General features: G+C 50.8%; 50 protein-coding genes and 1 pseudogene (1 of these 51 running past the window's edge). 29 read left to right on the top strand and 22 right to left on the bottom strand.

Annotated elements, in window-relative coordinates:
• The 10 genes from IPI86_RS05005 to IPI86_RS04960 form a co-directional block, all read left to right on the top strand.
• On the top strand, positions 1-823 hold the 3' portion of the coding sequence (locus IPI86_RS05005; protein ID WP_345296892.1) for a heavy metal translocating P-type ATPase. The gene continues 1661 nt to the left of window position 1, outside the view; only the last 823 of its 2484 coding nucleotides appear in the window; the start codon falls outside the window, past its left edge; the stop codon is at positions 821-823.
• A gap of 82 nt (positions 824-905) precedes the next feature.
• Complete coding sequence (locus IPI86_RS05000; RefSeq protein WP_345296891.1) at positions 906-1412, top strand: hypothetical protein; 507 nt, start codon at positions 906-908, stop codon at positions 1410-1412.
• Between the two features lie 88 nt (positions 1413-1500).
• Entirely contained in the window at positions 1501-2694 is a 1194-nt protein-coding gene (locus IPI86_RS04995; RefSeq protein WP_345296890.1) for a sulfite exporter TauE/SafE family protein, read from the top strand.
• A 49-nt stretch (positions 2695-2743) separates the two neighbouring features.
• Positions 2744-2956 carry a cation transporter gene (locus IPI86_RS04990; protein ID WP_345296889.1) on the top strand — a complete coding sequence of 71 codons (213 nt, stop codon included), beginning with the start codon at positions 2744-2746 and terminating at the stop codon, positions 2954-2956.
• Between the two features lie 108 nt (positions 2957-3064).
• Positions 3065-3448, top strand: coding sequence for a DUF2203 domain-containing protein (locus IPI86_RS04985; RefSeq protein WP_345296888.1), 384 nt, complete (start codon positions 3065-3067; stop codon positions 3446-3448).
• A 68-nt stretch (positions 3449-3516) separates the two neighbouring features.
• Positions 3517-4350, top strand: a complete 834-nt coding sequence (locus IPI86_RS04980; protein WP_345296887.1) for a serine/threonine-protein kinase — start codon at positions 3517-3519, stop codon at positions 4348-4350.
• Positions 4351-4456: 106 nt separating this feature from the next.
• The gene (gene rarD, locus IPI86_RS04975) at positions 4457-5356 is read left to right on the top strand and encodes an EamA family transporter RarD (RefSeq protein ID WP_345296886.1); all 900 of its coding nucleotides are present in this window, start codon (positions 4457-4459) and stop codon (positions 5354-5356) included.
• A 157-nt stretch (positions 5357-5513) separates the two neighbouring features.
• Positions 5514-6707, top strand: a complete 1194-nt coding sequence (locus IPI86_RS04970) for a 6-phosphofructokinase (RefSeq protein WP_345296885.1) — start codon at positions 5514-5516, stop codon at positions 6705-6707.
• 237 nt (positions 6708-6944) lie between these two features.
• Positions 6945-7970, top strand: a complete 1026-nt coding sequence (locus IPI86_RS04965) for a prenyltransferase (protein ID WP_345296884.1) — start codon at positions 6945-6947, stop codon at positions 7968-7970.
• Positions 7971-8245: 275 nt separating this feature from the next.
• On the top strand, positions 8246-9280 hold the full coding sequence (locus IPI86_RS04960) for a prenyltransferase (RefSeq protein WP_345296883.1): 1035 nt from the start codon (positions 8246-8248) through the stop codon (positions 9278-9280).
• Between the two features lie 44 nt (positions 9281-9324).
• Here the strand turns inward: IPI86_RS04960 and IPI86_RS04955 are convergent, their stop codons facing one another.
• Both IPI86_RS04955 and IPI86_RS04950 read right to left on the bottom strand, forming a co-directional pair.
• A complete protein-coding gene (locus IPI86_RS04955) occupies positions 9325-10002 on the bottom strand; it encodes a hypothetical protein (protein ID WP_345296882.1) in 678 nt (225 codons plus the stop codon).
• Positions 10003-10068: 66 nt separating this feature from the next.
• Positions 10069-11010 carry a DMT family transporter gene (locus IPI86_RS04950; protein WP_345296881.1) on the bottom strand — a complete coding sequence of 314 codons (942 nt, stop codon included), beginning with the start codon at positions 11008-11010 and terminating at the stop codon, positions 10069-10071.
• Between the two features lie 65 nt (positions 11011-11075).
• On the opposite strand from IPI86_RS04950, the gene IPI86_RS04945 reads away from it, so the two are divergent.
• A complete protein-coding gene (locus tag IPI86_RS04945; protein ID WP_345296880.1) occupies positions 11076-12569 on the top strand; it encodes a radical SAM protein in 1494 nt (497 codons plus the stop codon).
• A 6-nt stretch (positions 12570-12575) separates the two neighbouring features.
• On the opposite strand, the gene IPI86_RS04940 is transcribed toward IPI86_RS04945, so the two are convergent.
• Entirely contained in the window at positions 12576-15797 is a 3222-nt protein-coding gene (locus IPI86_RS04940; protein WP_345296879.1) for a BTAD domain-containing putative transcriptional regulator, read from the bottom strand.
• A 93-nt stretch (positions 15798-15890) separates the two neighbouring features.
• On the opposite strand from IPI86_RS04940, the gene IPI86_RS04935 reads away from it, so the two are divergent.
• The 13 genes and pseudogenes from IPI86_RS04935 (at position 15891) to IPI86_RS04875 (ending at position 30468) form a co-directional block, all read left to right on the top strand.
• A complete protein-coding gene (locus tag IPI86_RS04935; protein WP_345296878.1) occupies positions 15891-17567 on the top strand; it encodes an ABC transporter substrate-binding protein in 1677 nt (558 codons plus the stop codon).
• A gap of 70 nt (positions 17568-17637) precedes the next feature.
• The gene (locus IPI86_RS04930) at positions 17638-18660 is read left to right on the top strand and encodes an ABC transporter permease (RefSeq protein ID WP_345296877.1); all 1023 of its coding nucleotides are present in this window, start codon (positions 17638-17640) and stop codon (positions 18658-18660) included.
• A gap of 2 nt (positions 18661-18662) precedes the next feature.
• The gene (locus IPI86_RS04925) at positions 18663-19550 is read left to right on the top strand and encodes an ABC transporter permease (protein ID WP_345296876.1); all 888 of its coding nucleotides are present in this window, start codon (positions 18663-18665) and stop codon (positions 19548-19550) included.
• Entirely contained in the window at positions 19547-20518 is a 972-nt protein-coding gene (locus tag IPI86_RS04920; RefSeq protein ID WP_345296875.1) for an ABC transporter ATP-binding protein, read from the top strand. Before IPI86_RS04925 ends, IPI86_RS04920 begins: the two co-directional genes overlap by 4 nt.
• A complete protein-coding gene (locus IPI86_RS04915; protein ID WP_345296979.1) occupies positions 20518-21510 on the top strand; it encodes an ABC transporter ATP-binding protein in 993 nt (330 codons plus the stop codon). The genes IPI86_RS04920 and IPI86_RS04915 overlap by 1 nt, the downstream gene beginning before the upstream one ends.
• A 14-nt stretch (positions 21511-21524) precedes the next feature.
• Positions 21525-22439, top strand: a complete 915-nt coding sequence (locus IPI86_RS04910; protein ID WP_345296874.1) for a carbon-nitrogen hydrolase family protein — start codon at positions 21525-21527, stop codon at positions 22437-22439.
• 109 nt (positions 22440-22548) lie between these two features.
• The gene (locus IPI86_RS04905; protein ID WP_345296873.1) at positions 22549-24834 is read left to right on the top strand and encodes a hypothetical protein; all 2286 of its coding nucleotides are present in this window, start codon (positions 22549-22551) and stop codon (positions 24832-24834) included.
• Positions 24835-24962: 128 nt separating this feature from the next.
• Positions 24963-25610, top strand: coding sequence for an MBL fold metallo-hydrolase (locus IPI86_RS04900; protein ID WP_345296872.1), 648 nt, complete (start codon positions 24963-24965; stop codon positions 25608-25610).
• Position 25611: 1 nt separating this feature from the next.
• Positions 25612-25914, top strand: coding sequence for a hypothetical protein (locus tag IPI86_RS04895; protein WP_345296871.1), 303 nt, complete (start codon positions 25612-25614; stop codon positions 25912-25914).
• A 39-nt stretch (positions 25915-25953) separates the two neighbouring features.
• On the top strand, positions 25954-28416 hold the full coding sequence (locus IPI86_RS04890) for a glycosyltransferase family 39 protein (RefSeq protein ID WP_345296870.1): 2463 nt from the start codon (positions 25954-25956) through the stop codon (positions 28414-28416).
• 27 nt (positions 28417-28443) lie between these two features.
• Positions 28444-29220: pseudogene (mutY, locus tag IPI86_RS04885) on the top strand (A/G-specific adenine glycosylase); the annotation flags it as partial.
• Positions 29123-29458, top strand: coding sequence for an NUDIX domain-containing protein (locus tag IPI86_RS04880; protein WP_345296869.1), 336 nt, complete (start codon positions 29123-29125; stop codon positions 29456-29458). The pseudogene mutY and the gene IPI86_RS04880, both read left to right, overlap by 98 nt.
• A gap of 101 nt (positions 29459-29559) precedes the next feature.
• Positions 29560-30468 carry a hypothetical protein gene (locus IPI86_RS04875; RefSeq protein WP_345296868.1) on the top strand — a complete coding sequence of 303 codons (909 nt, stop codon included), beginning with the start codon at positions 29560-29562 and terminating at the stop codon, positions 30466-30468.
• 48 nt (positions 30469-30516) lie between these two features.
• Here IPI86_RS04875 and IPI86_RS04870 read toward each other — a convergent pair whose 3' ends face one another.
• The 3 genes from IPI86_RS04870 to IPI86_RS04860 all read right to left on the bottom strand — a co-directional run bounded on the left by IPI86_RS04870 (position 30517) and on the right by IPI86_RS04860 (position 37073).
• On the bottom strand, positions 30517-32160 hold the full coding sequence (locus tag IPI86_RS04870; protein WP_345296867.1) for a ribonuclease J: 1644 nt from the start codon (positions 32158-32160) through the stop codon (positions 30517-30519).
• 318 nt (positions 32161-32478) lie between these two features.
• Positions 32479-32817: a DUF1992 domain-containing protein gene (locus IPI86_RS04865; RefSeq protein ID WP_345296866.1), complete on the bottom strand. Its 339-nt coding sequence runs from the start codon at positions 32815-32817 to the stop codon at positions 32479-32481.
• A 68-nt stretch (positions 32818-32885) separates the two neighbouring features.
• Entirely contained in the window at positions 32886-37073 is a 4188-nt protein-coding gene (locus IPI86_RS04860) for a PAS domain S-box protein (RefSeq protein WP_345296865.1), read from the bottom strand.
• A 137-nt stretch (positions 37074-37210) separates the two neighbouring features.
• Here IPI86_RS04860 and IPI86_RS04855 point away from each other — a divergent pair, with 137 nt between their 5' ends.
• Positions 37211-39682, top strand: coding sequence for an alpha/beta fold hydrolase (locus IPI86_RS04855; protein ID WP_345296864.1), 2472 nt, complete (start codon positions 37211-37213; stop codon positions 39680-39682).
• 77 nt (positions 39683-39759) lie between these two features.
• Positions 39760-40614, top strand: a complete 855-nt coding sequence (locus IPI86_RS04850) for an alpha/beta hydrolase (RefSeq protein WP_345296863.1) — start codon at positions 39760-39762, stop codon at positions 40612-40614.
• A gap of 47 nt (positions 40615-40661) precedes the next feature.
• Here the strand turns inward: IPI86_RS04850 and IPI86_RS04845 are convergent, their stop codons facing one another.
• The 8 genes from IPI86_RS04845 to IPI86_RS04810 all read right to left on the bottom strand — a co-directional run bounded on the left by IPI86_RS04845 (position 40662) and on the right by IPI86_RS04810 (position 48631).
• Positions 40662-41030 carry a hypothetical protein gene (locus IPI86_RS04845; protein WP_345296862.1) on the bottom strand — a complete coding sequence of 123 codons (369 nt, stop codon included), beginning with the start codon at positions 41028-41030 and terminating at the stop codon, positions 40662-40664.
• A gap of 110 nt (positions 41031-41140) precedes the next feature.
• Entirely contained in the window at positions 41141-41398 is a 258-nt protein-coding gene (locus IPI86_RS04840; RefSeq protein ID WP_345296861.1) for a DUF4404 family protein, read from the bottom strand.
• Between the two features lie 80 nt (positions 41399-41478).
• Positions 41479-41736 (bottom strand): hypothetical protein, encoded by a 258-nt coding sequence (locus IPI86_RS04835; RefSeq protein WP_345296860.1) that lies wholly within the window; start codon positions 41734-41736, stop codon positions 41479-41481.
• A 68-nt stretch (positions 41737-41804) separates the two neighbouring features.
• Positions 41805-42218 carry a hypothetical protein gene (locus IPI86_RS04830; protein WP_345296859.1) on the bottom strand — a complete coding sequence of 138 codons (414 nt, stop codon included), beginning with the start codon at positions 42216-42218 and terminating at the stop codon, positions 41805-41807.
• A gap of 95 nt (positions 42219-42313) precedes the next feature.
• Positions 42314-46357, bottom strand: a complete 4044-nt coding sequence (locus IPI86_RS04825; protein ID WP_345296858.1) for an NBR1-Ig-like domain-containing protein — start codon at positions 46355-46357, stop codon at positions 42314-42316.
• Between the two features lie 200 nt (positions 46358-46557).
• Positions 46558-47088 (bottom strand): hypothetical protein, encoded by a 531-nt coding sequence (locus IPI86_RS04820; protein WP_345296857.1) that lies wholly within the window; start codon positions 47086-47088, stop codon positions 46558-46560.
• A 26-nt stretch (positions 47089-47114) separates the two neighbouring features.
• The gene (locus IPI86_RS04815; RefSeq protein ID WP_345296856.1) at positions 47115-47918 is read right to left on the bottom strand and encodes a polyphosphate kinase 2 family protein; all 804 of its coding nucleotides are present in this window, start codon (positions 47916-47918) and stop codon (positions 47115-47117) included.
• Between the two features lie 47 nt (positions 47919-47965).
• Complete coding sequence (locus IPI86_RS04810; RefSeq protein ID WP_345296855.1) at positions 47966-48631, bottom strand: papain-like cysteine protease family protein; 666 nt, start codon at positions 48629-48631, stop codon at positions 47966-47968.
• Positions 48632-48688: 57 nt separating this feature from the next.
• On the opposite strand from IPI86_RS04810, the gene IPI86_RS04805 reads away from it, so the two are divergent.
• Together IPI86_RS04805 and IPI86_RS04800 are read left to right on the top strand one after the other, a co-directional pair.
• On the top strand, positions 48689-49051 hold the full coding sequence (locus IPI86_RS04805) for a VOC family protein (RefSeq protein ID WP_345296854.1): 363 nt from the start codon (positions 48689-48691) through the stop codon (positions 49049-49051).
• Between the two features lie 86 nt (positions 49052-49137).
• Positions 49138-50115: a hypothetical protein gene (locus tag IPI86_RS04800; RefSeq protein ID WP_345296853.1), complete on the top strand. Its 978-nt coding sequence runs from the start codon at positions 49138-49140 to the stop codon at positions 50113-50115.
• 118 nt (positions 50116-50233) lie between these two features.
• Here IPI86_RS04800 and IPI86_RS04795 read toward each other — a convergent pair whose 3' ends face one another.
• From IPI86_RS04795 to IPI86_RS04775, 5 genes are all read right to left on the bottom strand, one after another.
• Positions 50234-50653: a hypothetical protein gene (locus IPI86_RS04795; RefSeq protein WP_345296852.1), complete on the bottom strand. Its 420-nt coding sequence runs from the start codon at positions 50651-50653 to the stop codon at positions 50234-50236.
• 66 nt (positions 50654-50719) lie between these two features.
• Positions 50720-51190, bottom strand: coding sequence for a DUF3592 domain-containing protein (locus IPI86_RS04790; RefSeq protein WP_345296851.1), 471 nt, complete (start codon positions 51188-51190; stop codon positions 50720-50722).
• Positions 51191-51243: 53 nt separating this feature from the next.
• Complete coding sequence (locus tag IPI86_RS04785; RefSeq protein ID WP_345296850.1) at positions 51244-52380, bottom strand: winged helix DNA-binding domain-containing protein; 1137 nt, start codon at positions 52378-52380, stop codon at positions 51244-51246.
• Between the two features lie 22 nt (positions 52381-52402).
• Positions 52403-52684 (bottom strand): DUF1801 domain-containing protein, encoded by a 282-nt coding sequence (locus tag IPI86_RS04780; protein ID WP_345296849.1) that lies wholly within the window; start codon positions 52682-52684, stop codon positions 52403-52405.
• Positions 52685-52907: 223 nt separating this feature from the next.
• Positions 52908-53237, bottom strand: a complete 330-nt coding sequence (locus IPI86_RS04775) for a type II toxin-antitoxin system PemK/MazF family toxin (RefSeq protein WP_345296848.1) — start codon at positions 53235-53237, stop codon at positions 52908-52910.
• Positions 53238-53342: 105 nt separating this feature from the next.
• On the opposite strand from IPI86_RS04775, the gene IPI86_RS04770 reads away from it, so the two are divergent.
• The gene (locus IPI86_RS04770; RefSeq protein WP_345296847.1) at positions 53343-53567 is read left to right on the top strand and encodes a hypothetical protein; all 225 of its coding nucleotides are present in this window, start codon (positions 53343-53345) and stop codon (positions 53565-53567) included.
• A 160-nt stretch (positions 53568-53727) separates the two neighbouring features.
• On the opposite strand, the gene IPI86_RS04765 is transcribed toward IPI86_RS04770, so the two are convergent.
• The 3 genes from IPI86_RS04765 to IPI86_RS04755 all read right to left on the bottom strand — a co-directional run bounded on the left by IPI86_RS04765 (position 53728) and on the right by IPI86_RS04755 (position 57474).
• Complete coding sequence (locus tag IPI86_RS04765) at positions 53728-54999, bottom strand: Clp protease N-terminal domain-containing protein (protein ID WP_345296846.1); 1272 nt, start codon at positions 54997-54999, stop codon at positions 53728-53730.
• A gap of 203 nt (positions 55000-55202) precedes the next feature.
• Entirely contained in the window at positions 55203-56813 is a 1611-nt protein-coding gene (locus IPI86_RS04760) for an AAA family ATPase (protein ID WP_345296845.1), read from the bottom strand.
• Between the two features lie 79 nt (positions 56814-56892).
• Entirely contained in the window at positions 56893-57474 is a 582-nt protein-coding gene (locus IPI86_RS04755; RefSeq protein WP_345296844.1) for a hypothetical protein, read from the bottom strand.
• Positions 57475-57671 lie beyond the last annotated feature (197 nt).

Here is a 57671-nt window from a genome sequence, read left to right as displayed (position 1 = left end):
TCCACTGGGTGAATCGATTTGGGCGGAGGCAACAACTCGCGGGTTGAATTTGGTGGAACCCACTGGTTTTAAAGCAGAGGCTGGGCATGGCGTGCAGGCTGAAGTCGATGGAAGAAGCGTGATTGTCGGGAACATGAGAATGTTCGAGGCGCGTGGAATCCAGTTGGGCGGACTCGAATCCGAAGTGTCGCGTCTTCAATCTGAAGCGAAGACGGCCATGCTTGTTGCGGTTGATCATGTTGCCGCAGGAATTATTGCAGTGGCCGATACGATCAAGGATAGTTCAAAGGATGCAATCGCAGAACTGCACAAAATGGGGTTGAAGGTCGCAATGATCACAGGCGACAATCAGAAGACGGCGGATGCGATCGCGAAACAAGTTGGTATTGATATGGTCTTGGCTGAAGTATTGCCCGAAGGCAAATCGTTGGAAGTTAAAAAACTCCAGGGCCAGATCGAAAATGGTGAACCGCAGATCAAAAACATCGTTGCCATGGTGGGTGACGGTGTGAATGATGCCCCCGCACTTGCACAGGCGGATGTGGGCCTTGCGATCGGCACAGGCACGGATGTGGCAATGGCTGCCGCGCCTGTGACTTTGATGAGCGGCGACCTGCGTGGCGTTGCGCGTGCGATCAATCTATCGCGCAAGACACTTTCGACCATCAAGCAGAATCTATTCTGGGCGTTCATTTACAACGTGGTGCTCATCCCAGCCGCCGCGCTTGGATATTTGAACCCGATGCTTGCCGCAGGTGCGATGGCGTTCAGTAGTGTATTTGTGGTTTCAAATAGTTTGAGACTACGTGGACAGAAAATTTAGCGAACTCTGTAACGGTTGAGCAGGTCGGATTTTCATTTCGATTTGCTCAGCCACCAAAAAATGAACAAGGAAAAATATTAACATGAAGAAACTTTCTCTCTTTATCATCGTTGCAATGGTCCTCTTGACCGCTTGCGCCCCAAAGGCCGCCGAAATGCCCAAAGCCGAATTGCCTGCTGGAAAAGCATGGGCTGAAGGCAAGGAAATTTATTTCGTTCATACCGAAGCCTCCGACGCGGGCGTGGCCGAAAAACTCACCGGTATGATGAAATCTCCCGTCATCCTTGTGCCTTCGCTTGCGAATGTGCCTGATGAATCACTCGCAAATGTATACGTCTTTACCAATGGCATTGCAGGTTCCGGGCCTTTCGGTTTTCAGGCGGATGTTTTTGACAACCCGCCCGGCACCGATGGATATACCCCGCTCCGCCGCTTGAATGTGATCACATGGACGGATGAGACCAAGGCACGCGAACTCAAATCAGTCTCCGAGGTTTTGGATGCTGAAACGGCTGGCGAACTCACCATTGAACAACCCGGTGTTGTCATCAACATGCCGTTCGTCATTTGGGATGGCGGAAAACGCTAATTGATTTTTTATCACGGAGAAGATAAGGCATGGAGAAGTAACGCTCCCTATGCCTTATCTTCTTGACATTTCTTGTTTTAGAGGTCGAATGACTAAGAATCGAAAGCAATCCATTGACCCTGTTGTCATCGTAACGATAGGTGTTGTTTTTCTCGCGATCGCCATGGCTTTGATCGCATTTTCATCGGGCTCAAGCATTGCCGGTGACGCAAGCACGACGAGTCAACTCATGGTCGCATTCATTACAGGCCTCACCACCGGTGGGTTGAGCTGCCTGGCTGTGCAAGGCGGTCTGCTTGCCAGTTCACTTGCACACCAGATCGAGCAGGATTACGTTGGTCAGGTTGCAAGTGGCAAGAACATGAAGAAAACGACTGTCTCACATACAAGCAGCGCTTTCCCGATCCTGCTTTTCCTGATCTCCAAAATCGTCGCCTATACATTGCTTGGTGCACTTCTCGGATTGGTTGGTTCCTATCTTACCCTCAGCCCAATGACGCGTGCCATGTTGATGATCCTCATCGGCGTTTTCATGATCGGCAACGCGCTGCGCATGTTCAATGTGCATCCCATTTTTCGATTTTTCTCCATCGAGCCGCCGTCATTTATCAAACGCTACATTCGTAAAACCGCCAAAGGTACAGACACTGCCACCCCCGTTTTCCTCGGTGCGCTGACTGTGTTGATTCCCTGCGGCGTGACCCAGGCGATGATGGCCACTGCTCTTGGAACGGGAAGCGCAGGCATGGGCGCGGCTTTGATGTTTGCGTTTACGCTTGGCACAAGCCCCGTCTTTTTCGTCATCGCATATCTGACAACGGAACTTGGTTCAAAACTAGAAAAATTCTTTATGCGATTTGTGGCCGTGTTGGTTTTGATTTTGGGATTTGTGACTCTCGACGGCGGACTCAATTTGATCGGCTCCCCGCTCTCGTTTCAAAACCTGACCCGAAACTGGTTCCCATCTCAAAGTGAATCCAACTCTGTTGCAGTTTCTCCTCAACAACCCATCTCTGCCGATGGCCTGATTCTCAACGTCAACAACGACGGTTACTTCCCAACGACACTCAAGGCCCAGGCAGGCAAAGACTTCACCCTGAATCTCATTACCAACGAAACCTATTCTTGCGCGCGTGACTTCGTCATCCCTGCATTGGATTACTATGAACTTCTTCCAGATACAGGGACGGTTCAGGTGAATATCCCAGCCCAGGAAAAAGGAAGCACCTTGTTTTTCACCTGCTCGATGGGTATGTACACGGGGCAGATCGTTTTTGAGTAAATGCCATTCTCTCTTGGTGAAAAAAGAATAAAGAGGAAAGAAATTTCATATGATAAAGAAAACTTTCAAAGTCGAAGATATGACCTGTACCAACTGCGCCATGAAGCTTGAATCCCTCGAAGACACGCTCGAAGGCGTCAGGGAGATTAACGCCAGTTATCACAAGCTGGAGATGGTCATCGAATATGACGAGTCCAAACTAAGCGACGAACAGATCGTGGCGGCTGTAAAGAAAAAGGGATATACGGCGGTTGTAAAGTAAGGGGAAGAGCGGAAGTAAAAAGACAAGAAAGCAAGTACACACATAGGATTATGTGTGTACTTGCTTTCTGCATTTCCCTGTTTCCGCGTTTCCGTTATACTTCCGTTTATGCCAAAATATTACACACTTAATGAAGCAAATGAGACCCTGAATCTCATCCGCCCGCTGCTGGAGGAGATGATGGAGATCGCGGCAAAGATCCGCGAGAACCAGCCCGAGTTATGGGAATTGGTGAGGAAATCTGCAGGCAATGGTGGAAATCCCCGCTTGAGCAAACTGCTTGTGGAGTTTGACCACCTTGATGCGATGTATCATCAGGTTCAGGATATGGGTATCGAGATCAAGGATCTGACCATTGGGCTGATCGACTTCACCGCTTTGCGCGATGGCAGGGAAGTGTATCTGTGTTGGAAATACGGCGAGGGGGAGATTCAGTTCTGGCACGAGATCGAAGCGGGTTTTGCAGGTCGTCAAATAATTGATTGGGAATAGTAAGTTGCCAACTCGCACAAATTGACCTATACTAGCCCCTATCTATCTTAAAAGCAGCCCGAGGGAAGATGACCGTATCCACAATTGGCCGATACCAAGTTGAGAGTGAAATTGCACAGGGAGGAATGGGTGTCATATTTTTGGCGCGTGACCCGTATATCCAGCGTCAGGTCGTCGTAAAAGTGCTGATGTACAGCCGCACCCTGGAGGATGTGTACCGTGAATTCTTCCAGCAGGAGGCGGAGGTGATCGCCGCCCTTGAGCATCCCAGTATTGTCCCCATTTATGATTTTGGCTGGCATGGAGAGCAGCCGTACATTGTCATGCGGCACATGTCTGGCGGCAGCCTTGATGATCATCTCAAAAAGGGCGAGATCAAGCTGACCGACATGGCGCACATTCTCAAGCGTGTATCCGATGCGCTGGATGCGGCCCATGCAAGGAATATCATCCACCGCGATGTGAAGCCTTCGAACATCCTTTTTGATTCGACGGGCGAGGCTTTTCTTTCAGATTTTGGCATTGCCAAATCGCAGAAGGTTTCCGATGAAGACGGCGAGGAATATCTGGTTGGAACTCCCGCATTTATGAGCCCTGAACAGATCAAAGGTAGCCGCCTGGATGGCCGCTCTGATGTTTATGCTTTGGGCGTTGTTTTGTATCGTTTGCTCACAGGCCAGCTTCCTTTTTCAAGCAATTCCACCACTGGTTTGATCAATGCGCATATCAGCATGCCCATTCCTGACATCCGCCTGATCAGAGCCAATATTCCTGCTGTATGGCAGGAGGTCATCAGTAAGGCCATGGCAAAGGATCCTGTTGATCGTTATGCCACTGCGGGCGATTTCGCCCGTGATGTGAATGAAGTGGTTTCAGGCAAGTGGTTTTTGAGAAAGTTGTAAGAGAAAAAATACTGCACCCATCAATGACCTTGTTGCCAAAAGAACAAGGTCATTTTTTATTGGACTTGTCTATCCGTTTATCCATTTACTCACCCAAAGGAGAAAAATGAAAAAAGGAATTTTGTACGGCATGGGCGCCTATTTGCTATGGGGATTTTTTCCGATCTATTGGAAATTCCTGCATGTGGTTCCTGCATTGCAGGTTATTGGTCATCGCATTGTCTGGTCTTTTATCGTTCTGTTGATTTATGTCCTCGCTACAAAACAATGGCAGGATTTTCGTAATGTGGCGTTCAATGCCAAAACCATCGGCATATATGCCATTGCGAGTGTGCTGCTTTCCATTAACTGGCTCATTTATGTGTGGGGTGTAAATTCGGGTTTTATTGTGGAGACCAGCCTCGGTTATTTCATCAATCCGCTCATCAGCGTTTTGCTTGGGGTCATTTTTCTGCGTGAGCGGCTGCGCCCTGCACAGTGGATTCCCGTCATCATTGCTGCGATCGGTGTGTTTTATCTCACCTTTGTTTATGGCCGCCTGCCGTGGATCGCACTCACGCTCGCGTTTTCTTTCGGTATTTACGGGCTTGTTAAAAAGCTTGCGCCGCTTGGCTCACTTTATGGCCTTACTCTTGAGACAGGCATTGTTTTTCCCGCCGCTTTGGTCTATTTGATATTCGTCCAGGCAGGCGGCAGTGGGGCTTTCATGCACGACGGCCTGCAAGTGGATCTGTTCCTGATGGGTGCGGGTATTGTCACTACGATTCCCCTGCTCATGTTCGCTTCCGCTGCAAAACAGATTCCGCTTTCGATGGTGGGCATCCTTCAATATATCGCGCCGACATTGCAATTTCTCATCGGCATCTTCCTGTATCATGAGCCGTTCGACCAGTCGCATTTGATCGGTTTTGGCATTGTTTGGGTCGCGCTTGTCATTTTCTGGGTTGAGAACTATATCGCCAACCGCAATCCTGTGGAACCCATTCCAGAACTTGGCGAGGGATAAGAAATAACTTGTCAGTGTGTCGCACCTTCGCGGGACGTGATAGTGCGGCACACTTTCAGTGCTGACTCTTTGTCGAAGCAGAGGCAGGATTCAGGTTGAGAAAGAGGCGCGTTTTTTACGTCGAAGATGTATAATCGCTGAAGTCAAAGAGGTGATTATGGCAAACAAAAAAGGTGTCATTGGAATCTTGACCGGGGGCGGCGATGTGCCAGGGTTGAACCCTGCCATTCGTGCTGTGACGATCCGCGCACTGCGAGAGGGATATCAAGTAGTGGGTATTCGCCGCGGCTGGGCTGGGCTGGTGGATATCGTCCGCGATAAGAATGCAGACAATAGCAACAATTATCAATTCCTATCTGAAGAGATCGTGAACCGTGCCGGGCGCACGGGCGGTACCTTTCTGCATACTTCGCGCACGAAGCCCAGTTCGATCAAAAAAGCGAGCGTGCCCGAACATTTGCAGGGACAATACGCCGAGGAAAAAAATGACCTGACGCCCGAGGTATTGAAGAACCTTGATTTTTTGGGCATGGATTATTTGATCCCCATCGGCGGCGATGACACGTTGAGCTACGGCGTGCGATTGTACAAGGAGGGCGTGAAGGTGATCGCCATCCCGAAGACAATGGACAACGATGTGCCTGGCACTGATTATTGCATCGGTTTCAGCACCTGCGTGACCCGCACCATTTCGTTGACCAACAGCCTGCGCACTATTGCGGGCTCGCATGAACGCTTTTTGGTGCTCGAAGTCTTCGGGCGTTATGCGGGTTTTACCGCCATGCTGCCGACGATGGCGGGCGCGGCGAATCGATGCGTGATTCCAGAATTCAAGTTCAACATCGAGCATCTGACTGAGTTGATGAGCAAGGACCGTGAGGCCAACCCCAGCCATTATTCCGTTTTGCTGATCTCGGAAGGATCCATGTACGAAGGCGGTGAAATGGTCTTCGAAGACCGCAGCACCGATGCGTACGGACATGCAAAATTAGGCGGCATCGGAGACCTTGTCTCGGCGCAGATCAAGGATATTTCTCCGAAGTTCAACAAAGGCAAAACTGTGGACGTGGTCAACCAGAAGCTCGGTTATATGGTGCGCGGCGGAGATCCCGATGCCATTGATTCAATCGTTCCGATGGCGTTCGGCAACCTCGCGCTTGACCTTTTGCTGAAGGGCGTGCATGGCCGTTTGGTGGTGTTGAAAAATGGACGTTACGACAATATGCCGCTCGATGTGGTCACGGCCAGCAAGAAGGTTGTGGAAGTGAAGCATTTCTACGACACCGACCGTTATCGTCCCATCTATGAAAACTTTGAAATGAAGCCTCTCTTCATTATGACGAGCGAATAACGGTTTTGGAAAACGATTTGTACCGTCAGGTTCATGTGAGCCTGACGGTTTTGTTTTCTGATGGGAAAAATCTTTGCCGCGAAATTCCGCGGATAGGATATTCCTTTCTTTGAGCCTTTGCGTCCTCGAGGTGAAAAACAGACTTTTCAGACACTTTCCAAGGTAAGCCCCGCCAATTCCGCAGATGGATTCAAGACTGAATTGGTTATAATTGTCAAAATTTTCAAGGAGTTTCAAATGAACTTTGCAATGTGGAAGAAAGCCCTCAATGTGATTCCCGAGGTATCCAAAGAGGAGTGGGATCAGCTGGATGTGATCTCAAAATGGTTGATCTCAACCCGTGCGGCTGTTCTCATAATGACCTTTATTTCGGCGGCGTTGGCGGGCCTTTTCGCCTGGCGTGATGGCTCATTCAGCTTCATCCCGTGGATCGCGCTTGTCTTTGGTCTCATCATGGCTCATGCCAGCAATAACATCTTCAACGATTACACCGATTTCGTGCGCGGCGTGGACAAGGACAACTACTACCGCACCATGTACGGCGCCCAGCCCATCGCCTCGGGTTTGATGACCCAGCGTCAGCACTTGACCTACTTTGCCGTGACGGGTTTCCTCGCGTTGACGGCGGGCTTGTATCTTATTTTCTCGAATGCCAATGATCCCATCATTTGGATTTTGCTCGCAGCAGGTGCGTTCTTCGTGTTGTTCTACACCTGGCCGCTCAAAGGGTTGGGACTCGGCGAAGTGGCCGTGCTCGTGGTGTGGGGTCCGCTGATGATCGGCGGCGGATATTACGTGTTGACGCATGAATGGAATTGGTCAGTAGCCATTGCCAGCCTGCCCTACGTGCTGGGTGTGACCACCGTCATCTTCGGCAAGCACATCGACAAGATCAGCGTGGACAAGGCCAAGAACATCCACACCCTGCCCGTGGTCATCGGCGAAAAAGCCGCCCGCTACGCAGTCATTGCGATGATGGTGCTGCCCTATCTTTTCACTGGATATTTGATCGCCACGAAATTTTTCACGCCTGTAATGTTGATCGTCCTGCTGGCGATTCCATCCCTGCGCGAAAGCCTTCCGCCTCTTTCCAAGCCCAAGCCTGATACCCGTCCTGAAGGTTTTCCCGACGGGCAGGGAGGTTGGCCGCTCTACTTCGCGCCCATTGCCTTCCGCAACAACCGCTCCTTCGGCTCGCTCTTCATGCTCGGCCTGCTCGTAGACGTGGCCCTGAGAATCTTCCTCCCCGCCTTCTGGCGCTAACAGTTTGATGCGATGGAAAATCTCCGAAAGACAATTCTTTCGGAGATTTTTTGATTCTGGAGGACTATAATGGGCAAAGGGGGTGCTTTGGGTTTTTTCGGGGTTTTTATAGTAATCATTTTCACAAAACGATTGTATAATCCCGCACGGTTGTTTTCTTTATTCATAAGTCTGTCTGGAAAACCAACCCTCAACACACAAAGACTGCTCCGCAATTCTTCGTGGTAAACAAAAATTTTCAGACAGGCCCCAATATTACTCAAGGAGAGAGTACTATGCACATTAATTTCGCTATGTGGCGCAAAGCCTCGTGGCAGCTCATCAAGATGGACGACAAGAAAGAGTGGGATGCCCTCGATGTCGTTTCCAAATGGTTGATCGCCACCCGTTCTGCCGTGACCCTTGTCACCGTTTATTCCTGCGTCATTGCAGGCATCCTCGCCGCCCGCGATGGACATTTCTCATGGGTCCCGTTCCTGATCGTCACCCTCGGGTTGTTCATTGCCCACGGCACCAACAACATCCTCAACGATTACACCGATTTCAACCGCGGCGTCGACAGGGATAACTATTTCCGCACCCAGTATGGCGTTCACCCCCTCGTTCAAAAATTCTGGGATAACTCCACCTCCATCCGCTGGTTTTTGGTCAGCGGCGTGTTGGCCACCCTTTCAGGAATCTACGCCCTGTTCTATACCAAATTCTCAATGACCACCATCGGGTTGTTTGCTTTTGGCGCGGTCGTTCTGCTGGCATACACTTATCCCTTCAAGTATTGGGGTCTCGGTGAATTCGCCATCTTCCTCATCTGGGGACCGATCATGATCACAGGCGTGTACTTCGTGCTTTCAGGCTTCTGGAACTGGAACGTCGTCCTTGCGGGCATTCCCTTCGGCTTGAGCGTCGCCAGCGTCAACATTGCCAAGCACATCGACAAGCACGACCCCGACAAGGAAAAAGGCGTTGGCACATTCCCCGTCCGTGTGGGGGAGGCCAACGCCCGCCGCGTGGATCAGATCGCCATTATATTAATTTATGCCGTTATCGCCTACCTTGTGTTTGTTCCGCGCTATTTCACCCCTGTCATGCTCATCATCCTCCTTGCCTACAAGGAAGCCCTCATGATCCTCGGTGTCATGAACAAGCCCAAGCCCGCACAGGCTCCTGAAGGCTGGCCCGCCTGGCCCATCTGGTTCTCGGGCTTTGCCTTCCAACACAACCGCAAATTCGGCGGCCTGCTCATCGTTGGTCTCATCCTTGATGCCCTGCTGCGCACTTTCCTGCCCACCTTCTGGCCCGGGCTGTTCTAAAAATAAAAGTAGCAAGTAAAAGGACCCGCTTTACTCTTATCTTCTCACTTATTACTTACCACAATATTTTCCACATCCAGCCACGCCTCGTCATTTTTCAAAACCCCAAACGAGATTTTCCCTTCCGGGGTGAATGCCGCAAATTGATTATCGATCCAGATGACGACCCCCAACGGCCGCGAAGCGTTCGGACTCACAGGCGACTCAAACACGAGAACATCATCCACCCAAAAAGCGGACCGCTTCGCACTCCACTCGAGCCTGTATTCATGCCATTGAGTGACGTCCACGCTGAGAGCGACTGAATCCTCGCCGATCACCTTGCCCAATAAATTTCTCGTCACCTTGCGCGAAAACGGCAGCGCCAATCCAGCTGGAATCAACAGTGGATGAAATATTGGCGAACGAAATGTTTGTGCTAAAAAACCTTGTGCGGGTTTATCGCCAGTAAAAGATAAATAATTTTGCGGCGAAGCGTAAAAGAACCAGACCGCATTTGGCAAAGCAGGCAATCGAAACGGATTTCCCCCAAACCCAAGCGATAATCCAAATGGATCATTCCACAAGCCGAAGCCCCATGTCCCAGGGAGGGAACTGCTTGTAGCTTTTGCACGCAAGCTCAAGGTTAGAGATCGATGCGGAAACCGATGACGCGGCAGTTGGGAATAGTCATCGAGTTGGGAACCGCGATAGTGTAGAGAATCCCCTTTCTGTATTCCCAACCTCCACCCTTTTCAGTTTTTTCCGCTGATGCATTTTGTGTTGCCCTTGCTTTCATCCTTCATCCTTCATAATTCATCCTTTTTTCTATTCACCAACCAAATGCCTACCAAAATCACCGCGCCGCCCAAAACCGAAACGAGCGTGATCTGCTCGCTCAAAATGATCGCAGCGACAATCATGCTGGTGAGTGGTTCAACAAAAAGGAATGCGCCTGTTTGTGCAACGGGCAAGTGGCTGAGCGCGTCGAACCAGGCGATGTAGGCGAAGCCTGTGGTGAAGATGCCGAGGAAGATCATGGCCATCCAGCCGCGTGAATCGAGTTGGGAAATTTCGGTGTAGCTTCTGCCCGCGAAAAATGCCACAGAGGTGATCAGCCAGCCGATGGTCATCACCCAAAACGTCATCCGTGTGGAGGGGTGGTCTTTCAAGCCGCGACGCGACAAAATGGAAAACACCGCCCAATTCACTGAACTGATGAGGATGAGAAAATCGCCGTAGGTGCCGAACTTGCCGATGGCAATGGTGGCGAGATCGCCTTTGCTCACAACCGCCAGCACACCGATCATGGCCAGCACAATACCCGCTGATTGCATGAGGTTGAGTTTTTCCTTCAAGATCAGCCAGCCGAGAATGGCGATGAATGCGGGCGATGTGGAAACGATCCACGCGGTGGTGGTGGCTTGCGCAGTTTGTAAACCGTTGGATTGCAGCCACTGGTGAAAGGAGATTCCCAAAAAGCCGAGCAGGGCAAAATACAACCACTCATTGCCTTTTGGAAGGGCGAATTGTTTGCGCATGACCACGGCCACAAGCAGGATTGGGATGCCCATCGCAAAACGCAGCCATACCACGGCAATGGGAGACATCTGCCCGACGGCGATCTTCGTGGCGATGAACGATGCGCCCCAAACGATCACAGCGAACAGGGCTTCGAGATAAGGGAATGAATTTTGTTTTTTGCATTTAAGTTCCTTTGGAAAAGTTGACTGATTATAAATCCTTGACACAAGTATTGCAGGTGCTAGAATACGAAAATATTAATGGTGCTTTTTAGTCTTATTTAGGAGTATTCATGTCGACGAAAATTATGCTGGTGAACCCTGCACGTCACTTTATTGCCAATCAGGCAGGGCTTGGGTATCTGACTCCGTTGGGGTTGGTATTGATTGGCGGGCCATTGAAAGATGCAGGTTTCGAGGTGAAACTGGTTGACCACGATATGAACGGCTGGCCGCTGAATCGGCTGTTGGAAGAGGTTGCGGATTATCAGCCGAACTATGTTTTGCTTGGGCATTCAGGTTCCACAGCTTCCCACAATGTGGTCGTACAGACCGTGCAGGAAATTCGCAAGGCGTTTTCAGAGATTCGGATCATTTACGGAGGCGTGTACCCATCCTACGCATTTGAGAGTATTCTTCGGCAGGTTCCAGAGATCGATGTGATCGTCCGCGGTGAAGGGGAGAAGACTGTTGTGGACCTCATTTCGGTTTGGGAAAAAAGCGCGGATCTTGAACAAGTTGCTGGAATCGCCTGGCGCAGAAATGGCGAAATCGTGGTCAATCGTCCGCAGCCCGCGATTCAAAACCTGGACGAATACCGCCCGGGTTGGGAATTGCTGGATTGGAAGCATTATCAAATGTTCGGCTTTGACCATGCCGCAGGCCTGCAATTCAGCCGCGGCTGTACGCTCACTTGCAGTTATTGTGGTCAGTGGATGTTTTGGAAGAAGTGGAGGCATCGCAGTCCGCAGAATATTGTGGAAAATATGAAACTGCTCAAGGAAAAATTCGGTGTAAAGCTGATCTGGTTTGCTGATGAAAATTTCGCTGCTGATCGCGATCTCGCAAAAGAATTGCTTGAACGCATCATCGCTGCCGATCTCGATCTCTCGCTCAACCTGAACATGACTGCCGCCGATGTCGTCCGCGATGCGGAATTGCTTCCGCTTTATAAAAAGGCGGGCGTGGATTACATTGTGATGGGGGTGGAGTCGCTTAAAGATAATGTCATCGCTGACATCCGCAAGAACAATCCCTTCGCCACTTCAAGGGAAGCGGTGCGGTTGTTACGCCAGAACGACATCATCAGCCTGACGAACATCATCTACGGCCTCGAAGACGAATCATGGAAGACCCTCTTTGAGAAATTCAGGGGCATGCTCGAGTTGGATTCTGATATTTTGAACGCCATGTATCTCACCCCGCATTTTTGGACATCGGATGGAAAAGCCACCGACCCTGCGAAGATCATTCAATCTGACCTTGCGAAATGGTCGTATCGAAATCAAGTCATCGCCACATCGTATCTGAAACCTTTCGAGTTGTTTCTCGGGGTGAAACTGACTGAGGCTTTATTCCATTTACGCCCGAAGGCATTGTGGCGGTTGGCCGCACACAGAGATCGTCGCTACTTGAAGATCATGCGCGCTTCGATCCTGACAGGCATCCGCGTGGTGCTGGCGGAGATCTGGGAATTTATTTTCGATACAAAATTTGTAAAGCGTGGAAAAATAAAAGAGATATTCGGCGCGGAACGCTCAAAACAGGAATTCACTCCACTGGCTTGAAAATGATCAGTTCTTGAAATTTTCCAACAGTTTTTGGTAAAGGGATTCGGTTGCAGGCAGCGGTTCCATATCCAATTCCTTTGCCAGAACGCGCTTCATTTCCTGATACAGGCTGACCAATCCTGCGCGGTCTCCCAGCGCGGCGTGGACTCGCAGTGACTGGCAGTACAGGTCTTCCTGAAGTGAATCCACGCGCAGGGCACGTTCGAGCAATTCAATCGAGCGCGTATAACGCCGATGGGCGTAATGATGATCTGCCAGTGCCCGCAGTGAGCTGAGATAGGCTTGTGTGATCCGTCTGCGTTCGGGGAAAAGCCAATCGTAGTAATAGTTTTGCAGGTATTCGCCGTTGTATAAATTGATGGCCTGCTCGTAAAAACGCGCGGAGCCTTCTTCGTCAGAGGCGGCGCGGGCTTTGGCGAGGGCGGTATCAAATTCCTCCACGTCGATGGTGAAGCGCGCGGCATCAATGCGGTAATCGCCCGCTTCCACGAGGATCAGGCGCGGGGAATTTTCTCCCGTTTTCAAGGCACTGCGTAAGCGCGAGAGCGCCGTGTGAAAGGCGGTCAATCCACGGCCTGCTTTTTCCGCCCAGATGGCATCGAAGACGCGGTCAGCGGGGATGCGTTCGCCGCGAAAGGTGATGAAGAAAGCCAGCAGATCACGCGCTTTGGAGGAAACCCAACGCTCCTGTGTGATCTCCTCTTCGCCCACAAAGACCCGAAACGCGCCCATGCTTTTGATCGTGATCACAGACTGGTCTTTGACTGTGATGGTTTGTTTCCTGCGCTTGTCGGGTTGGAATTCGATCACCCGATCCAAAAATGGACTGGTGTGCCCCGCTTCGATCAGCGCATTGCAGACTACGCGGCTGCGTTCGCCCTGATCGACAAACAACTGAAAGGCGCGGGTGGGTTCGATCAATTCCAAGGAGGCGCGGGCATAGTCCACGCCTGTTTCTTTTCGATCAGTGACGAGGTGAATATATGCCAGCCCGAAATACACCATCGCCAGCGGAACTCTGAATTGACGGCGTTTCCCTGATTGCAATAATTCATTGAATAAATTTTCGGCGCGGTTGAGTTGTTCATTTTCAAGGGCAACATCTGCCAGAACGCTGCGACAGACGAAGGCTTCGTAGGCATCGCGGTTGCCTGTGTACGCCCACAACGCGCCTTCGGCAAGCTGCCAGGCTTCATCTACGCGGCCTTGACCGTACAGGTTGTACGCGAGATAGCCCGTCGCCATCAACTGCTCGTAGGAGGCCATGCCAAGTCTTTGGGCGAGTTCCACCGATTGCCGCAATGATGCTTCGGCGCGTGAGGTTTCACCGAGGCGCGTGAGCACATTGCCCAAAGCGGTATAAGCGGCGGGGAGCAATTCGGTGAGGTGCAGGGTTTGCGCGATCTCCAATCCGCGCTCGGCGTATTTCAGTGCGGTCTCGAATTCGCGCCAATACAAATGCGGAGTGACCAACAGGATATATGCCTGCGCCGCGATCGGTGACATTTGATCGGGGACGAGTCGCAGCGCTTCTTGCGCATATTGCGCCGCCGACTGCGGGTCGCCGTGCCACCAGCAGATCTGACCCAGAGATTGGAGAAACCCAGCACGCTCCAATGCCGAGAGTTTATCTGCGGCCTGACGGGCTTCATCCACGGCTTGTTCGGCGAGTTCCTGTCCGCGGTCCATGCCGCTGAGGAAGCCTGCGCTTTTGGCGAGCGCCATCAAGGCTTCGGCGCGCGCGGCGTGATCATTTTGCGGTGCGGATTCAAAAGCCTGTGATGCCAGCGTTTCAGCCTGACGATAATTTCCCTGTGCGCGATACACTTCCGCAAGGCGGGTGATGGCGCGGCTTTGCCCCGATGGATTCTTTTGCTGTTCAAATGAAAGGCGGGCATCTTCATAGGCGGTGGTTGCCAGCCCCGCTTCGCCCAGCCTGCGATGGGCATTGCCGTGCTGTAAAAGCAATTCGGGATATGCCCGCAGTAATTCGGCGGGGAGCATGTTGAGGTAGCGATGCAGCACTTCCACGCGGCCACGTTCAACGTAATCGGATGCGAATTTCAATGCCACCTGCGCAGCGGATTCAAAAGCCTGCGCGTTGATGAAATGGATGAAGGATGCTTCCCACTCACCATGCTCCTCGTAATATTTTCCCGCGCTTCTTTCCAAACCCGACACCTGATCGCTGAACTCGCGGCGGAGTCTGCTCAACAGGAATTCGCGGAACAGAAAATGATATCGATACCAGCGTCTTTCTGAATCGAGTGAGGTGAGAAACAGATTTTGTTTTTCCAGTTCTTCGAGAATATCCTGTGAATTTTTTACGCCAGCGATGGAATTGCAGGAGGCCGAATCCATTTGTGCGAGGATGGCGGTGTGTAATAAAAATTTTTGTTTTTCCTCGGGCTGTCTGCGGAAAACTTCTTCGGCGAGATATTCAAAGACAAAACGGTGCGACCCGCTCAGCGATGCGATGATCTCGCGGGCGGCCATTGCATTTTGCCCCGCCAGCGAGTTGCGGACGATCTGCAAGCCTGCTGCCCAGCCTTCGGTTTTTTCACTGAGCAGGGATAAATTTTCGGAAGATAGATCATGGGCTTCGCGCTTGAATAACTCTGAGACTTCATTATCACGGAAGCGCAGTTCAGTGGCGCGTAATTCGGACAATAGTCCACGGGCGCGCAGACGGGCGAGTGCGAGCGGCGGATCGGCGCGGGTGGAGATGATCAGCCGCAATGTGGGCGGCGCATTTTCCAGCAGGTAATCCATCAACTGATGGACGACGGGGCTGGTGATGGCATGATAATCTTCGAGCACGAGCAGAAATGGATCGGAGACCTGTTCGTTGAGTTCGTTGATCAATACGGTAAGCACACGTTGTGAGGCCATGCCTGCTTCGGGGCTATCGAGCAGGGCTTGGGCGTTTTGTCCGAGTTTGGCGGCTTTTTTCAATTTGGCGCGGCGAATGGCTTCGATGAGATAGGTGAGAAAAACCGTCGGGTCGGAATCTGCTTCTTCGAGCTGGTACCAGGCTGAAGGTCCGGAGTGAGCCGCTAAAAAATCCGCAAGCAGGGTGGTTTTGCCGTATCCCGGCGGTGCGGAGATCAGAATCAGCCGTTGCCCTGTTTGTTTATCCAGCCAATCTATGAGATGCGGGCGCGGCAGGGAGCCGGCCCGGGGAGGCGGCGTGAATTTTGTATTGAGCAGGGGGGAGGGCTTCATCTTGGGCAATTATATCCGCTAATGTTTTGCAAATTTTCTGCAAACCCGCTGTGATAGGATTGCACAAATTCGTCCAAGATAAGAGGAGAAACCATGAATAGAAAGCTGTTCGTTTTATCGCTGTTGTTGGTGTTTTCGTTGATTTTGGCGGCTTGCGGTTCACCCGCGCCCGCCGCAACGGATGCGCCCGAAGTTCCCGCCGCTACGGATGCCCCCGCCGCCACTGAAGCTCCTGCCGCAACCGAGGCTCCCGCGGCTGGACCTGTTGTTCTGAAATATGCCAGTTCCGCCAATATCACCACATGGGACCCAATCGCTTCATTCTCAACCGAAGCCGCCTATATGGCGAACATGTATGAGCAATTGTTGCGTGTCAATGCGCCCGGCAGTGCTGAACTTTTCACGCCCTTGCTTGCCGAGAGTTGGGAAAAGAGCGAAGACGGTTTGGTGTGGACCTTCCACCTGCGCGAAGGCGTGAAGTTCCACGATGGCGAGCCGATGAATGCGGAAGCCGTCAAGAAATCCATCGAAGCCGCCAAGGATCATGCGGGCGCTTCCTTCATTTGGCTGCCGCTCGATACCGTGGAAGCCACCGATGAATTGACCGTTGTATTCACCTTGAAATGGGCACAGCCTCTGGAATTGATCGTCGGTTCTGAATATGCCGCCTATATCGTCAGCCCGAAGGCGCTCGATGCCGCCGCCGCTGATGAAAACTACTGGAGCGCTGGTGTGGAAGCAGGTACGGGTCCGTACATGCTTGAATCCTACACCGCTGACCAGGAAATTGTTTTGACTCAGAATCCCGAATATTGGGGCGGATGGGAAGAGGGTCAGTATGAGAAGGTGTTGGTCACAATTGTGCCTGAAGCCACCACACGCCAGCAACTGCTTGAAGGCGGTGAAGTGGATCTCGTCACCAGTGTACCTGCGGATGCTTTTGCGACCTTTGAAGCGAATTCTGATTACACAACCTCGCTCGAACCCGCGCTTTTCAATTACACCGCTTTCTTCAATACGTTGAAAGCCCCGTTGGATGACCCGAAGGTTCGCCAGGCTTTGTCGTATGCGATCCCCTACGAAGACATCATCGCCATCGGTGCGAACGGTCGCGGCACCCAGAGTCGCGGGCCTGTGCCTGCGGGTGTGTTCCCGTATTCGGACGACGTTCCGCAATATAACTACGATATCGAAAAAGCCAAGTCCTTGCTGGCTGAAGCGGGTCACGAAGGCGGCGGATTCAGCCTCAAGCTGACCTATGCTTCCGAGAATTCCACTGAGGAAACCTTCGCTCCATTGATCAAAGATTCCTTCGCCCAGATCGGTGTGGATGTCACCATCGAGGCGCTTGAATTCACCCAGCAATGGGAACTTGCCAAGACAGATCCCGCCACCGCTCAGGATATCTTCCTCCTGCTTTACTGGCCCACCTATTCCGATGCTGGCGCCGACAATATGTGGAGCATGTTCTACGGCAATCCTGAAAACCCTGGCAATTTGAACGCCACCAAGTTCAACCTGTCCTATTGGATGAACGAAGATTACAACGCTCTGGTGGATGAAGCAGGCGGTTTGAGCGGCACCGATCTCGATGCCTCCCTCGCCAAATACACCGAAGCCCAAACCCTGCTCGTAGATCAAGCGCCCGCCGCTTTCCTCTTCGACACCATGGTTGCCTTCGTTGTCCCGAACCATGTGGAAGGCTTCAAGTACAATTTGAACTATCCTGATGTCCGCTTCTGGTTCTACGATCTTCGCCCTGCCAAATAATTCATAACGATTGAATACCTCACCACAGAGAGCATGAAATTGGGTGTTCTCTGTGGTGAATTTCAAAATTATGCAAAAGCTTGAATTCCTCCTCCGCCGTTTGGGCGCCTCGATATTTGTTTTGATCGGTGTTTCGGTCATTACATTTTTTATCGCACGCGTTGTGCCTGCGAACCCTGCCGCCTTCTACATCGGCCCGAAGGCGCGCGCGGAGGATATTGAGCGTGTCACCAAACAACTCGGCCTTGATAAGCCGCTGCCCATTCAATATGCGGTGTACATGCAGGAACTTTTGCGCGGCGACCTCGGCACATCCATTTCAACCAAGCGCCCGATCACCGAGGAATTGGCAGGCCGCATCCCCGCCACGCTCGAATTACTTTTCTCGGGTATGTTCATCGCGGTGTTAATCGGCGTTCCGCTTGGCGTGGTGAGCGCGCGCTGGCAGGGCCGTCCCATTGATGTGGGCGTGCGTGTGCTTTCCATCGTCGGCGTTTCCATGCCCGCCTTTTTTCTTGGACTCATTTTTCAGATCATATTTTTCCGCAACCTTGGAATTCTTCCGCTCGCAGGCCGTGTGGATGGGGACTTACGATTTTCGGATCCGTTGACGGTGATCACCAACTTCATCCTGCTCGATTCGATCCTGACCGGGAACTGGGTCACACTCAAGGATGCTTTTCTACACCTGATCCTTCCCTCCCTCACTTTGGCCGCTTACCCAATTGGCTTGATCGCCCGCATGACCCGCGCCGCCATGCTCGAAGTCTTTGGGCAGGATTACATCCGCACGGCACGCGCCTATGGGGTTCGTCAATATGTGGTGGTGTATCTCTACGCGTTGAAGAATGCCATCAGCCCCACCCTCACCGTCATCGGCCTGACCTTCGCCTTCGCATTGACGGGAACTTTTTTCGTTGAGATCCTTTTCAACTGGCCCGGGCTGGGGTTGTTCACCGTCCGCTCGCTGTTGAATTTGGATTATCCCGCCATCATGGGCATGACTCTTTTCGGCGCTTCCGGGTATGTGATCATCAATCTATTCGTTGACCTGCTTCAGGCGTGGGTTGACCCGCGTGTGAGTCTGAACTGATCATGGCTGTCACCCCGATCCTTCCCACCGAATCATCCAGCAAGCGGACCGCACGGCACGTGTTGTCGGTCATTTTGCGCGACCCGTTGTCATTTATCAGCACGGTCATTATTGTTTTGTTTATGTTCATGGCGATCTTCTCTTATCAGATCGCGCCTTATCCAGAGGAAGGGGAGGGGAAAACGCACGCTTCGAACACCCTGTTGCCGCCCTCTGCCGAACATTGGTTTGGCGCCGACAAACTTGGTCGCGACATTTTGAGCCGTGTCATTATGGGCTCCCGCCCTGCGTTGATCATTCCGATCGGCGTGGTGCTGTTCGCTGTGCTGATCGGCGCTCCGCTTGGCGCATTGGCTGGCTACAAAGGCGGCTGGCTGGATGAAGTCATCATGCGCATCACCGATCTATTCCTCGCGTTTCCATCTCTGCTTTTGGCGATGGCAATTGCCTCCGCGCTCGGCCGTGGATTGGATAAAGCCGCGCTTGCGCTGATCATCTCGTGGTGGCCGTGGTACACGCGCATTGCACGCGGGGTCACGCTCAGCTTGAAGGAGCGATATTTCGTCGAGGCTGCGCAGGCGATGGGCGTCAGTGATACGGTGATCATTTTCCGCCATATTTTGCCGAATACGATTTCGCCCATCCTCGTGCAAGCCACAGTGGATTTGGGAACTGTCATTCTGGCGATGGGCGGTCTGGCATTTTTAGGCCTTGGCACTCAGCCGCCTTCACCCGATTGGGGTTTGATGGTCAGCGACGGCCGAACCTACATCCTCGATCAGTGGTGGATTGCGACATTCCCCGGCATTGCGATCTTTGTTGTGGTGCTTGCGTTCAACCTGCTCGGCGATACCTTGCGCGATATCTTTGACCCGAGGCAATACAAATGAACTACTTATTGTCGGTCAATGATCTTGCGATCGAATTCAAAACGGCCAGCGGCGTTCACAAGGCGCTGAATCATGTTTCATTTGGTGTGAAGCGCGGAGAGATCTTCGGCGTGGTCGGTGAAACAGGCTGCGGCAAGACGATCACAGGTTTGTCCATTTTGCGGCTGCTGCCGAGATCCGCGCGGATTCGCGGTGAGATCATGTTCGAGGGTAGGAATCTGCTCTCGCTCTCAGAACCAGAAATGGACACGGTTAGAGGCGGTCGAATTTCCATGATCTTCCAGGACCCGACTTCTTCGTTGAATCCAGTTTTTACGGTTGGCGAACAGATCACACGTGTGGTCCGTCAGCATTTGAAGTTGGATAAAAAAGCGGCGCAGATACAGGCTGAGGAAAGTCTCGATGCGGTTGGACTGCCCGATGTCAAACGGGTGATGACTTCGTATCCGCATCAGCTTTCGGGCGGGCAGCAGCAGCGCGTGATGATCGCGATGGCGTTGGCATGCCGCCCTTCACTGTTGATCGCCGATGAACCCACAACGGCATTGGATGTGACGATTCAAGCGCAGATTTTGAATCTGCTGCGTGACCTGCAAAAGAAATTTGACCTGTCGATTATTTTGATCACACACAATTTGGGCGTGGTGGCGCAGGCTTGTGACCGCATGGCGGTTTTATATGCGGGCAGTGTCGTTGAAATTTCGCCCACATATTTTGTGTATGAATCTCCGCATCATCCGTACAGCAAGGGACTCTTGAATGCCATCCCGCGCCCGGGTATGCGCGGATCAAGAATGGCGGCGATTCCGGGGACTGTCCCTGCCAACCCGGGCGAGATCGTTGGTTGTCCGTTTGCGCCGCGCTGTGCCAATGTGCTTGAACGCTGTACGAAAGAAATGCCGCCGTTGAAATTTGTAGGCGACTCGCATGAGAGCGCCTGCTTTTTACCTGCCGAGCCTCGAAAATGATGACGAATCAACCTTTACTTTCAGCACAGAAACTCAAGAAGCATTTTCTGCTTTCCGATGGTTTGATCGCGCGCATCAACCCGGCCATGCGGCGCTACGTCCATGCGGTGGATGGGGTGAGCATTGACGTGATGCAAGGGGAGGTGCTGGGGCTGGTGGGTGAGTCAGGCTGCGGCAAGACCACGCTTGGACGAATGTTGCTGCGTTTGATCGAGCCGACCGAGGGACAAGTGTTCTTTGGCGAACGTGAGATCACCGCGCTTTCACGCACTGAGATGCGCCCGCTGCGCCGTGAAATGCAGATCGTTTTTCAGAACCCGCTCTCGTCGTTGAGTCCGCGTTTGAAGATCGTGGATATTGTGGCGGAGCCTTTGCGGACGCATGGAATTATCCCGAAGAACGAGATCAGGAATCGGGTTGTTGAATTGCTCGATCAGGTTGGTTTGGGTGCCCAGCATTTGGAGCGTTTCCCGCACGAGCTTTCAGGCGGACAATGTCAGCGGGTGGCGATTGCGCGCGCATTGGCGGTCAATCCGCGGTTGATCGTTTTGGATGAGCCAACTTCGGCGCTGGATGTTTCGGTGCAGGCGCAGATCATCAACCTGTTGCAGGAGTTGCAGCAAAAAAATAATTTGACCTACGTTTTCATTTCACATGACCTCAATGTGGTGCAGCATATCAGCGACCGCATCGGTGTGATGTATTTGGGCAAGCTCGTGGAATTGGGCGCGGCGGATGAGGTCTTCAATGCGCCGCTGCATCCGTATACGCAGGCGTTGTTTGGCGCGATACCTTTGCCTGTTGTTTCGATTGAGCGGCGCGAACTTTCCACGCTGGAGGGGAATGTGCCCAGCCCGATCGATCCGCCTGCGGGGTGTCGATTCCATCCGCGCTGTCCGTTGGCTGCGGGGCGGGAAATTTGTCAGAAAACAGAACCAGTTTTACGTCAGGTAAGAGGCGGGCGCTCCGTCGCCTGTCATTTTGTGGAGTGATGAGGAATCCATCTATGACTCGATTATTTGGTATTGCCGGTGTGCAGATGTCTGTTGAACGGTGGAATGCGCATGCTACGATAGATAAAATGTCTGATCTTGCGCTGAACATCAGTAAGAGTTTTCCGTGGGTCAACCTCGTGATGTTCCATGAGTTGGTGGTGCCCGGGCTGGTGCAGTTTGTGACGCCCGAGGATAAGGATTGGTATCTAAAAAATTCAGAGGCGATCCCCGGCCCGTTGACCGAGCGTTTGCAGGCTTTGGCGCGCAAGACTCACAAGTGGCTGGTGCCTGGCTCGATGTGGGAATTGGATGGCGACAAGATGTACAACACCGCGATTGTAATTTCACCGGAAGGCGAGATCGTTGCCAAGTATCGCAAGATGTTTCCGTGGCTTCCCTACGAAGCAGGGACAACGCCCGGCGATCAGTTTTGTGTTTTCGATATTCCCGATGTCGGGCGGTTCGGTTTATGCATTTGCTACGATATGTGGTTTCCCGAGGTCTCGCGTCAACTGGCCTGGATGGGCGCGGAGGTGATCCTTCAGCCGACACTCACGCCCACATCAGACCGTGAATTGGAACTGGCGATGGCGCGTGCCAATGCTTTGTTCAATCAATGTTATTTCGTCAGCGTGAATGGGATCGGTGAGTGGGGCGGCGGGCGTTCAACGATCATTGACCCTGATGGCCGCGTGTTACAGGAAGCCTCGACCAACCAGACCTTCATGACCGAGATGATCGATCTCGATCACACTTCACGGACGCGTGAGTTTGGCACACTGGGTCTTGCGCAAACATTGAAACAGTTGCGTGACTCCGGACATAAATTCCCGCTCTATGAAGACAATAATCTTGAAAAAGGAAGTTTCGCGGAACTCGGGGCATTGAAGTTCCATAGAAATATCAATACGGCCAAGACAACTTAATCAATGGGAATCAGGCGGGCAACACGGAGGTGCGTGTTGCCCGTTTTTGTTTTCGATCTGGCAGGCGCGGTCTGTCAATCAACTTTATATCAGCCAAAGGAGCATGAACATGAAGAGATCGGTTTTCCCATTTGCATTGACCCTGTTTTTATTGCTGGCGCTTTTGATGGCAGGCATGCCCAACCCGGTATCTGCCCAACAGACTCAGATCTATTCCACGAACTTCAACACTGGTTATAGCGGTTGGACGACCAGTGGAACCGTGGCAGGCATTGCAAGCCCGTCCATTGTGCCCAACTCGGTGAGCATCCGCGGAACCGCCAGTATTACGCGCGCGGTATCAACGGTTGGGTATTCAGGCATTTCGATCACATGGAACATGGCTGCCTCCTCATTGGAAAGCGCCGACCATTGTTACATCGAATACAACACCGGCAGCGGCTGGACCGCCATCGGCATCTTGAATGACGGTCAGGATAACTCAACGTTTTTTAACGGTACCACAAACAATATCGCTGGCGCAGATCAGAACGCGAATTTCCAGGTCCGCTATCGTGGCAATGGTGCAACGACTGGCGATTATTGTTATGCCGAAGATGTCACGGTCACAGGCACGGCTGGGACTCCGCCTACCAGTACCCCGATCCCGCCGACTGCGACTCCCGGACCCACTTCCACACCTCCTCCCGGCGGATCGGTTCCCGGCGACCCGCTTACTGGTTCTGGTGCTGTGACACGTTCCTTGCTGACATATGCAAACCTGACTTCTGGCACCAGCACCGCCCCTGTGGATGACAGTGCGTTTGCTCTTCCGTCAAATGCGGCCATGCCGCTGCATGCCTTTGAAGGTTTACTGGTCTTGAATAACGAAGCCACCAGCGGCGGCTTTAACGAAGTAAAGGATTCATATGCTTATACTGGGAATGGTGATAATCCCCGCAAGCATTTGCCCGAATTCAGTTTCGAGTTCGTTCAAAATGGAAGCCATTTGATTCCCGTCAATCAAGGCTTGAGCATCACCGGTCACCAATATTGGAATTACATCATTGGCCCGGGTCGCGCCTGGTCTGAAACGACCGATAATGGCTGGTCGCGTGCTTCCTTCCCGTTTGCGTTGGTTCAGCGTAATGCCAATTGCACCCACAATGGCGTAATGACCTTCCTGTTCAACGGCTCGGCGGTTTCGAATGTGCGCTATCAGATCACCCAGGAAACCTGTGCCTATTACAAGATCAACATGTGGGGACAGTTATCTGCCACGTACTCACCGTATGCAGTTGCAAATGCAGACACATACAAGAATAACCACGCCGTGGAAGTTGGAAATCGCCTGCCCACCAAGTCCATCGCGGAATTGGCGACGGATTACCCCGCCTCTGGCGTTAACACGTCCGTTTTTGGCAGCGGTGTGACTGCCGCGCATATGACCACTTATGGCGTCGTTTTCAACGGAGTCAATTATGTTTCAGGCTGCGGCACGCGTTACGGTCAATATGCCTATTGCGGTGTGATGCGGGTCCCATCCTATTCCACGGCTAAATCTGCCATGGCTTCCATGTCTTTGATGCGGCTCGGGCAGAAATACGGATCTGGCGTATACAACCTGCTGATCAAGGATTACGTCCCCGAATACACTGGCAGCGTTGGCGTGTGGACGAACGTGACCTTCAACAACACCATTGACATGGCTACAGGGAATTACCGCCTGGCTGGATACGAGTCCGACGAAGGCGGAAGCTACATGGAAACCTTCTTCCTCGCCGAACCATACAGCAGCAAGATCACAGCCGCCTTCAATTTCCCGAGCAAAGCCGCGCCGGGTACATTCTGGAATTATCACTCCTCCGACACGTTCATCCTCGGGCGTGCGATGCAGAATTATCTGAATGCGCAGGGCGGTGGAAGTGACATCTTCAATATGCTGCGTGATGAGGTTTTTGTCCCGCTCAAGTTGAGTGCAGGCACTATGACTTCGCTCCGCACCGATAACAACACCACCGGTCAGGTATTCGCAGGCTATGGCCTATTCTGGACACAGGACGATATCGCCAAGGTTGCCCTGCTTTTGAACAACCAGAACGGCGTTATCGATGGCACGCAGATTCTCCAGCCCGATATGCTTGCCGATTCCATGCAGGATGACTCCACCGACCGTGGAATGAACACAACCGGTACACCAGTGTTCAAATACAACAACGGTTTCTGGGCCAAGGAATTCACCTCCGCTGATGGTTACACCTGCTCTTTCTATACTCCCTTTATGTCAGGCTATGGCGGCATCACGGTTGTGATGATGCCCAACGGCGCCACCTACTACTACTTTAGCGATAATGAAGAATATTCCTGGAGCAGCTCCGTGAACGAAGCCAATAAACTGGCTCCGCATTGCCCATAAAACCTGCACGATAATGAACTGAATCACAGCCGCCTGCCAAAAAAGCGGGCGGCTGTTAATTTAATAATGTCCAGATGCCCTTCGGGGAGCGTGCCCATCGGGTATAATTGCCCTTCGGAGGCTCTTTTATGGAAATTACCTGGTATGGACATTCCTGTTTTCGGCTCACGGAGCGCAATTATGTTACCGTGGTCACCGACCCTTATGACAGCAAAAAAATAGGATATGAACCGTTAAAACTTAAAGCTGAGATCGTTACAGTCAGCCATGACGCGCCCGGCCATAGCTACAGTGAAGCGGTCAAGGGCTCCACACACGTATTAACGGGTGCTGGAGAGTTCGAGATTGGCGGTGTATTTATCACCGCCGTTCAAACTGACAGCGCTGGCAAGAAGTCCAAAGAAAAGGTTCGCAATACTGTGTATGTGTTCGATTATGACGGCATCACAGTGGCCCACCTTGGCGACCTGCAGCAGATCCCCACGCAGAGCGAGATCGAATTGCTTGGTACTGTCAATGTGGCGCTTGTTCCCGTCGGTGGCGGGAGCAGCCTCAACGCTGCGAAAGCCGCGGAAGTCGTCAGCATGCTCGAGCCCAATCTTGTCATCCCCATGCACTATTCCACACCCGATTCAAAAATAGACCTTGAGTCAATCAACAAATTCATCAAGGAAATGGGTCTCAGCAAACCGGAGTCACAGCCCCTGCTCAAGGTATCCCGCTCGAGTCTTCCCGATGAGACACACGTTGTAGTTTTGGATTACCAAAAAGGATAATATGTCGGTCAAAGTCATCATGACCTGGGATATCGCCGCCGAGCGAGATCAGGAATATTTCGAGTTTGTTATCGGTGAATTCGTGCCTGGTGTTCAGCGGCTTGGGCTTCAACCCACGGAAGCCTGGGCGACGATTTACGGTTCCTATCCTCAAATTCAGGTAGGGCTGCTTGCCTCTGATATGGCACAGGCGCGCCGCATTCTGTCTTCTCCAGATTGGGTGGCCCTGCAGGAACGCCTCTTTGGTTATGTAAAAAACTATTCACACAAGATCGTTCCGGCGCGCGGCGGATTTCAGTTTTAAAGAAACTTTATTGGGCTTCGGAAGTTTTTCTCAAACGCTATGATTTCAAATACACCTCAAAAGACTTCCGAAGTCTTTTCTCGATTATGGCCGTGGTTTTTCTTTGCCGCGGCCTTTGAGTCCCTGCTCGCTGCTCTCGCGCTCCTGCTTCTTCCATCTGAAGATGGCTTGTCCCTTGCGCGCCTCGGCCTGCTTGCGGTTTTTCTGCTCTTCTTTTTCGCGGGGATTTATTTTGGATGGAATACTCGTCGCGACTCATCCAATTTTGACTGGTTCGCCGACACGACTTTCATCCTCGCCTCTGCGCTTCTTTCCCTAACCTCGGGCCTGACTCTGTTCCTTTTGCGGTATCTCAGCCCGGAAAAGCTCCTGCCCTATTACGAACGCCTGAGTCCTTTGCTTTGGTATCTGCTGGTCATCGGGGTCCAATGCTTTATTCTGCTCCTGCTCCAAAAGAATGGATTTCATCCGCAGGAATTATCAAAGCGTAAACCTGTTTATATCTGTGCCCTGATCGTCTTTTTCATTTTATTTGCCATCTTCCTCTTTGTAGCCATTACCAGAATCGGCATCACCGCAGACCAGGCCTATTGGGGTGAACCCGGAGTTGCCATTCTTGGCTGGCAATTTGCCATTGCTATTCTCGCGGGGTTCACTACGCTTGTTTATGTCCTGAATGAAGTTGAAGGACGAAATTTACGCTTTACGAATTTTTTCATTCCTCTGGCTCTTTATATCACCGCAGCCATTCTCTGGCTTAGAGTGCCAGTGGACGTTTTGCAAAATAGTTTTTATTCGCCGATCACTCCGCCTGCCAATACGCCATTTCCATATTCCGATGCGGGTTTTTATGATTACCTCGCTCAAAGCCTCCTCCTCGGTACGGATTACCTCGGCAGCATTCCCCCGCGTCCGTTTTATGTGTTCTTTCTGGCAGTCCTGCATTTCTTTTTCGGGCAGGATTATTCAGCCATCATCACCGCGCAGACTTTGGTTCTGGCTTTTTTCCCGGTGACCTTGTATTTCCTCGCGAAGAAACTGCATACTCCCGCCGCAGGCGTGACCGTTGCCATGTTTGCCATTTTCCGCGAATTGACCGGACTGTGGATTTCTTCCAGCACCCGCGTGGCAAACTCAAAAATTTTTACCACCGATTTCCCTACCGCCATGGCGTTGACGGTTCTTTGCCTCGTTCTCATTTGGTGGCTGGAACGTCGTGATTTAAAATCCACGCTGATCGCGGGCGGATTTTTCGGCCTGGTGCTTTTATTTCGAACGCAGTCATTGCTTGTTTTGCCAGTGGTATTTGTGCTGGCATGGTTTGCCTTCCAGCGCAAAACCAAAGAGTGGGTGATGGCGGGCATTGTCTTTGCCATTGCAATGACCTTCACTGTGCTGCCATGGTTGACTCACAACTATACAGTGACAGGCCAGTTTACCTTCGATGATCCACGCCAGGCGGCCATCATTTATAGCCAGTATTCCTTTTCGGGGCATTTGGATCTCAGTCAATTCGACCCTGCAAAAGAGAGCGTCGGGCAGCGGATCGTTTCCTTTTCACTTGAAAACCCCGCCTATGTGGCTGGCTTTATCACCAGTCACATCTTGAATACGGAGATCGGCGGATTGCTCGCCCTTCCGCTCATTGAAAGATTCGATGGATTAATGGAGCCTGTCAATTTATATTGGGTTTCATGGAATGGGACACTCGTCTGGTACAACCTTGTTTTGCTTTTGATCTATCTGGCGATCATCGCAGTAGGGATTGGCGCGTCTTGGCGTCGCATGCAGTGGATCGGTATGGTGCCGCTGGCCGTCAATCTGGGATATGTGCTTGCCAATGGCATTTCCCGCTTTTCCAGTTGGCGCTACAACCTGCCCGTGGATTGGGTCATTTATTTCTATTTCGCCATCGGCGCAATGGAAATTTTAGGAGGCCTTTCCCTTTTATTCGGCAAAAATCCATTTGTAGATATTCATGAATCTTCCAAACTGAGTCAAGGAATTTCCCTTCGCGATTTTCGCCCGCAATATACTCTTTTCATTTTGGGTTTTATGTTCATTGGTGCACTCCCGTGGTTTGCAAAAGGACTGGCGCAGCCCCGATACACAGCCTCTCAAAATGAATTGCTCGCAACACTCGAATCTCGTGGACATGATATTGGAGAGATTCGAACTTTCCTTGATCAACCCGAAGCTGTTCTTTTGGAAGGACAATTGCTCTATCCGCGCTTGTTCAGGCGTGGAGAGGGGATGGCTTCTGTGAATCCCTGGCCTGCGTACGCGATCCGCGATTACTCCCGCATTGGCTCGATTCTGCTCAACGCCACGCGCAGCGATTTGATATTTATCACGAAAGACCTGCTTGATTTTCAACACGGCGCAGATGCGATTGTCCTTGCCTGCAAGACAGATGAAGGCTACTTCAACGTCCGCCTGATCGATTTCGAAAAGATGTTCTTCGAATCTGCTCCGCTGACCGATCTTTGCGCTGACAACTGATACTAACAACCCCGCCTCTCTTCCGACCTTCTAAACTGGTACAAAAAACACGGGCGGACTCTCCCCTGGCGCGACCACCCCGATCCGTACGCGGTCTGGGTCTCTGAGATCATGCTCCAACAAACCCGTGTCGATACGGTGATTCCCTACTTCGAAAAATGGATGAAGTTGTTTCCCGATATCCCCGTGTTGGCAAAAGCTGATGAGCAGACCGTCCTCAATGCATGGGAAGGGCTGGGATATTACAGCCGTGCCAGAAACCTGCATAAAGCTGCGAAGATCGTCGCTGAAAAGTTTGGAGGCGAATTGCCCCGTAATTTGGATGACCTGCGCAGCCTGCCTGGAATTGGCCGTTACACGGTTGGGGCGATTGCATCCATGGCCTTCAAAATGGACGAACCCACTTTGGATGGTAATCTGCGGCGAGTATTTTCGCGCCTGTTCGATGTGACAGAGTTTGCCGATTCGCCCACAGGCGAAAAGATATTGTGGGGATTAGCCGCCGAAAATCTGCCCAAAGGAAAAGCCGGTGACTACAACCAGGCTCTGATGGATCTGGGCGCGACCATCTGCCTGCCGAAAAATCCACGCTGTTTGCTTTGCCCCTTGATGGAAATCTGCGAAGCCCGCAAGAATGGCACGCAGGAGCTGCGTCCCGTTTTGAAGCCGAAGAAAACAGGCCCCACAATACGTCCACGCGGCAGCAGTGATCATCGAGCGCGGACGCGTGTTACTGCACCAGCGCCCCGCAGACGGATTGCTCGGCGGCATGTGGGAATTTCCAAATGCACGCGTCGAAGCTGACCCTGCCGCAGGGCTGGTCAAAGCCATTAATGCCGCATACAGCTTCAAGGTCAAGAGAAAAGATGCGCTGGGTGTCGTCCAGCATGCTTATACCCATTTCAAGGTCACTGTCTATGCGTTTCGATGTGAGGCGGCTTCGGTCCCCAAAAACAAAAACCTGAAATGGGTCAAGCTCGGTGAACTGGACGATTTCCCCATGGGCAAGGTGGACAGGCAAATTGCGAAAATGCTGAAGTGATATTTGATTGAAAATTTGATTATAAAAGAGGGAATTGATTCTCGGTTGGATTCTCGTTATACTAGGATTTAGGTTTTATATCCGTGTTTTGGGAGGCTTAAATGGATCAAAAGGCTAAACCTGCGCCTGGTAACAATGAAGAAGAACAGTACAAAGAAAAGGATCCCTTTTGGAGACGCCTTCCACTTGTTGTGCCAATTGTTGGGGCAATTCTTACATGTACTGCGACTGTAGTGGGAGCGTTGTTGAATGCTGATGCAATTTGGAACTTTATACTTAATAGACCTACTCCGACTCCTACTACCATTAGTATAGAAGTTTCTCCTACTGCAACAAACAGCCCTTTTATACCCACCTCTACACCCGAACTCTCTTGCATACTTAATCATAATTGCCCTGTTGGCGGAGATTGGGGGAATAACTGTATTGCCGGATATAACTGGACGGTTTACTCTTCATCGGATTTCCCCGAATTACCCAAAGATGATCGTGAATGTTTTTCACAACCTATCTTGGATGCGTTTTATACAAAGGATGGGGGATTGTATATATTTTCCCAGCCTAAAGCTTTAACAAAATCCAAGGATTATGGTGTGTTCTACCCGTTACCACAGAGCGGGAATGTAAGCGTTGATATTGATCTGGATAAGGTTGATAATGCGCAGATTTGGTTTGGGATTTTTGAACTTCCTGATGTTAGCTCTAAGGGAGTCTTACTAGTCGCTCCACCTGGTGATGTGCGTGAGCAGGCATTTGCGCTTAAAACCATGCCAGAAAATAAACGAATAGAAGTCAGCAGAGTCTTTCAAAATCCATCAGGGAGATATACATTGGGCTTTGAACTCGAATTTGGTTCGATCATTGCCAATGCTGAAGGTATATCAATGACGCCCATTCCATTTACTTCACCTAATCGCTGGTTATTTATTGGGTATCGGGCAAAATTGGATGATCCAGCAAACGGTAGCGCGGATATTCAGGCGTTGTTTACTGACTTGAACATAAAGTAATATAAAAAAATCCCCAAGCAAGTCGGGGATTTTTTTATATTACTTATCTTACGCCTTGCTCAATGTCACAAAGACCATCGGCCTGCGTTTGGTTTCCTGATGCAGGTAGCTCTTCACGGCATTGACGATATCTTTTTCGTCATCCAATTTGCTGTCATGGACAACGTCCATGACGCGCTTTTGCACTTCGGGGATCAAGGTTTCCGCTTCTTCGGGGGAAACGAATCCGCGGGTGATGATCTCGGGGTCGTGGAGCAGGCGGCCTGTAAATTTATCAACGCTGATGTCAATTAAGAGAATGCCATTGCGGGCCAGTTGACTGCGCTCGCGCATCACGTCGTGGTCTATGTCGCCGATGGATTCACCGGTGACGAACACGTAATCGCCTGGAATGCGTTCGCCGAGTAGGATCTTGTTGCCGATCAATTCCACCACCTGTCCATTTTCAACGACGATGGTGTTTTCGGGCTCAACGCCGAGCTGCATGGCGAGTTCCGCATGGCGCATGAGCTGGCGCAATTCGCCGTGAATGGGCATGAAATGCTTCGGCTTCACGAGGTTGATGAGCAATTTCTGCTCCTCCTGCGCCGCATGACCCGAAACGTGGATGGGGGCGATGCCATCATGGATGACTTTCGCGCCTCTTCTTAACAGACGATTGATCGTCTTGCTGATGGTTTCTTCATTGCCCGGGATCGGGTGTGACGAAAGCACGATGGTGTCACCGGGTTTCAGGTCAAATTGACGGTTTGTCCCAGCGGATAACCGCCCGACGATGGAAGACGGTTCGCCCTGTGAGCCGGTGCACATGATCGCCACCTTGTGGTCCTGCATTTGTAGGGCCTGATCGATGGGCACGATCATTTCATCGGGGATATTCAGGTATTTCATCTTGCGGGCGATCTTTACATTGTCCACCATGCTGGGGCCAGCAAGCGCCATCTTGCGTCCGTGCTTGGCGGCGGCGTCAGCTACCTGCTGAACGCGGGAAATCAACGAAGCGAAAGTCGCCACGATGACGCGGCCTTTTGCCTCTGCAAAGACCTTGTCGAACGCGGGACCGATCACAGACTCAGAAGGAGTCCAACCGGGGCGTTCGGCATTGGTTGAATCGGAGAGCAGCAAATCCACGCCGCGGGTGGAGAACTCGGAGAGCTTGGCAAAATCGGTCGGCCAGCCGTCCACGGGGGTGTGGTCGAATTTGAAATCGCTCATGTGAATCACCAGGCCCGCGGGGGTGGTAATTCCCAAACCGACCGCATCGGGAATGGAATGGCTTACATGAAAATACTCGATCTGAAAGGGACCAATCTTGCTTGATTCGCCCGCCTGAATGGTCTTAAATTGTGCCTTGTGCTGGGCATTGTTTCGAGAAAGTTTCCCCTCGATCAATCCGCGGGTGAGCGGGGTTGCGTAAATGGGCACGTTGATCTGGTCGATCACGTGCTGGATCGCGCCGATGTGGTCCTCGTGCCCGTGGGTGATGATCAGCCCAAGCACGCGGTTTGCGCGTTTTATCAAATATTCAAAATCGGGGATGATGTAATCCACCCCGAGCATGTCATTATGCGGGAACATGATGCCTGCATCTACAACGATGATGTCGCCTCCGAATTCGTAGGCCATCATGTTCTTTCCCACTTCGCCCAGCCCCCCGAGCGGGATAATTCTTAACTTGTTCTTTTTACTCATATGTTTTTTATAAACCTCACTAAGAGTTGATATGTTAAACCGCTTATGCGGTAAAAGTCATGGTTGATGTATTTCTGGTATTTTCCTCGGCGCCTTTTCCCACAAAAAAAAGACCTCCGCTGACTTGCTCGCGAAGGATCGTACTTCAAAACACGATGTTCTCAAACAAACTGCCTGCTATCGGCAGAGAAAGTCAACTTAACTAATGAGAGTATAGCAGGGCGGGGATGATTTGTCAAAGCGGACTTTGTCTGCAGGATTTTATCCACAGGACTATGCCAAAGGATTTTGCGCATCGCTCCCCGCCCCGGCCTGATCTTATTTTCTGCTGCTTTTACTTTGCTGACGTTTCTGCCGCTCAAGCATCACGTTGAATTGCAATTGCTTTTCACGGATCATTTTCTTGATGCGATTGCGGTCTTTTTCCTCGTAGGTGGTTGCGAGCCTATCTTTCAAGGCAGCGATCTCCTGTAACAGATCCACTTCGGCAGAGACCATGCCCGCACCTTTCAACATCGCATACGCATTGCGGACGTCTTCCGGTGTTTCAAAATATGCTGTCAGGTCGATGGGCTTGCCCTTGCCTTTCAGGTTGTCGAAATCGCCGCGTTCCTGTGCTTCTTTGATGATGGCTTCCACTGCTTTTTCAAGACTCATCGTCAGCCTCCTACAATGTAAATTTGCCCGACCAGTTTCAAGGTCCGCTGTGAGGCGCGGGCTTTTGTTTATTTGTTCCTCAGGCTATCGACCATCTTCAAGAACAATTCAACGATTTTCGGGTCGAAGTGCCTGCCCGATTCTGATTTTACATAATTCAGCGCTTTTTCGAAAGACCATGCCTTACGGTAAGGGCGGTTTGAGGTAATGGCATCCCAGACATCGATGATGGCGAAAAGACGCGCCACGAAGGGGATTTGCTCGCCTTTCAATCCTTGCGGGTAGCCAGTGCCGTCCCATTTTTCGTGATGGCAATAGGGGATATCAATCGCAGGGCGCAGGAAGATAATGGGGCGGATCATGTTATAGGCATATTGCGTATGTTGGTGCATGATCTCCCATTCCTGTGAGGTGAGGTCGCCGTTTTTGTTCAGGATATGGTCAGGAACGCCCATTTTGCCGATGTCGTGCAACAAGGCACCACGGCGCACCTGAATAATATCGGCTTCACTCAAGCCTGCCAGCTGTGCAAGTTTGACCGTCCATGCGGTGACGCGTAGGGTGTGGCCTTCTGTTTCTTTATCCCTGAGTTCCAGTGCCTTGGACCAGCCTTCAATAGTGGCATCGTATGCGAGTGAAAGTTCGAGATTCGATTTTTCGAGGTTCTCGAAAAGCTGGGCGCTATGAATGGCGATGGCGGCCTGGCCTCCGAGTGCTTCAAGGAAATCGAGCCATTCCTGGTCGGGGGAGAACGCCGTTTTGTTGTACACCTCAAGGATGCCGCACACCTGTCCGTTGGCGATCATTGGGACGATGTGACAGCTTTCGAAGCCTTCCTTGATCGCGATCTCGCGATACATGCGGTCTTCTGCGTTTTTGAGATTTGTTACCTTGACCATGCGGCGTTCAATGATGGCTGTGTTTGCAAACCCATGGTTCAGTTTGGGATTCGCGTTTTCGATCTCCTTGTGATGGAAGCCCTGAGCGGTGGCGTATTCGAGCATGTGGGTGACTGGGTTGTAAAGCAGGGTTGCCGCTGCATCCACTTTCATCAAGGCAATGGCCTGACTGATGAGCATGTTGAGGGTGAGGAGCAGGTCCATGTTCGAGTTGATCGCTGTGTCGATCGAGCGTAATGCCTGTACGCGTTGCAGCCGCGAAAGCGCATCATCATAAAGTTTTGCGCGCCGCAAGGCATTGCCGACCATTTCACCGATGGCGCGCAGCAGTTTTATTTCGGCGGCTGTGAACGGCCCCAGCGCGGAATCTTTTGCGCGGGCGCACAGTAGCGTGCCGATGAATTCCTTTTCGGATTGCAGAGGCACGATCACGGTCGGACCGATGTTCTGTGTATTTTTTATTGATGGTGACCTGAATGGGTCGTTGGTGAAATCGAGTGTGATATAGGGTTCGAGTGTTTGCATGATGCGCCCGCTGATGCTGTTCTTGCTCTCGAATTCCAGGCCTGTGTTGCCGCCAAGTAAGCCGCTTCCAAGGATGTATTTAAAGTGGATGCGATCTGTTTCGAGCAGAATGAGCGCATTGGCGTCTGAGTTGAATGTCCCCTGCATCTGCTCCAGCACAACGGGAATCATTTCCTGTGCGGTTTGTGCGGTGCGTAAATGGGAGGATATTTTAAACAGAGCTTCCAGTTCCTGTGATTTTTCAATGATCTCTTTTTCAGCCAGTTTGCGTTCGGTGATATCTTCCTTTACGCTGACGAAGTGGGTGATCTTTCCATTGCCGTTGAGGAGCGGTGAGATCAGCACATCCTCCCAGTAATATTCGCCGTTCTTTTTCTTGTTTTGAAGTTCACCATGCCAGACCCTGCCCGAAGTGATACTGTCCCATAATTGGGTGTAGGTTTCAACGTCTGTATTGCCAGATTGAATGATGCGCGGATTATTGTGAATGATGTCTTCGAGCGCATATCCGCTTATCTGAATGAACTTCGGGTTAACGTAATCAATATTGCCATTGAGATCGGTAATGACCACTGAAGCCGGGCTTTGCTCCACAACGAGAGATAGCTGGCGCAGCCTTTCGTCCGACTGCTTTTTTTCGGTGATGTCGATCATGATCCCAAGCAGTTTGATAGGTTGATCGTCTTCCAGCACCACTTTGACCGTATCACGCAGCCAGACAACTCTTCCATCCGCGGCGATCATGCGATACTCAAGTTCAAAGGAGCTTTTCATCTTTGCTTTGGCGGCACAAAAATCCACGGTTGATTCGCGGTCTTCGGGGTGAATATGGTCCACCCAAAAAGTCGGGTCAGTGATCCACTGTTCGATGGGATAACCCAATAATTGCTCTGCCTGCCTGCTGACAAAGGAGAAGGACAATGCGTGGATGCCAGATTCCCAAACGACCCCATCGACATTTTGTATCAGGGATTCGTAATCCTGCTGCATCTTTTTCTTGATTTCCTCGGCGTTCTTGTGCTGGGTGATATCGTGGAGGATGACAGCGAATTGTTTTGGCGCAGGCGAAAAAGCACGTACTTCAAAGTGCTTTTGAAGGTTTTTGGAATATTCCTCGAAATGCTCGGGTTGACCATCCAAGGCCACCCTGCCATATCGTTCCACCCAGCTGGACTCGGCATCTGGCAAAACTTCCCGTAAGGTTCTTCCGATAATACTCCCTGCCCTTAAACCAGTGAGTTTTTCAAAGGCCGGGTTAACGATCAAAAAGCGATAATCCACAGGTTTTCCGTTCGCGTCGCAAATGATGTCGTGCAGCGCGAATCCATCCATCATTTCCTCGAAGAGCAGGCGATATTGCCCTTCACTGGTGCGCAGGGCGGCTTCCGCTTTCTTTTGTTCGGTAATGTCGAAGAAAATGGTGGTGAATTTACCTTGAACCGGTCTGGATGTTGAAATATGCTTCCACGCCTTCAGACGGTCTTCATAGAGTTCAGTGACGATGTGGTCGTCATTCAAGTGTTCTTTCCAGAAGGCGTTGATGTATTCTGCGGGCATCTTGTAGATTTCCGTCGCCAATTTGCCAACGGCCTGTTCATGGGTTACATTGGCGATGCGTTCATAAGCGGGGTTGACTTCCAGTATTCTATAATCCACGATCTCGCCCTGTTCATCGTAGACCAGTTCGTTCAATGCCAGACCTTCTTCCATGGTATTGAATACCGTACGGAGTTTTTCTTCGCTTTCCCTCAAGGCATCCTCGGCCTTTTTCTTCTCGGTAATCTCATGGCCGCTTCCCAAGATGCCGACAGGATTCCCGTCTTCACCACGGATCAGCACGAACGTATCCTCGCTCCAAAAAGTTGTGCCGTCCTTTTTGTAGTATTCCAATTCCATTTTGGCGGATGATGTGCTGTTTATGTTTTCAGGCGCGAGAGCCGATTCAATGATTACCTGGGCCCGCCGCATGGAATCGGGGGTGAGGTTTTGATCCAGCGGCAGATACCGCAGCTCGAGGGGAGTAAATCCGCGCAGCCGTGTGACCGATGGGCTGGTGTAAATTGGTTTGAAATCCATATCCATCAGCCATACGGTGTCCCTCATGTTTTCGGTGATTAGGCGGTATTGGGCTTCGCTTTTTTCAAGAGCTTCCTCGGCCTGCTTTTTTTCGGTCACATCCTGCATTAGGGAAAGTACGTAGGTTCCGCCTTCCAATTCGATCAACTCGCTGTCGCAAATGCAGAAGACTTCCCGCCCGTCCTTTGCATGCAAGAGCAATTCCATTTTTGTTACGCGGCCCAAAGATTGCAGGTCCTGTTTCAATCGTGCACGGTCTTGCGCGCTGATCCAGCCGATCTCGATCGACGTCCGTCCGATCACCTCATCACGTGTGTATTTGGAAACTTCAAGGAATTTTTGGTTGACATCCAGATACCTCCCCTCCTCCAATGAGGCCAGAGTGGCCATGACCGGAGAAAGATTGAAAACCCTGGAAAATTTTTCTTCGCTGGATGCGATGAGTTCATGATTCTTTTGGATCGATAAGATCAGTTTCTCCCTTTCCTGAAAGCGTTTTTTTAGGTCATGGGATGTGAGGTAAATACCTGCGATTCCTACCAGCCAGAGCACACCATACCCCCAAAATAAAAAATTCAAGTGTGAAACGTGCTGAATTTGATGAAGCGAATCCCCCCTCATTGTTGTTTCCGAAGGCTCAAAGCGCACCCAGTTAATGTTGAACCATACAAGGCAAATGGTGATGACTGTCCACCCAGCCAATGCCGCTAGAGTGTAGGAGCGTCCCCTAAAAAAGTAATCGTCGGTTTTAGTCATGAGTTACCTCAGTACCAATCATTAAGAATTTTGGCTTTTGGTGGAGATTGTGTGAACAAAAACGCCCTTTGGCAGTATAGCATTATTGACACCAAGCGTAAATTGACATTCGTCACCCCTTCATGTAAACTTCCTAAATGGACATAGACTTTGATCTGTACCGCCACGAAATTCGAATTTCATCAGATCCTCTGGTGCGCCTCTCGGCGATCGATGTTTCGCCCGAGCTTCCAAAACGGACTCTAATATTTATTCACGGTTTTGGCGGCAAGGCTGAGCAATGGCAATATCAAATGCAAAAGTTTGCATTGGATAACCGCGTCATTGCATTGGATCTGCGCGGACATGGACTCTCCGACAAGCCGACTTCAGGCTACGACATGCCCCGCATCCAACTGGACCTTGAAACTGCGCTGACACAGTTGAAAGTATCCACGCCTTTTGTTTTGATCGGCCACTCCTTCGGCGGCGCAGTCGTCACAGAATATGCCCTCAATCACCCCGACCATGTTGAAAAATTGATCATCATTGCCACGGCGGGTGAATTCAAACTCAAACCCCTTTTCAAACTTGCATTAAATCTCCCTGCTTCGGTGCTGCGTTTGGTCGGGCTCTTCACCCGCAGATGGCTGCATGCGCCGCCTCATGCTCTCAGACCCTTCTACCTCGAAAATCTTTCACAGTGGGTGGGCTGGGACCGATTCAAGAAATTACAGGTCCCCACCATGGTCATTCGCGGACACCGTGACCTTGTCTTCGATCGTCCGCTGTTCGAGAAGGTGGCAGGATCCATTCCCGATGGCGAAGATGTCGATATCGGCGTATCAGGCCACATGGTCATGTTGGAGCGCCGCGAAGCGGTCGATCGTGCCATTGCCCGCTTTCTCAAAGGTGAGACAAAGAAATCCTGGCGCGATGATTCTTCCCTGATCGTTTCCAAATCTGCGCGTGACGAATTGAAGAGTCAGCGGGTCTGGCTGAATCATTACGAGAATGGTGTGCCCTACACGGTGGATGTGCCGCGCATTCCAGCGCATCACCTGCTGCGTTCATCGGTGCGTAGATTCCCGAACCATACCGCCATCTTTTTTGAAGGCGCAAAACTGACCTACCGAAAATTGAATCACGAAGCGAATCGTTTTGCAAATGCCCTGCTCGCGCAAGGCATCGGCAAAGGCGCACGCGTGGTTTTGCTTTTGCCGAACGTGCCGCAAATGGTGATCGGGTTTTACGGCGCGCTGAAAGCGGGCGCGGCGGTTGTGCTCATCCCACCGATGATCGAACCCGAGGAACTCACACGCCAGGTCAAGGAATCCGATGCGAGTGTGCTGGTCACGCTTTCGATGTGGTCAGGGCTTGCCAAACAAATTCAACGTGATGCGGGCACGCCCCACCTGGTGTTGACCGACCCCGCCGAATATCTTCCCCTGCCGAAATATCTCATCTCGCGCTGGCGCAACCGCGGACTCGACGTGCAAAACGCTCTACACTGGAATCGCTGGCTTTCCGCGCAAAGTGATAAATCACCCGCAGTGGATGTTCAACCCGGCGATCTCGCTGCCATTATCTTCACGGGCGGTACCACGGCGCAATCCAAAGGTGTGATGCTTTCGCATCGTAATCTGGTGGCGAATGCACTGCAAACCCGCCATTGGCTGCCCGACGCAGAAGAGGGCCGCGAAAGATTTTTGTGTGTCGTGCCCTTCTTCCACAGCTACGGCATGACTGCCGCATTGAATGTCCCTGTTTCGCTTGGCGCAGCCTTGATCCTGAAAGCGCAATTCCAGACTCTTGAAGTTTTGAAGACCATCAAAAAATATAAGCCGACCATCTTCCCCGGAACGCCCAGCATGTATGTGGCGATCACGAATTTTCGCGGCGTAAGAAAATATGGGATCAATTCCATCAAGGCTTGTATCAGCGGTTCAGCGCCTCTGCATGTTGAAGTTCAGGAATCTTTTGAGAAACTCACCAAAGGCAAACTCGTCGAAGGCTATGGCCTAAGCGAAGCCTCCCCGATCACGCATGCCAATCCGCTTGGAAAGAATCGCAAAGTGGGTAGCATTGGCGTTCCGTTGCCTTCCACACATGCCGCTGTTGTTGATTTGAAATTGGGGCGCAAGGAAGTGGAACCCGGTCAGATCGGCGAACTGGCCGTGCGCGGTCCGCAGGTGATGATGGGCTATTGGAAAAATGAAGCCGCCACACGCGAAGTCCTCACCGACGATGGCTGGCTGCTGACTGGCGATGTGGCTCAAATGGATGAAGAAGGCTATTTCCGCATCATCGCTCGCAAGGCCGATATGTGGTATCCCGAAAAGCCCGGTGCGCCTGCCTTCCCGCGTGATGTGGAGGAAGTGATCTACGAAATTCCGCAGGTCAAGGAAACTGTGGTCGTCGCTGTGGCGGGGCATCCTTTTGCTTTCGTTATCGCGGGCAAAGAGAAGCCGAGCGCAGAATCGGTCATCGCGTATTGCAAGCGCCGATTGCCCCCGCATCTTGTTCCCCGCTTTGTGATTTTCATGGATGATTTTCCACGCACGTTTATCGGAAAAGTTTTAAGACGCGAGTTGGCGAAACGTTATGGGAAACAAATTGCAGGAGAGTAATTAAAAATAAGGATGAAAGATGAAGGATGAGGGATGAAAATCCCCGTTCTTGTCTTGCAAAAAGGATTTTTGAGAAAATGGCAATTATGGATCAGGTAACAACACATGGCGGGATTCTCGAAGGCGGGCGGTTCGTCAATTATGTGCAGCAGGGCAAAGGCGCGCCGATTATTCTTACGCATGGCCTGGCCGCCTCGCTTCATGATTGGGATGATCTTTTGCCCGAACTTGCGGCCAGCGGTTATACGGGTTTTGCGCTCGACCTTCTTGGTCATGGCGAGAGCTATAAACCAACCAATCATCACGATTACTCGTTTGATAATGTCTTTGATCATTATTCGGCATGGATCGATTCGCTTGAGCCAACTGAGCCAATGATCCTGGTCGGGCATTCATTGGGCGGCGGACTCTCTCTGCAATACACGCTCAAGTATCCTGAACGCGTGCGCGCATTAGTGCTGGTTAATCCGTTCTACGATATTCATCAACTGCCGCCCGTTCTGCGACTCGCGTTTCGGCGTAAATTGATCAATACCTCTCTGATCGACCGCACACCCTATCGCCTCTTCCGGCTCATGGTGGATATCACCAGTTTTAATTATTACATTGGCCATCGCGAGACTCATATCCTGCCTGAACACATTCGATATCAAACCGCGCTGGACTATAAACGCGCCTCCTCCGGGATTTACAACATCCCGCGCTCGCTTCCAAACCTGACCTTGAGCCTGTCACAGATCAAACAGCCGACTCTGCTCCTGTGGGGTGGACGTGACCAAACCCTCGCTCCACAATCCTTCCCGCAGATCGGCAAATTGCTTCCGAATGTCATTGATACACACGTCCTGCCCATTTGCGGACATGTGCCGCATCAATGCCACCCTGAGAAATTCAATCCGCATGTGATGAAGTTTCTAAATAACCTTTTATAAAAAAATCCGCCCCAAAAGGGCGGATTTTTTTATAATTGTTAGGCGTGTTATGTCTTGAAAAAAGCCCGCCCGATCAAAAATCCCACAAAGGTGAAAAACACCCCCGGGGATACACTAAACATAACCCCGACCAGCGGTCCGAGCATACCGCCCAACACCATACCAAATATCGAAAATGGGACGCCGATGCCAAAGCCGATTAAGGTTGCACGATAAGCTCCCTTTGTCTCGCACCGTCGCAGGGCGGCGATCAGTGCCAGCCCAATGAAGGCTCCACCGATGAAAAAGAAAATATAGTCCGTGATCGGCGCAGTGATGCCCGAGTTGCCAAAACGCAATGAAAAGACCAAAACCTGCAGGATCGGGAATGCCAGGCCGATTGCCAGTGACCATAAAAAAGAAGGTTTTTTGTTCATGATGTGCCTCTGTTGGAAGAGATACCTAACCTAAAAAAATCCCGCAAAAAATCATCCTTGCTGAAAGGCTGAGACCTAATTGGGTTATGAAGATCTACAGCAATGAAGGATTAAATACCTGCAATATTCAAAATGGAGGATATTTCTGAAAGCATGGCGGTGAGTGTTGGATGCGATACTTCAAATTGCTGAATGGCTTCCCGCAAACGCCCGAGCATGGTGTCCCGGTCGGTCTGATTGAGCAGTTCATTGATATCCTGTTCGATCCCACGCAGGAGTTGCATGCCTTCTTCGTCCACAGAATCAACCTTCTCCAGTTCGGCATGGAGCTTTTCAAGCAGTTTCTCAAGTTCCTTGTTTTCCATCATTCACCTCTCATAAAGATCGTATTTGTTTTTGAACCCTCACCTGCCTCCACTTCAATTTTACAACGTTCTGGTGGATTGTGTCAGTTCAATATCTCGTTACCCGCCTGTTCGATCTCTTCGATGATCTTTTTCACCTCGACTTTCATTTCCGTGGTTGCGGAGGGAGTCATGGAGATGAATTTGACCATGTCGCGCGACTGCCGCAACAGGTCTCGTACACCGGCGACGTATGAAAAGTTATATCGTCCGCCTTCTGTTGGAATGGGCAATTCGCGCGCCTGTTGGATGAATTTTCGGGCTAGTACAATGCGTTCAGCTGCCGGGATGAGTTTTGCCATGTTTGCTCCTTTGGAATAAAAAGGACGCAGCGTTTGCCGCGTCCATCATGATGCACTGATTTGGGAAACTAATTTTGCGGAGGAGTGAACGGTGCACCGAGGGATTCGACTGCGACCTTGGTGGTGTCGTTCGGGTCAAAACGGACCATGGCCGGGGAACCAGGGGTGATCATACCGATTCGGATTCGGCTGACGAATGTGGTCGTCACTGCCTGAAAGGATGGGCGATCGGCGGGGTTGACTTGCAGGGTCAGGCGTACCTGCGGATTGTCGTTCATGGAGGCACCTGTATCCTCAGCGTTAAGGATCACAGCAGGGGCTTGAATGCCGCTTTTGATCAAGCTGCTGTTTTGGCCCATGTTCTTGAACATGCGGTATAGGAAAAATCCAGCCACACCCAGGGGGACAATGGTGGAAACACAAACACACAAAAGAATAACAACTGTCAGCAAACCAGAGCCAAGAATGACGGGTAATTCCATGGATCCATACTCCTCTTTCAGATTGAATGAACAGGCGGCATTATATCATTTGGTATTTTATTGATACTCCCCCAAAAGTGGGGGAGTATCAATGGTTACGGTTCCCAAACAAAATGGATTGTGCCGAATAGATATGGTTGTCCATTCACATATTCAAATCCCACCAGCCAAACCTTCCAATCGAACACAACGTCAGGCGTTGGCGGTTTCACGACCGCATAATAATGGATATTGGTGTACGGCCACGGATTTGAATACATTGAAGCGTAGGATGGATCATCGCAATTCAATTGATAAGTGGAGTTTAACACATCAACCAGTTGCGGCTGGACGATCTGCGCGAAGGTGCCGATATCTGATATGCCACTGGCGCCTCCACTGCCCCAGTCGATGATCTGCGGATCGGTGAAGATCGTCTGCGCTGTGGCTGTTGTGTAATTGATCGTGGTGCTGTATTGCCAGTAATTCATATTCAAGCCGTGCTTGGGGCTGACCAGGGAACTGAACTGTGCGCCATTGGAAAGGGTCATGGATTGTTTTAATTGTTCGATCAACGGCAGGATGCGTGGATCGGCACAGAAACCTTCATGAGGTGTGTATTCGGTCAGGTAAAAGGAATTGACCCATCCCGTTCCACTGTCGGGGCGAATCACTTCGACCCATTCAGAACCAGCTTCCAGTTGAGAGAGACCCGTGCGTTTGATGTTGACCATGTCAAAGGGGAATGACCCGACGATTGAGTTGGAAGTGCCCGGGGCGGAGTAAATATCGAGCGTTCCGCCTGAAGATATCAAGGTGACTGCATAGGGTGTGAACGATGCAAAGCCTCCCCTGGCTGTGAGCAGGCCAAACCAGTAGGGCGTGCCATCGGCCCGCTGGGTCATGTAGAGAATGGCTTCGTCAATGCCTTGCGTGCCAAGCCCTGAAACAAGCAGCGCCTGTGATTTGGATGGGTCGAGTCCCATGAGCGCGTAGGGGTTCATTCCGCCGAGCAGGACGGTCAGGTCGCGATTGGGATCGGAGGTGAGTGTTTTGGATGATGCGAGGTAATAGGTCTTCAACTGTTCGATGGCTTCATCGGGCGAGTAGGAGGTGCCTTGCGATTGCCAATATCCGATAGCGAAGGTTTCGCCCATTGAGGCTTTTAGTGTGCCGTAGTCGCGCGTGTTCAAGGCTTCGAAGAGGGTGCTGAGCGTAACGGCGGGCGCGGGGATCGCGGTTGGGGTGGGTGTGGATGTGGCAGGAGACCAGCCAAAGGTTGTGAGCATGTTTTGGATGATGGCGGTCTCGGCCGCATAATCGAAGACAGGCGGCGGTGTTTCGTACACGCCTGGGTTGGTGGAGTGCAATCTCAATTCGAAGCTGATGCAGGCGTTGTTTTTTGCGGTGGAATAGGCGACCCACTGATAGAGGTTGCCCGCCGCTCCATCTTCGCCGACTTCCTTGAGGAAGGAGGTGTTGTTGATCGTGACAGTTTCAGAGGTGACCAGCATGGACGAGGATGCGATGAGACTGCGACAGGTTTGCAGGTCTTCACGGATAAGGATATCGAGAATCTTTTCTTTCAGGTTTGTGCCGTTGGCAAATGGCAGGGTGAGATGAGCGGCGTTGTCGTTTTGAATAGTCAGTGCCGCGCTTTGCGGATATTGGATCTGGAAACCGTATTTCGAGTTGACGTAGGTGGGCCAATCGTAGCCGAAGGGGGTAGGGGTGAAGGTGGGTGTGGGGGTGGCTCCCAGCCACGTAAATGTGGAGACCATATTCGTCAGCACGGCGATCTCTGCTGTTTCGTTGAAGGCGGGCGGCGGTGTGAGGTAATTACCCGGGTTTGTGATGTGCAGGATCATATCGAAGGTGACACAGGTATGATCTCGAAGCGTGGAATATGCCACCCATTGATGGATCTGGCCGGCTGCGCCATCGCCGCCTGTTTCCTTGAGGAAGGAAATGCCGTTGATCACCACGGTTTCAGAGGTGCTTAACATGGATGACCTGCCGAGATAACTGCTGCAAGGATCTGCATTTTGCACGGCGATTACCTGCAGGGTTTTCTGATTCAGGTTCGTGCCTAGTGCGATGGGCAGATTCATATTGATCGAGTTTTCCAACATCTCGGTGATCTCGGAAGACTTTGGATATTTGAATTGGAAGTTGTATTCCAGATTGGTATAAGTCAGCCAGTCATTGACCTGCGGCGTGGGGCTTGAAGTTGGCGTGAATGTCGGCGTGGGATTCGTGCGGACGATGACCGGAGCCGACCAGATCGCGCGGTCATTGGTTGCTGAGCCGTTCGCGGATAACGTGAGGATGAATCGCACACTTCGACCCACCAGCGGGGTCAAGTCGAGATCGATGTTATTGGGGCGGCCTTCGTTTTGTTCACGCCATGTCCAGAAGTTTGTGATCGTGCCTGTGGCGGTCATGTAATCCAATTTGAAGGCCACGTAACAACTTGTGCCAAATTCGCAGCCAACGGTTGTGCGGAAGTGGTCGCCGGGTTGAACGGTCATGGTGGGATAAATTCCCTGCACATAGCCGTTGTATTTATTTTGCGGCCCTACCAGCAAGGCGGGATTCGAATTGGTCGTGCCATCCTCTAATTTGGTCGAATCCATTTTTATAACGAATCCGTTTTTATCGGCGGTTGTGCCCGGGCACGGGAGCAGGCCCGCTCCGCTCTTCCATTCTGCCGAGCATACGTTTGCGGCAAAATCATAGCCTGTGCTGATGGCTGGTGAACCTGTCACATTGATCTCGATCCAGATCGGCATGGCTGCATTTGCGCCGATCCCGAACAAGGCGCCAGATGCATTTTTTAGAATCCAGTAGCCGCGATATTTTCCAGGCGAGATGGGAGCCGTCATATTGAGAGTCAGATCAACGGTCCCGCCTGGTGCGATGGCCTTGGGCATGGCAAGGGTTGTTGGTGCGCTCATCAGTTCGCCGCTGTAATAAGTCAGGCTGTAAGCAGTTGTCCAACCGCATGAGCCGCTGTTCTTGATGCGCCATGTTTTGGTGAAGGTTGCGCCCGGAGAAAAGAGCGTCCCATCTGGAACCGTGATATCTGCGACGAAAGCGGCCTTGTTGCAGCCCAATGGAGAAATTGGTGGTGCAGTGACAAATGGAGTCAACGTAGGCGTTAAGGGCGGAAGCGGTGTAAGAGTGGATGGCGGTATGGGCGGGACTTCTGCGCTGGTGCGCACGATTCGGGGCGACCCCCAAACTGCTCGGTCACCACTGGCAGATCCAGCCGAAAGGATCTTGAAAATGAATTTAACTTTCTTCCCCGCGAGTGCGCTCAGATCGATGTCGGCGCGATAAAAGCGGCCGTCGTGGGTTTCCTTCCATGTCCACAATCCCCTCACACTTCCAGTGGAGGTGACGTAATCCACGCCAAAAGTGACATAACAGCCTGTAGCCCCAAATTCGCAATTGACCAGCGTTTGAAGATGATCCCCTTTGCTGACGAGGAATTCGGGATAGGTTGCCTGAATCATTCCGTTGTATTTATTTTGAGGAACGAATAACAGCCCGGGCTGTGAATCGATCGAATCATTTTCCAGCCTTGGGAAATCCAGCTTGTAGGAATATCCGCGGCCGTCGCCGCTGGCGCCCGGGTAGGGGAGGATGCCTGATCCACTTTTCCACTCGGCGTAGGATGCATTGGCAACGAAGTCATAAATGACGGCGCTGGTGTCCAATACGTTGATATCCACCCAGAAGGGATCGGTGCCATTCGACCCGATTCCAAATTGTCCGCCTGTGATACTCGGGTCGTTCAATTTCCAATACCCGCGAAAGTGGCCGCCTGTTTTTGGCGCGGTCATATTGACGGAGATATCCACCATCTGACCCGGGGGCACATCAACTGGTAAATTGATCGAGGAAGGGGCACCCAACGATTCGCCGCTGAAAAAGACCAGGCTGTAGGATGTCGTCCACGTGCATGAGCCGATATTCATCAGCCGCCAGGTTTTTGTGAAGGCAGTCCCTACGGTATAAGACGTGCCGTCAGGCACGGTCAGGTCGGAGATAAATTGAGCCTGATTACAGGCCTTTGCTGCCGCCGCTGAAACCGTAAGTTGGGAAAAAACAAGACCCGCTAATAGCACCCCTGCAAAAAGTTTTCGTGCAAACATCGTGACCTCCAGCCGCACACATGGCTAAATGGCCGAACAGACCTGAGAATCGTCTGTTCAAGTCTTCACTTATTATGATGACATAAATCGAGCCACTGGAGTGTTGAAATAGCATGACAGGAAATGGATATGCCCCCATCTTGTACTACGAAGGAAAAAAAGGGTCACAAGGATTTTCCTTTTTGACCCTTTTTGTTCAGTTACTTTTCAATACTGTAACCTTGCATCATCATAGAGTTGACCACGCCCCATTTTGCACGTATGACCTCGGCCTTTTTATCCACCTGACTGGTGATCTTCAGGTCTTCGATGGGGGCAAAGGCAAGCAGCATGAAATCGGGCGGTGCTTCATCCTCGGAGTAGACCGTGCCTTCGATAATATAGGTCCCTGAGTAGATAAGGACCTTGAAGGGTGTCTGGTAATCCTCCCACATTTCGAGCAGGATATCTTCGGCGGCTGGGTCATCGGAGAACATCGCGACGACGTTTGTAAGAGAAGGCATGCGCCACTCATCGAAAGTGCGTGTGGGGGTGTTGATATTTCCCATGGGTTGGACGCGTGCATCTGTTAATAGCAGGCAGCCTCCCGAAGGATCGTCAATTTCAGCGTCGAATGCACCCGAGAGTGCTGAGGAATCCGAATCATCTAGTCCGTCCACGAGATATTCATTGGTCAGGATGGAGACACGAATACTCTTTTTTTCTTTTTCCTCTTTTTTACCAAAGATCATGAGAAACTCCTTGTCATTGAACGGATTTACTCGATCATTACGCCATCGAGATTTTCTTCTGATTCAGGATAATTCATTTTCAGCCCTTCCAGTGTATCCACCAGTATCGTGGAGATCGCCAGATCGCGGAACCATTTGCGGTTGGCGGGGATGACGTACCACGGGGCGTATTCCGTGCTGGTTTTGCTCAACACATCTTCAAAAGCTTCCATGTATTGAGGCCAGAGTTTGCGCTCTTCCAGGTCGCCTAGGCGGAACTTCCAGCGCTTGGTGGGATCATCAAGTCGGGCCTGCAACCGTTCCTTTTGTTCGTCCATGTCAATGTGCAGATAGAACTTCAAGATGGTCGTGCCGTTTTCGGCAAGGGCGCGTTCGAATTCATTGATCTGGTCGAATCGCTGTTTCCATACTTCAGGCTGGACGTAGTTATGCACGCGCACGACCAGCACGTCTTCATAGTGACTGCGATTGAAGATGACCATTTCCCCTTTGCCCGGCACCTGCTTGTGGATGCGCCATAGGTAATCATGATCGAGTTCCTCGGCTGTAGGTGCTTTGAATGCCGCGACTCTCACGCCTGCAGGGTTGACGCTATCGAAAACACGGCGGATCGTACCGTCCTTGCCGCCTGCGTCCATGGCCTGTAACACGATCAACACCTTGTGTTTGTGTTCGGCATACAGCAACTCCTGCAAAGATTCAAGTTTGCCGTTCAGCTTTTCGAGTTTGGCAAGACCTTCCTCCTTGCCGCCCTTGAAATCTCCCTTGTCATTCGGATCGTACTTCGAGAGTTTTACTTTTGTTTCGGGTTTGACCAGAAATTTTTTCATGGAATGCCTCAATTGTTGTTATGATCTGATTTATATTTCTCAATGAATTACGGAGAGGGAATCATCATCCACCAGCCTGAACCGCCGGGGTCGCCGTTATTTTGCCAGGCATGCCAAACGCCTTCGATGCCCAGCCAGTAAGCGGAACGGTTCGTGCCTGTCAATGGGTCATTGAAATGGATCCTGGTCTTGTTGGGATTCTTAGGGTCGATGGTCAGCCCGGTGACTACGACGAAGTGCGCGCCAGAGTCAGGGTCATCGAGACGGGCCAGGATGTCAATGATAAGCGGATCGCCGTTGGTCAATTTTTGAGTTAACAACTCCAGCGCCTCGTCCGCAGTTTGGACCGTGCCGCTGGATACTGTTTCTGCAAAATGGTCGGCGATCTTGACCATATCCTCAGGGCTGGTGAAGGGCGCTTCATCTTCAATGTAGTATCCTTCGGCTAGCGCAAAATCGATCACCTCCTGCTCGGTGACCTGTTCTTCGGGATAGGCATAGTTGTACGCCATCGTAATGACCGCTTCACCGCATGAAGTGTATTTTGCCTGTACGATCGCCCGCACGGGGAGATTCATTTTTCCGCGTAGGCGCAACTGCCGCTCCCAATAGGTCTCGTCGCCGTCTGCGAAGGGGGCGAAGCCAAGGGTTAACAGTGCGCCGATGCAAAGCAGGTTGAGGATTGTGAGTCGAACGGTGGGAGATCTCTTCATTTTGTCGGGGAAAATTTGCAAGTTGTAATTATCCAAGTTTGGTTATATTATACAGCCATGAAAATCAAAGCGGCGAATACGATTCTATATTGCAAAAAGTGGCGGGAAACCGTCGAGTTTTACAGGGATGGTTTGAAACTGCTGTCCCTCTCCAGCACCGATTGGTTCGTGGAATTCAAATTGAACGAATCAGCGCGCTTGAGCGTGGCCGATGAAACGCGGACCTCCGTCAAGAGCGGCGATGGCAGGGGAGTGACCATCAGCCTGCAGGTTGCAGACGTGGACGAATTGCGATCCGAACTGATGCAGGCGGGTTTTGCGCCCACGCCTGTCAAAGAGGTGTGGGGTTCCAGGGCCATTTATCTGCACGACCCCGAAGGCAACCGACTTGAGTTCTGGTCGGGCCGCGCGAAGGCGTGACCTCAGAACCATTTTCTCCTTTTTTCTTCCTTACTCAGTTGTTTTTTGAAAAAATGTGAGTATGATGAAATTGAAAGGAGGAAGAGATGAAAGCCTCAAAGAATATCTCGTGGATCGCTGTGTTTTTTGCAATTCTTACTGTTTTAATTTTAGTGGGTATTGTCTGGAAAGGATATGGCTTGGGATACATTCCTGCCCGGCATATGGAGAATCCCGACATCCTCCTGCCTATTTTGATCTCTGTAAGCGCAGTTGGGTTATTGATCTCTCTTGCCTTCCTCGCAGTTTCATTCTCGGCATTGGAGTTGTCAGACCGTAATCAGGCTCTGGGATTGCCTGAAGGCAGCGTGCGGGCATTGATTGCTCTGCTTCTCATCATCTTGTTTGTGGTCATATCCATCTATCTGTACGGGCGGCTCCGTTCACCAGTAGGGAGTGCCATCTACAAAGAATACATTGGTATCTCAGAAGCACAGTTGGATGCCATCCCTGAAGCAGAGGTAATCTCGATTCGAGTGCGGACTGAAGGGGAAGAGAAAACCTTCAATGTTACCCGAAGGATTCCACCTTCTGAAGGTAGCGAGGCCAGCCAGAGGTTTGCAGAACAAGTGCTTACGACCATCAGCACGCTGGTGGTATCAATCGCCGCTTTCTATTTTGGGGTACGTTCGGTGGAGGCGGCACGGGGTATCGTAACGCCCACCTCCATCCCTGTTATCCGCAGTATCAGCCTCACTGAAGGCAGGCTGGGAGATGCCGCCAAGGATGTGGAGATTCTGGGGAAAAATTTCGATTCACCCAAAACGGTCAAGCTGGTTCGGGGTTCTGACGAAATTCCCATCGAGGAGATTTCTGCAAGCGAGACCAGGATTCGCGGGAAGTTAGCGATCCCCGAAAAAAAACCAACCAAGAAATATGAGTTGGTCGTGGTTAACAAAGACGGCGGCGAGGATCGTCTTGCGGATGCGTTCGAAGTGAAGGATAAGGTAGCATCCGCGCAAGACCCGCAGGAGCCAGTGGATTCAGATCCGTCAGCACAGGACCCGTCTGCTGCACAAGGATAACATTTAGTGTTGCAGTTGTTTTGATTCTCTGCCGTACAAAACCCTTTTTGGAGATGGTTTCGCGATAAAAGAGAAAAAAAATCCCCCTCCCGAATGTTTTGAAAAAATTGAGCAGGGATTATTTTTGGGAGTGTCGATTATCCCGCTCCAGTCGTTGAAGCGCGGACTGGATCCACTTTTTGCGTGTGGACCTCGGTGCGCGGGTCCGCTCGAATTCGATCAAGCGGTCTGTTGTGGCGCGGTCACCTTGCACTTTTTGGAGCAGGTCATTGTATAAAATGGACGCATCCAGTGCGTCGCCGAAGACATCTTCAGCCGAATATGGTTTTTTGAAGAGCCTGTAAAAGGCGTCTTTGAGTTTATCGAGAAGCCCGCCGCCTTGCGGGGCTTTTTCTTTTATGCTTTCGGTTTCATCTTCAGGCTCGTATAAATTGACGCCGCAATTGGGGCAGCGAGTCAGTTCATAATGGAAATATGCGCCGCAGTTGGCACATTCGAATTCGTTTTCAGCGGGTTGGGGATCAATGCTGGTTGGCATGGTTGGGTTCCTTTTTTAACATGAAGACACACAGAAAAAAGCTTTGCAGCGAACCCGTCAGCATATTCATCCGGTTGTGGGTTGTCTGGGCCAGCGGGAGAACAGAAATAGATTGGTGAGGAGCGCTGCGATCATGGTGAATACACCAAGGATGAGCGGTTCCTGCCAAAGATCGATCCATGAATTGATCTCGGCTTTTTCGGGGTTTGCAGGGTCGTAGCGCATTTCCACTTGTTTGCCGATTGGGAAGCGGGTGTAGCGATTCCACCAGCGATAATTATTCTGGCTTTGCACGGAATAACTCTGGCCGTTCACTTGAAATTCAACGATGGGATAAATGTCGGTGGTGAAGGAGGATTTATCTTCCTCCAGCAGGCGGACTACAGTGCCTGTCGCCACTTCACCGTCTACACTCAGGGTGTAGCTGCGCCAGCCCAGCCAGAGTGCGAGCGCAGCGAGGACAAGCCAGAACAGATTCGAAGCGACGAACCACCCAAGCCATTTTAACTTTCCAGACGTACCATTAATAGTTTGCATAAGAATATCCTTTAATTCGATCCAAGTCACGGAGAAACACGGATAAACAAGTTTTATGGCTTTACTTCATACTCAATAACAACCTTTGTTTTTAAAAAGAGACCGAGGCGTTCGGCTTCTGCTTCGATGCTTTGGCGCAGGGAGCGTGGTGCGGAGGCAAACATGCTGATCTTGACGGTCGTTTGCGCGCCTTTGGTCTTGTATTCCCATACGCCTTTCATGCGGCCATCCACGAGGACGACGGCGGAGATCCAGCCCTGGGGGCGATAAACCCGATTCTTTAGCGTAGCAGGCAGCAGCGGGTCGAGATCGCGGCCCAGCCCGAGGACGTAGGCGTCGAATAAGGGCAATAATCTCACGGTGTTGGAGATGTCCATTTTTTGAATCGACTTGAGTGTGGAGGTCAGTGCGATCGCGCGCCAGCCTTCCACGTTCACTTCTTCGAGTTCGGATTCCAGTGATTTGAAAACTTTTTTCGTCATGGTGATGCCCGCCCCGCCCCACCACCAGCGCGAAAAATCTTCGATGGTGGCTGGACCGTAAGCCTGCAAATACATGCGGACGATCTCCTCCAGCGCCGACATCGGTTCGATCTCGCGCCATGTGGTGATCCATTTTTTTGGATTCACGAAGGTGACGTTTTGCCCCTGACTCGGGCCGAAGCACAAGTCGCCGCGAAACGCGGATGGTTTCAACGGCGAACCCCAATTCGCTGTGACTATTAATTCGCGCAAGGCAGGGACGCGGGCTTCGCGCGCCACGGCGATGGCGAGTTGTTCGCGGGTCATGGGTTCTGCGCCCAATACCTGCGGAACCGCCTCAAGAAAAGCGGCTTGCTGAGTGGGGGAGATGCCGTAATAGGTAAAGTAATTCGTCCAGCCGCGGTCACCATCCATGCGGCGCGCAGACACGAACAACGGCAGGTCGCTGGAGGGAATCAGGTGCAGGGTGCCGCGCATCGCCCAGGTCTTGATGAGCGAATGTTCCTTCCACAATGCAGATTTGACATCCTGCGAAGACAATCCATCCACGCGCGCCCAGAGCGCCAGTTCCGCCGCAGACATCACCTGGGCTTGTACGCCGCCAATGCGTGTGGCCGCTTTGACAAAGTCTTTGCGCTTCAAACGCGGTGCGAGATGATGCCGCGATAATCGCCATGCGTTGAGTTGATTCCATTTTAGTGAGATCATCTTTAATCCTTTTGATCCGATCTCAACAAACGGCGCCCGTGGACTCGACCGTGGCTTGCAGCATTTTCTTCACCAATTCGAAATCGATCTTCTCTGGCTTGGAGTAACGGATGCAGCCTTTGCCGAGGCTGACGCCTTTGATCTTCAACTGGGATTGATAGGTTTTCATCACATCGGTTCTGAGGATATACAGCCCAATGAAGTGCTTCTGGCTGGCGAAACCGACTTCCACTTCTCCGTTGCGGGAATAGCACGGCCCGCCGTATGCATTGACTCTTCGAATCCTTTCAAGGTGGCGAGACATTGTTTGCGCAATTGCACCAGTGCCGCCCGCCGCTCGGCTGGGACTTCTTCCAAATAGGCTGTTACATCTTTGGCCTGACTTTGCATGAGACACGACCTCCAACTTCTAAGAAAGTATGTTTTTTTACCACAAAGAAACCAAGTCTCAAAGACTCAAAGGGAAAAATGTCGCTTTGTGATCAGGTTTTCAGACGCTTTCTAAAGGAATGTGCAATGATAACGCTTTACGTGCGATACTCGGTGAGGCGTTGGATAAAGCGCATACCAGCCTGGATCTGAGCAACCCGCTGTGCGGATAGGGTGCCGATGTATTCGCCCAACTGTGCCTGCTCTACGGTGAAGACCTGTGAGACCACCACGATGCTCGGTTTGGACAGGTTGGCCTCTCCCGTTTCGAGCAGGACATTGCCTGGCAGGGTCGCTTGCTTTGTGTTCGTCGTCACTGCGCAAAGGGTAATGGTCTGGGTGCTGGCATCCGCTTGAATGACCACGTGGGGATGAATGTAGGCACTATTTGTCGCTACCCAGTAAATATCGCCTTGGCTGATCGTCATGCGTCTTATTTTACTCTGGCCTCGTCCCTGCCTGTGAAGTGAGTGCGGTGAAGTGGGTTGTTATGTTATATTGAGGAGACAAAACAATATAAAGGAACCTATTCCATGCGATACAGATTTCGATTCATCATCGAAGATGAAGAAATTGCCGAATTTGAAACGGACGCCAATCCGCCCAGCATCGGCGATGAGGTGGTAATCGGCCCGAATTATATTTCCCCTGAAAAAGCGGGCCTGAGCCACAATACCTTTGTGGTCAATAATCTTTTACACGTCTTCAACGAGCCAGATTCCACGCTGGTTGAAATTTCGCTCGAAGTGTTGGATTGACCTGCGCTGCGACTGAAAATAATAAAGAGACAGTCACCTTTTAGGCAGGTTGGCTGTCTCTTTTATTTCCTGTGATAGGATTTGAACTCTAAACTCAAGTTATCAAAGATCTGAGTTTATCAGTGTTCATCTGTGGTTAAAAAATACTTGGAGATAGTCGCTAAGGAAAAAACGTTTTGACTCCTTCATTGGCGAAGTAAGTCAGGTTGAGGTTGACCAACTGCATGGCGGACCAAACGTTATCCCAAAAGAAATTTGAGATCGGCGAATCCGTTGACAGTAGAAGGAAAACGATCAAGAACCCAAAAGGCCGCAGGAAACTGGCGAATCCCAGCAATTCATGCGGAAGGAAAGGTTCAAGAATGCCAAAACCATCCAGGCCAGGGATCGGCAGTAAATTGATGAATAAGGCGACCATTTGCAGCAACGCCAGCAGGCCGAGCGCCGAGAGGAATTCCTCTGGCACCGCTAATAAAATGAAATAAAAGGGGAAGTTGCCAAAAGGCAGCGCAAGCAGAAGCAGACAAATCAGGTTCGCCAGCGGACCTGCCGCCGAAACAAGGCTGCGATAGATCGGCTTTCTCAAGGCGTGAACATTGATGTAAACCGCCCCGCCTGGAAATGCAATTCCACCCATCAGCAGCATGACCAAAGGGATGACAACACTGATAATGGGATGCGTATATTTGAGCGGATTCAGCGTAAGGTACCCCTTATGTTCCACGCTTTCATCCCCACCCCAAAACGCTGTGATGGCATGTCCGAACTCGTGCAGGCAAAGCGAGACGAGCCAGCCGCTGATGATAAAAGCGAACATGAACAACTGCGGATTGTTCCCAATGCCAAACCACAAAAAAACAGCCATGGTGATGGTGAATAAAACCAGGCTGATAAAGATCGGACTGATGCCATTGTGCATGGCTCTTCCCAACGTTTTGAACAGTTCAGAGGTGGGAGCCTTGTCGCTGGGCATCTCTTTGATGCTCTTCATGCTTTCGCGGACCTGCTCCGCGGTCACCCCATATTGAGCCAGAATCTGCCCAGCCTTGCTCTCAGGGCTGCGCAACATGCCCAACAGCAGGATGGGTACGTCAATGGCATTAAGCGCTTGATCCTGCATTTCGGCGAGGGATTCGCTCAAGACGGATTCGTTTTCAGCGGATAGATCCAATCCTCCGCGCTTCTCTTCTGACCCTGTAACGGCCTGCCCTGCTTCGAGTTTGATCGTGGCGGACACACGCGCAACGAGGTTTTCCACCCGCACTTTGAGAAACTTCAACACCGCAGACACCTGTGACTTGGGGAATTGCAATAACGCCAGCAGCAGCGCCAGCGAGTCGACCGATGACTGTCCATTTTGTTCAGCGATGCGCCTGGCATTGTTGAGCGCATTTTGTGCGTTACGTGTCAGTGGGTGGGATGTGTTGGGCATTGGGCGATTATACTCCGCAGATTCATGGCATCCTGCGGGCAGTCAGGCGATTTTGTCCACCTCACCTCCTCCTCCCTCCAAATACGATATTTAAGCGCTTTTTTGTTTTTTTAAATTTTTCCATGTCGTATTTTGGCAGGCGTCTGTTCGGGGTGGAGGGTGCTAATTTACCTTTTTGCATATAAACTTAGCTTGGAGATTTATCAAAAGTTTATTTTTTCTTTCTTTAAAGCTTTAAGGCTATCTAGTAATTTATTAAAATCATTGATTTCTTGTAACAAAGTATCAGGGGTGGGCTTGGTTGCCACAAATAAGTCGCTGTGCAAATGCCCTTCAATAAAACGAGATAAAGTCTCACATTTTTTTATCACAGCTTTAGCGATTTCTTCATCCCAAACAATACCGTCTAATCGTCCAAAACTAATTCTCTCACTAAACCTCATTACTACTTCGTTAAACATTTCAAAGATAATAAAGGCCTCATAAGAAGTGCGTAATGCTCCAAATCCTTCTTTTAAACACTTCTCTTGTTCGCTTGCGGATACTGTTTTTGATTTTTCATACCACTCTTTTGCGATTTTAGCTTTTTTGTAATTCTTTTCCAGTGCTGGGGAGTTGTTTACAAATGTGTAGCCAGGCAGATCGTCGACATCTCCTCTTTTAACCAATGAGTTTGTGTGTCCAATTGATGATTCTTCAGCAAACTCAGTCAAATGATACAAAAATGGAAGATCGTGAGTGAAAACAATAACCTGATGATGCGAAGCTTGTTCAACTAACACCTTAGCAATTGCCTCTCGCCAGTCCAAATCAAGAGAAGTAACAGGGTCATCTAGGATAATTCCGCTACTAGATGTATCAAGGACAACTTCAGTTAGAAAATCTGCTAATGCTACAGCTCTTTTTTCTCCTTCACTCAGTACTTTTTCGGGCTTAGCAATATTCTTTGCAGTCTCATCTGCTACAAGAACAATCTGCTTTAAGGTATCTCCTTTCTTACCCTTGGTTTGCACCTTCACCTTTAATGGTCGACCAAGTGATTTGAGATTTTCCTCAAAAAGCTCAATATAACGATCTGTGACAAGTGAAGAAAATAGTTGATTATGGAATTTTGTAATGCGCGCGGTACTACCTCCTGTTTTTCTAGCACTTTCAGCCCACCCAAGGCGTTTAATATATTCCAGAACCTCGGGGAGGATTTGTCCGAGAGTTTCTCGGTGTTCAAGCTCTAACTTTTCCAGATTCAATCGTTCGATTTCTTCGGCCAAATTTACAGACCTCAAACGATTTAGTTCCGCCTCGACAATCTTTATTTTTTCTTCAAGTTCCAAGATATCGAAAGTAGGTAGGAACTCAACAACTGGCAAAGATTTGGACTCCAATGCTAAAACTATTCCGTCTCGCCTCTCGCGTAAAACTTGAACAGCTAGGATAATCTTTGTTTCCAATTCTGAGTTTTGTTCTTTGATATATTTATAAGGAGTAGAAAAGTCAACAGACAAGTCGAACAAGGCGAGTTTCTTCAACAATTCTTTCTTTTCATTCATTTCTCCAATCGACAAATTAACCAAATCCCGGGCCTCGCTTTCTAAATACCCCCAAAGCCGCTGAATCAAACTATGCGCATCCGCCGATAATGGCTGCTGGCATAGTAAACAATGACTATCTGCCTGCGGATATGGCTTATCGATTTCGCTCTCGACATCAGCAAGGACTTTCGCAGCGGCGACAAAATTATGCCAAGCACTTGTACCTATATGATCCAGCGCCTCAGATTTAAAGCTAACGGAGCTAACTTTTTTGGAGGCATCCATGCGAGTATGATATGTTTGTATAGTATCCTGTAATTCCCAATTTTTCCTCACTCAAACAAATTTGAGCTTCATTAACTGATTACGAAAGATCGTTAGTGCATATAACTTTGAACTTAATTTTCAATCTGTGCTTGAATTTATCTAATTCAGCATTGGCAATTCTAATATTTATTTCGCCAAGCCGTTTTTTCTCATCAGGCGATAAATTACTTAGCAATTTCAATTGTTCTTGATTTGTTCCAGTTCCCAAGTTCATTAAAATCTGAGAAACGCTTGAAATTCCTTGAAATAAAGTAATAAATTTAGCTGGCTGGGTATATTCGGAAATAGTAGTATTTAATCTTAATCGTACTTCATCAGTTATGCTGGCTAAGTCTGTTAAAAAAGAAAGGCCAGCTGGAGAAAAACTGAGCTGATTAGCATCATTCATGTGTACTCGAACGCTCGTACTATCAAACACATAAAAAGATTGAAGATCAGGGCAAGAGGTACAGAGAAAAAAACGGATTTTTTTCTCTGTACCACCATCAAGCAAGACCACATCAGCCGATAATTTTTGTTCGTTTGCTATTGGCTTAGTTACATTAGGTAAAACTTCTCGATCACCACGAGTAAATCCTGCATTCGCTAAAACACGTGCATCCTGATTTACCAGATCCATTTCCGCCGTAAAAAGCAGTCATTGCAGGGCTAAAAGTTACTGCTTGCCCCGAGACAAGCGCATTCACGTTTTCCAAATTTTCAATTCGAGATAACCGTTTGAGAACTGTAGGCTGAGGATCATCCGTTAAATCTTCATAGAGAGATAAGGTTGGCGAATAGCTTGCTTATCGGCAAGCCCAGAATCTTCGAGAAGGA

Origin of the sequence: Candidatus Villigracilis affinis, assembly GCF_016705895.1 — a bacterium.
Lineage (GTDB): Bacteria > Chloroflexota > Anaerolineae > Anaerolineales > Villigracilaceae > Villigracilis > Villigracilis affinis.
This window is presented reverse-complemented; position numbering and strand designations above follow the sequence as displayed.

Bases quoted from the DNA above. Each gene is read 5' to 3' on its own strand.
- IPI86_RS05000 (WP_345296891.1), top strand. From the start codon at position 906: ATGAAGAAACTTTCTCTCTTTATCATCGTTGCAATGGTCCTCTTGACC.
- IPI86_RS04995 (WP_345296890.1), top strand. From the start codon at position 1,501: ATGACTAAGAATCGAAAGCAATCCATTGACCCTGTTGTCATCGTAACG.
- IPI86_RS04990 (WP_345296889.1), top strand. From the start codon at position 2,744: ATGATAAAGAAAACTTTCAAAGTCGAAGATATGACCTGTACCAACTGC.
- IPI86_RS04985 (WP_345296888.1), top strand. From the start codon at position 3,065: ATGCCAAAATATTACACACTTAATGAAGCAAATGAGACCCTGAATCTC.
- IPI86_RS04980 (WP_345296887.1), top strand. From the start codon at position 3,517: ATGACCGTATCCACAATTGGCCGATACCAAGTTGAGAGTGAAATTGCA.
- rarD (WP_345296886.1), top strand. From the start codon at position 4,457: ATGAAAAAAGGAATTTTGTACGGCATGGGCGCCTATTTGCTATGGGGA.
- IPI86_RS04970 (WP_345296885.1), top strand. From the start codon at position 5,514: ATGGCAAACAAAAAAGGTGTCATTGGAATCTTGACCGGGGGCGGCGAT.
- IPI86_RS04965 (WP_345296884.1), top strand. From the start codon at position 6,945: ATGAACTTTGCAATGTGGAAGAAAGCCCTCAATGTGATTCCCGAGGTA.
- IPI86_RS04960 (WP_345296883.1), top strand. From the start codon at position 8,246: ATGCACATTAATTTCGCTATGTGGCGCAAAGCCTCGTGGCAGCTCATC.
- IPI86_RS04945 (WP_345296880.1), top strand. From the start codon at position 11,076: ATGTCGACGAAAATTATGCTGGTGAACCCTGCACGTCACTTTATTGCC.
- IPI86_RS04940 (WP_345296879.1), bottom strand. From the start codon at position 15,797: ATGAAGCCCTCCCCCCTGCTCAATACAAAATTCACGCCGCCTCCCCGG.
- IPI86_RS04935 (WP_345296878.1), top strand. From the start codon at position 15,891: ATGAATAGAAAGCTGTTCGTTTTATCGCTGTTGTTGGTGTTTTCGTTG.
- IPI86_RS04930 (WP_345296877.1), top strand. From the start codon at position 17,638: ATGCAAAAGCTTGAATTCCTCCTCCGCCGTTTGGGCGCCTCGATATTT.
- IPI86_RS04925 (WP_345296876.1), top strand. From the start codon at position 18,663: ATGGCTGTCACCCCGATCCTTCCCACCGAATCATCCAGCAAGCGGACC.
- IPI86_RS04920 (WP_345296875.1), top strand. From the start codon at position 19,547: ATGAACTACTTATTGTCGGTCAATGATCTTGCGATCGAATTCAAAACG.
- IPI86_RS04915 (WP_345296979.1), top strand. From the start codon at position 20,518: ATGACGAATCAACCTTTACTTTCAGCACAGAAACTCAAGAAGCATTTT.
- IPI86_RS04910 (WP_345296874.1), top strand. From the start codon at position 21,525: ATGACTCGATTATTTGGTATTGCCGGTGTGCAGATGTCTGTTGAACGG.
- IPI86_RS04905 (WP_345296873.1), top strand. From the start codon at position 22,549: ATGAAGAGATCGGTTTTCCCATTTGCATTGACCCTGTTTTTATTGCTG.
- IPI86_RS04900 (WP_345296872.1), top strand. From the start codon at position 24,963: ATGGAAATTACCTGGTATGGACATTCCTGTTTTCGGCTCACGGAGCGC.
- IPI86_RS04895 (WP_345296871.1), top strand. From the start codon at position 25,612: ATGTCGGTCAAAGTCATCATGACCTGGGATATCGCCGCCGAGCGAGAT.
- IPI86_RS04890 (WP_345296870.1), top strand. From the start codon at position 25,954: ATGATTTCAAATACACCTCAAAAGACTTCCGAAGTCTTTTCTCGATTA.
- IPI86_RS04875 (WP_345296868.1), top strand. From the start codon at position 29,560: ATGGATCAAAAGGCTAAACCTGCGCCTGGTAACAATGAAGAAGAACAG.
- IPI86_RS04870 (WP_345296867.1), bottom strand. From the start codon at position 32,160: ATGAGTAAAAAGAACAAGTTAAGAATTATCCCGCTCGGGGGGCTGGGC.
- IPI86_RS04865 (WP_345296866.1), bottom strand. From the start codon at position 32,817: ATGAGTCTTGAAAAAGCAGTGGAAGCCATCATCAAAGAAGCACAGGAA.
- IPI86_RS04860 (WP_345296865.1), bottom strand. From the start codon at position 37,073: ATGACTAAAACCGACGATTACTTTTTTAGGGGACGCTCCTACACTCTA.
- IPI86_RS04855 (WP_345296864.1), top strand. From the start codon at position 37,211: ATGGACATAGACTTTGATCTGTACCGCCACGAAATTCGAATTTCATCA.
- IPI86_RS04850 (WP_345296863.1), top strand. From the start codon at position 39,760: ATGGCAATTATGGATCAGGTAACAACACATGGCGGGATTCTCGAAGGC.
- IPI86_RS04845 (WP_345296862.1), bottom strand. From the start codon at position 41,030: ATGAACAAAAAACCTTCTTTTTTATGGTCACTGGCAATCGGCCTGGCA.
- IPI86_RS04840 (WP_345296861.1), bottom strand. From the start codon at position 41,398: ATGATGGAAAACAAGGAACTTGAGAAACTGCTTGAAAAGCTCCATGCC.
- IPI86_RS04835 (WP_345296860.1), bottom strand. From the start codon at position 41,736: ATGGCAAAACTCATCCCGGCAGCTGAACGCATTGTACTAGCCCGAAAA.
- IPI86_RS04830 (WP_345296859.1), bottom strand. From the start codon at position 42,218: ATGGAATTACCCGTCATTCTTGGCTCTGGTTTGCTGACAGTTGTTATT.
- IPI86_RS04825 (WP_345296858.1), bottom strand. From the start codon at position 46,357: ATGTTTGCACGAAAACTTTTTGCAGGGGTGCTATTAGCGGGTCTTGTT.
- IPI86_RS04820 (WP_345296857.1), bottom strand. From the start codon at position 47,088: ATGATCTTTGGTAAAAAAGAGGAAAAAGAAAAAAAGAGTATTCGTGTC.
- IPI86_RS04815 (WP_345296856.1), bottom strand. From the start codon at position 47,918: ATGAAAAAATTTCTGGTCAAACCCGAAACAAAAGTAAAACTCTCGAAG.
- IPI86_RS04810 (WP_345296855.1), bottom strand. From the start codon at position 48,631: ATGAAGAGATCTCCCACCGTTCGACTCACAATCCTCAACCTGCTTTGC.
- IPI86_RS04805 (WP_345296854.1), top strand. From the start codon at position 48,689: ATGAAAATCAAAGCGGCGAATACGATTCTATATTGCAAAAAGTGGCGG.
- IPI86_RS04800 (WP_345296853.1), top strand. From the start codon at position 49,138: ATGAAAGCCTCAAAGAATATCTCGTGGATCGCTGTGTTTTTTGCAATT.
- IPI86_RS04795 (WP_345296852.1), bottom strand. From the start codon at position 50,653: ATGCCAACCAGCATTGATCCCCAACCCGCTGAAAACGAATTCGAATGT.
- IPI86_RS04790 (WP_345296851.1), bottom strand. From the start codon at position 51,190: ATGCAAACTATTAATGGTACGTCTGGAAAGTTAAAATGGCTTGGGTGG.
- IPI86_RS04785 (WP_345296850.1), bottom strand. From the start codon at position 52,380: ATGATCTCACTAAAATGGAATCAACTCAACGCATGGCGATTATCGCGG.
- IPI86_RS04780 (WP_345296849.1), bottom strand. From the start codon at position 52,684: ATGTCTCGCCACCTTGAAAGGATTCGAAGAGTCAATGCATACGGCGGG.
- IPI86_RS04775 (WP_345296848.1), bottom strand. From the start codon at position 53,237: ATGACGATCAGCCAAGGCGATATTTACTGGGTAGCGACAAATAGTGCC.
- IPI86_RS04770 (WP_345296847.1), top strand. From the start codon at position 53,343: ATGCGATACAGATTTCGATTCATCATCGAAGATGAAGAAATTGCCGAA.
- IPI86_RS04765 (WP_345296846.1), bottom strand. From the start codon at position 54,999: ATGCCCAACACATCCCACCCACTGACACGTAACGCACAAAATGCGCTC.
- IPI86_RS04760 (WP_345296845.1), bottom strand. From the start codon at position 56,813: ATGGATGCCTCCAAAAAAGTTAGCTCCGTTAGCTTTAAATCTGAGGCG.
- IPI86_RS04755 (WP_345296844.1), bottom strand. From the start codon at position 57,474: ATGGATCTGGTAAATCAGGATGCACGTGTTTTAGCGAATGCAGGATTT.